This is a genomic window from Haemophilus sp. SZY H36, from assembly GCF_018829625.1.
Classification (GTDB): Bacteria; Pseudomonadota; Gammaproteobacteria; order Enterobacterales; family Pasteurellaceae; genus Haemophilus; species Haemophilus haemolyticus_K.
On sequence record NZ_JAHKKA010000003.1, the window covers coordinates 57,672 to 115,342 of the forward strand.

Sequence of the window (57,671 nt, forward strand, 5' to 3'; positions counted from 1 at the left end):
GGCTTCGTGACAAATCAACACATCCGCTTGTTGGTTTTCTAAGATTTCAATATCCGATGGGAAAATTGACGTGCGATGACGTAAAGGCACACCGCCTCGCCAGATTTTCTCTTGTGGGCTATATTGACAATAATGAATAGGATCAAAAAACATGGGGCGATTTGGCGGCATCCAAATTTGCCCTCGGAATACACCGCCTAATCCTGCAATGCGGGTGCCTTGAATATCAACTACGCGATTGTGTAAATTCCGTGATTGCCATTCAGAACCCCAAATCGCATCAAAAGCACTAATTGTTTTGCTATCATGATTTCCATGAATAAACCAAATATCACAATGTTGTGCAAGTTTATCCAGCTCATCTGTTGTGGTGAGTTGTAAATCGCCTAAAATTATGAGTGCGACATTTTCCTGTTCTCTCACAAAAGGGTAAATATGATCGTAGCTTCCGTGTGGATCACCGGCAAATAAGATCATTGATGTTTTCCTTTTATAACAAATGGACTATTTTGCAATTCACTGATTTCTTCTTCATTTAACACTTTCTCAATGACTGCTTTCACTTGGTTATAGCGATCAAGATAACTTGGCGATTCAATTTCTATGTAAGGGACTTTATATTTATCTAACAGTTTTTTGAGTAGTTGTTGAAATTGTTGGCGTTGCTTTTGTGAACCTAAACTGCGCAAGCCATCATCCACCCATTCAGTATTATTTTTAAGCAAAATAGTGACATCGAATGGATATTCTTTAATCATCGAATCTAAAAATGGATGGGCTTTTCCTTCGTACTGAATGCAGAACGCTTGCGTGGTGATGAAATCCGTATCAATAAATGCAATTTTATGTGCATGGCGCACTGCATAATCAATGTATCGTTGATGACCAAGAGCCATTTGCGGATAGTCAGAATATTGCATGGCCTGCTCATTGCCACCTAGCTTTTCAAATACAAATTCACGGCCGTATTCCCATGCAGACGTGGTATTAAATACGGCAGCTAACTTATTCACAAGCACACTTTTACCGCTGCTTTCTCCACCTAAAATCGCCACCGTTTTGGCAAAGAAAGGGCGAACTTCTTTCGGAATAAATTTCCAATATTGGAATGGAGTCGTACGAATTTTAGTTGCAGACACATTAAAGAAAGTGCGGTCAGGATCGACTAACGAAACTTCTAAACCTAAGTATTTCTCGTAAGGTGCTTTATCTTGAGGTTCGCTACTAAATACGATTGAAGGTTCAAAATGTTTTTCATGAAATAGGGTTTTAACCGCTTCGCTCCAAGATTGCCAGCCATTTGGATAACTCGGAATACCGTCTTCAACCAAATGATGAATAAAAATCTGATTTTTTTGATATTTGAAAATTTGCTGCATCCAACGCAAACGATCTTGCACGGTTGGCATGCGTTTCATTTTACTATCGTAAAATAATTTCAAATCGCGCTCCGTATCACTACACACGATAACGTGTAGTTCATCTACTTTACTGAACGCTTCATAAATCATATTTATATGGCCTGTGTGCACGGGATAAAATTTCCCGAAAATGACACCGACTCTTTTCTCTTTTGCTTTTGACATAATCGGCTCTTGATAGCGTAAGAATTGAGTACGTTTATTGTAGGCTAAATGAAAATATTTTTCACGTTCTGATTTAGTGCCTAGGTATTTTGCGCTATACTTAGTGCGCATTCTCAGGGCAGGGTGAAATTCCCTACCGGTGGTAAAGCCCACGAGCGTTTAAAAGTGCGGTCAATTTTTGGCAAATTTTTCCAGCTAAATTGTCCTGATTTTCACTTTTAAAGTCAGCAGATTTGGTGAAATTCCAAAGCCGACAGTAAAGTCTGGATGAAAGAGAATAAAACGAGTTGGGTTCCCAAATCGTTCATTTTATTTGCATTTCTCAGCCCTGATTCTGGTATTTAATTGAAATCTCAAATTAGGAAATTACTATGAATCAGTCAATTTTATCTCCATTCGGCAACACTGCTGAAGAACGCGTACTTAACGCAATTAATGCCTTCAAAAATGGAACTGGCGTATTAGTTTTAGATGATGAAGATCGTGAAAATGAAGGTGATTTAATTTTCCCAGCAGAAACCATCACGCCAGAACAAATGGCAAAATTAATTCGTTATGGAAGTGGTATAGTTTGTTTATGCATTACCGATGAACGTTGCCAACAACTCGATTTACCGCCAATGGTAGAACATAATAATAGCGTAAACAAAACAGCTTTCACTGTGACGATTGAAGCTGCGAAAGGTGTTTCTACAGGCGTATCTGCCGCAGACCGAGTCACAACTATTCAAACAGCTATTGCGGATAATGCTATTCCGACAGATTTACATCGTCCCGGTCATGTCTTTCCACTTCGTGCAGCAAATGGTGGCGTACTTACCCGCCGCGGACATACTGAAGCTTCCGTTGATTTAGCACGTCTAGCTGGATTTAAAGAAGCAGGTGTGATTTGTGAAATCACGAATGACGACGGCACAATGGCTCGCGCCCCTGAGATTGTAGAATTTGCAAAGAAATTTGGTTATTCTGTGCTTACCATCGAAGATTTGGTTGAGTATCGTTTAGCACATAATATTTAAAATGAAGAAGTGCGGTGAAAATTTCTATGATTTTTCACCGCACTTTTATCTTATACCATTCCACATTTTATTTATTTGGGTAACTTTTATGCACAGCACAGCACAGCACAGCACAGCACAGCACAGCACAATTATGTCATTAGTTTAACTACTGAACAAAAACGCCGAAAACATATTACAGAAGAATTTGGTAAGCAGAATATTCCTTTCGCATTTTTTGATGCTATCACGCCTGAACTTATTGAAGAAACGGCTAAAAAATTCAATATCACCTTTGATCGTTCATCAAAAGCAACTTTATGTGACGGTGAGATAGCTTGTGCACTAAGCCATATCGTTTTATGGAATTTCGTTTTAGAAAATAATTTAGATTATATTAATATTTTTGAAGATGATATTTATTTGGGGGAAAATGCAAAAGAATTACTTGAAATCGATTACATCCCCAAAGATACCGATATTCTTAAACTAGAAACCTTGTACGGTAAAATTATGCTCGGCAGTATGTATAAAATAAAATGTCAACGAAATATATTTCAATTAAAGTATAAACATACTGGTATGGGCGGGTATACCATCACAGCTAAAGGTGCTCGATATTTATTGAATAAAATCCAAAATAGACAACTTGTTCTAGCAATAGACACGCTTATTTTTGATAAACTCTTAAATCAAAGAGAATATAAAGTTATGCAACTCTATCCCGCTGTCTGTATCCAAGATTTAATTATAAATGGTGAAAGTAAATTTAAGAGTAGCTTACAAGATGGTAGAGAAACCGTTCATGCTAATCAAACCAAAACAACCCCATTAGAAAAAGTGATCAATGAATTGGGGCGAATTAAAAGACGAATATTCGGTAAACCAGTACCATTTAAATAATACTTATTTAATCAAAAATACAATAATTTGAGATTCTAAGCAAAGTGATTACTTAAGATACGAAGTAATATAATAAAAAATTTATTAATACAAGGACTATATTATGAATTCAACAAAAACATTCCCGCTTCCTACGGGTTATTTCGGTATTCCTCTTGGACTGGCAGCATTATCTCTAGCTTGGTTGCACTTAGAAAATCACTTTCCTGTAGCTCGCACTATAAGTGATGTAATTGGCATCATAGCAAGTGCAATTTGGATTCTATTTATTCTAATGTATGCCTATAAACTTCGTTATTACAGTGATGAAGTTCGCTCAGAATATCATTGCCCAGTACGTTTTTCTTTCATTGCACTCATACCTATCACCACAATGCTTATAGGCGATATTACTTATCGCTGGACTCCATGGCTTGCGGAAGTAATGATTTGGCTTGGCACTATTGGTCAATTACTTTTCTCGTCCTTACGCATTAGTGAGCTATGGCAAGGTGGTGTATTTGAACAAAAATCTACTCGCCCGCCTTTTTATTTACCTGCTGTTGCAGCCAACTTCACGAGTGCAAGCTCTCTTGCCTTACTTGGCTATCACGATTTAGGGTATTTATTTTTTGGTGCAGGTCTAATAGCATGGATCATTTTTGAACCCGTATTGCTTCAACACCTACGAATTTCATCACTTGAACCACCATTTCGAGCTACGATGGGAATCATTCTTGCTCCAGCGTTTGTAGGGGCTGCTGCATATTTATCTCTAAATAAAGGGGAAATTGATACATTCGTCAAAATTCTTTGGGGATATGGCTTTCTACAACTCTTTTTCTTATTACGGTTATTACCTTGGATTATGGAAAAAGGCTTGAATATTGGATTATGGGGATTCTCATTCGGATTAGCGTCTATGGCAAATAGCTCAATTGCCTTTTTTCACGGCGACGTATTACAAGATATCTCAATTTTTGCCTTTGTATTCTCTAACCTTATGATTGGCTTACTCGTATTAATGACCATCTACAAATTAGCCAAAGGACAATTCTTCTTAAAATAAAACTCAATTAAAAAATAAGGCGTATGTGATGTGAATAAACATACGCCATTTTAATAAAAACATCATTGATAAAATATAGGATTGCTCGGCTTACGTCGTTTGCCGATATTTTTCGTATCCTTATGACGTAATTTCACTTTTTTCTTCGCCTCTGTTTTTTTCTTTTCTTCACGTTTTTCTTTAATACGTGCCTTTTGTTTTTTGCTTACAGATTTCACTTCACCGTCTTTTGGTGGCTTAGTGCGAGGTTCTAAACCTTCTAAAATGCGCGCCTTTAAAATTTCCTCGGTATAGCGTTTGATTTTACCCAGTAACTTATAATCATGGGCTTCGACAAAAGAGACCGCCGTGCCCTTTTTACCTGCTCGCGCTGTTCGTCCAATTCGATGCAAATAAGTATCCGCACTGTACGGCAAATCAAAATTCATAACATGGCTTACATCGTCAATATCAATACCACGCGCAGCCACATCCGTTGCAACCAATACTGTCACAATACCTGATTTCAATTTATCAATCGCATTGTTACGTTGAGTTTGTGCCATTTCGCCTTCTAAATACGCGGAACGAATACCTCGTTTACGCAATGTTTCTGAAAGTTCACGCGCATCTTCACGACGACGAACAAACACAATTCCACGCGTCACTTCTTCAGTTTCAATAAAACGCGCGAGCAATTTGATTTTGTGTTCATTGCTGTCTGCGTGATAATACCATTGATTAATTTTTTTTCTCTCTCGACGGCTTGGTTCTGCATCCACTTTAACAGGATCATTCAACAAACGCTCTGCGAAATCGACCAACAACTCCCCTTCCAAGGTTGCAGAAAACAACAAGGTTTGTTTTCTCCAACGGGTTTCAGCCGCGATTTTTTCCGCATCTTGCCCAAACCCCATTTGTAACATTCTATCGGCTTCATCAAAAATCAGCATTTCAACCGAACGGCAATCAAAATTTTCTTCCTTAATATATTGCAATAAACGACCAGGCGTAGCCACCACCAAATCCTGATTGGTATTGAACACATCACCGTGATTTTGATACGCCACACCACCTGTAATGGTCGCAATATTTAAATGGGTGAACTGCGCTAATTCTTCCGCTTGTTCTGCCACTTGCATTGCCAGTTCACGGGTTGGCGTTAATACCAAAATACGCGGCGGACCTGGTTTACGACGCGGATAATCCAATAAATGTTGTAGCGCAGGTAATAAAAAAGCAGCCGTTTTCCCTGTTCCCGTTGGTGCAGAACCTAATACATCACGCTCTTCCATTGCGGCTGGAATGGCTTCCATTTGAATAGCTGTTGGGCGGGAATAACCTTTTTTCTCAAGCGCCTTTAAAAGCTCAGGAGAAAGATCGAATTGTTCAAATTGAGATAAATTCATTATTGTGCGGTTCTTTGTTAAAATTGGCGCGAATTATACCCGAAAAGCACCTAAAAGTGCGGTCAATTTACGAAAAATTTATGAGTGGATTTACCTTCAAACAATTCCATATCAACCAAGATTCTTGTGCGATGAAAGTCGGCACTGATGGCATTTTGCTAGGTGCTTGGGCTGATGTAAAACATTGTAAAAATATTTTAGATATGGGCAGTGGCACTGGATTATTGGCTTTAATGTTGGCACAACGAACAGAAGAAAACTGCCAAATTCAAGCGGTGGAGTTGGATCCCATTGCAGCAAAACAAGCGCAAGAAAACATCAATGATTCAGTGTGGTCAAACCGCATTCAACTTATTCAAACGGATATACAACATTTTTTACAAACTACGGAACAAACCTTTGATTTAATCGTGGCAAATCCACCTTATTTTGAACAAGGTATTGCTTGCAAAAATGAGGAAAGAGAATTGGCTCGTTATACCAAGCAAAGCCACTTAAATTGGTTAGAATGGGCTGCAATGCACTTAGCGGAAAATGGGAAAATAAGTTTTGTTTTACCTTATGATGCAGGCAAAACACTTATAAAATCTACCGCACTTTTTTGTATAAAACAAACGAATGTCATTACAAAAATGGAGAAAACGCCCCAGAGAATGCTACTTACCTTTGCCAAACAGCCTGAAGTTTTAACACAAGATCAATTGGTGATTTATGATGCGGATAATCAATACACTGAAGCGTTTATTGAATTGACTAAAGACTTTTATTTAAAATTTTAAAGGGGAAATCATTTTCCCCTTTAATCATACACTATCTAAAATACCACTTCGCTAACAACACACCCGCATTCACTGCAATATTTAAGCCTGATTTAATTGGACTTGCGAGCGTTAAACGCACTTGTGTGTCTTCTGGAGTCGCTAAACTTTCCGTAGAACTTTCACTTAGCACAAAAACCACTTTATTTTTTAACCGCACTTTATCCAACGGCTCGCCTTGTTTATTGTGCGATACGTGAATAATTTGATAGCCCGATTTACGCAATTGCATCAAAGCTGAATCAATATAATCTGTTTCTAACACACGAATATATTCAGCACCGCCTTCTGCTACGCGCATTGAGGCTGCCGAATACAGATTTTCCACATTATCGGCGACAATATTTTTCACGCCAAAATAAGCACAAGTACGCAATACCCCACCAATATTTTGCGCATTATTCACGTTGTCTAATAGCACTAAACAATCCTCTTCACGAGGAATATCCAAATACCCTTGCAACGTGAAAGCACGCGGTTTCTTCACCAATAAGCAAATGCCACCATGATGTTCCGTTCCACTCACTCGAGCTAATTCTTCACTATCTACAACGTGATAAGCCTTCTTGTTTTCGGCTAAATAACTCAATACCTCGCCAATTTTGTGTGACATTTGTACGGTTGCCCACAATCTAACAATACTTTCAGGGCGTTCTGCAAATAAAGCTAAACAGGCATTTTCACCATAAACCTTCATTTCTTCCGCACGATTTTTCTTAATTTTTTCAGGTGCTCTAGGAGAAAGCGCACCAGTTTTCTTTTCTTTTATTTTATAAACCGTACCGGTACTTTTTATCGTCACTTGAACCTTAGGTTGTTCTGCATTTTTATTTGATGGCGCACGAGATAAAGAGAGTTGCGTAATTTTAGTTTCTTTCATTTCTTGTTTATCACGAGAAAAACGAGATTTTTCGTTTCTCTTTCCATTAAATTTATCATTAGAGTGCGGTCGATTTTGAGTTGGTTTTTCTCTGTATTTTTCACCTACTGAGCGTTCTTGAAAGGATCTGCCGGCGGATTGAAAAGACGGTTTGCGTTTGTCGTTCATAGGGTTTCCCTGAATAAAAATGAATATTTTTTAGCCATAAAATGCTAAAATTTGTGAGCATTATAACGAAAAAAAGCCTTTTTTCTATTAATAAGCGCGTGAAATATTGTAAACTAACGCACTAGTCTTTAATCACGAGATGGATTATGTTAATCAATAAAACAAAACGAGCTGAACAAAATTTAAATAATTTGCCATTCCTTGCCTTGCAAGCTGAGCAAATTGAATTTTTGGGTAGCCCGGCTGAATTTAAAACTCAAATTATTGAATTAATCAGAAACGCAAAAAAACGTATTTATGTCACCGCACTTTATTGGCAAAAAGATGAAGCGGGGCAGGAAATCCTTGATGAAATTTATCGCGTGAAGCAAGAAAATCCACACTTGGATGTAAAAATTCTCATAGATTGGCATCGCGCACAACGCAATTTATTAGGTGCGGAAAAATCTGCCACCAATGCAGATTGGTATTGCGAACAACGCCAAACTTATCAGTTACCTGATGATCCAAATATGTTCTTTGGCGTGCCAATTAACACGCGAGAAGTTTTTGGTGTATTGCACGTTAAAGGCTTTATATTTGATGATACGGTGCTGTATAGCGGTGCAAGCATTAATAATGTCTATCTTTATCAATTTGAAAAATATCGTTACGACCGCTATCAAAAAATCACTCATTCAGAATTAGCTGATTCGATGGTGAATTTCATTAATGATTACTTGTTAGATTTCAGTGCTGTTTATCCACTTGATGTCACCAACAGACCTCGTACCAAAGAGATCCGTGGCAATATTCGTGCTTATCGTAAAGACCTTGCTCAAAATGGTGAATATTCATTAAAAAGTGCGGTGAAATTACCGAATGTTTTAAGCGTATCGCCGCTCTTTGGCTTAGGCGCATCAGGCAATGAATTAAATCAAGTGATTGAAGATTTATTCTTGCAAGTACAAGAAAAATTGGTGATTTGTACGCCATACTTTAATTTCCCACGCACATTGCAACATAAAATAGCAACGTTATTGGAAAACGGTAAACGAGTAGAAATTATTGTTGGCGATAAAGTCGCAAACGATTTTTATATCCCACCAGAACAACCATTCAAAATGGCAGGAGCGTTACCTTATCTTTATGAAAGTAATCTTCGCCGTTTCTGTGAAAAATTTGAGACTCAAATTGAAAATGGTCAGCTTGTGGTGCGTTTATGGCGTGATGGCGATAATACCTACCACTTAAAAGGTGTGTGGGTAGATGACCGCTATATTTTACTTACGGGCAATAATCTTAACCCTCGCGCTTGGCGTTTGGATGCAGAAAATGGCTTATTAATTTACGATCCGCAACAACAGCTTTTAGCCCAAGTGGAAAAAGAGCAAAACCAAATTCGCCAACATACAAAAGTATTAAAACATTACACTGAATTAGAAGAATTGAATCAATACCCAGAACCAGTGCAAAAACTTTTGAAAAAATTTGCACGAATTAAAGCGGATAAATTGGTAAAAATGATTCTTTAGGTTATATTTTTAAAAAATAAGGGAACGTTAAGTTCCCTTTATCATATTTGCTAATCACCGAGCTTTAATGACTTAAATGCCAGATGATTTAGATCAAGATTATTTATTTAATTTCGCTTTGTAAGTTGGGTTCATTAAGTTTTCTACAGAAAGAATGTCATCTAATTGTTCTTCTGTTAATAAACCTTTTTCTAACACAACTTCACGTACGCCTTTGCCTGTTTGCGCACAGATTTTACCCACTAAGTCTCCGTTGTGGTGACCGATAAATGGATTTAAGTAAGTCACGATACCGATTGAATTAAACACGTAGTTTTCACAAATTTCTTTGTTTACAGTGATTCCATCCACACATTTATCGCGTAAGTTCACACAAGCATTCGTTAAAATATCAATAGATTCGAACATTGCTTGACCAATCACTGGTTCCATTACGTTTAATTGTAATTGACCTGCTTCAGATGCAAAGGTCACAGTGGTATCGTTACCAATTACTTTAAAGCATACTTGGTTCACCACTTCTGGAACAACTGGGTTTACTTTTGCCGGCATGATAGAAGATCCCGCTTGTAATTCAGGTAAATTAATTTCTTTAATACCAGCACGTGGACCAGAAGAAAGCAAACGTAAGTCATTACATACTTTAGAAAGTTTCACTGCAGTACGTTTTAACGCACCGTGAACCATTACATAAGCGCCACAGTCAGATGTTGCTTCAATTAAGTTTTCTGCTGGTACGCAAGCTAATCCAGTTACCTCAGCAAGGTGTTTTACAACTAATTTTGTATAGCCTTGTGGCGTATTTAAACCAGTACCGATTGCTGTCGCACCAAGGTTTACTTCAAGGAGTAAATCTGCTGTACGTTTTAAGTTACGCACTTCTTCTTCAAGTAATACGGCGAAAGCTTTGAATTCTTGACCAACAGTCATTGGCACGGCATCTTGCAATTGAGTACGCCCCATTTTTAAGATGTTCGCAAACTCTTTTGCTTTATTATCAAAACCGTCGTGTAAATATTGAATTTTATCGATCAATTTTAAGATGCTGTTGTACACTGCGATACGGAAACCTGTAGGATATGCATCATTGGTTGATTGGCTTGCGTTAACGTGGTCCATCGGGTTAATCACGTTATATTCTCCTTTTTTATGGCCGATTTTTTCAAGCGCAAGGTTAGCAACCACTTCATTGGTATTCATATTGACAGAAGTACCTGCACCACCTTGATATACGTCTGATGGGAATTGATCCAAGCATTTTCCAGTGGTAAGAATTTCATCACAAGCAGCCACTATCGCTTTTGCAATATCACTTGGAATTGCACCTAGTTCACCATTGGCTAAAGCAGTTGCTTTTTTCACCATTACCATGCCACGTACAAACTCAGGCACGTCAGAAATAGTTACGTTAGAAATATTGAAATTTTCTACCGCTCTTAATGTATGAATACCCCAGTACGCTTCTGCTGGTACATCACGTTCGCCGAGTAAATCTACTTCTTTTCTAAATTGAGTCATTTGAATCACCTTTTCTGGTTAGTTAATTTGACGCCATTATAGAAATTTTAAGGAGAAAAAACTTGACCAAGATCACATTTTCAAGAAATGCTCTCAAGACATATTTTCATTTTTCGGATTAGTTTTTTTAGGGGAAAATAAGTTTTCTATCAATCTTACGCAGCTTTTAAATGCTCACCAATTTTCTCAAACAGTTTCTGAATTTGCTCTGCCCTATGCCCTAACACACGCACTATCACCCCACCTTCATTCAACTGAGATATACCAAGAAGTAAGGATTTATCCGTTTCTTGCTGTTGAAGCTGTTGTACTATCTGCTTAATTTCTCTAGATGTTTTTTGTAAGTTAATGTAAACCAATGATCCCTGATGTGAAAAACCTTCCATTTGGCTTAACGCTGTTAAATTCATTTTAGCCGGTAACCACTGAATACAATCTAACATCAGCGGTTTAACTTTCCCATTTTCTTGCACAAGCTGAACTCTTAAATGAGAAGAAAATTGGCGAAATTCAAAACGTTCATCATTTGCCACTCGCCCAATAGCTACAATTTCACCATAAATTAGCGTACTCTCAGGTTGAATATTGATTAACGTTTTTTGCTTAAGAGCAGAATTCTTATGCAAAACCAACGGATGAGGTAAATAAAATAAACGACTTTTCTCGGCAAGTTGAATCAATGTATTTTGCTCGGCAAAATCATCCTCATTCATTGCCTGAACTCGAGTAAATGCCTGCGTATTTAAAGAAAGTGCGGTAGATTTTTCGAGCGTTATTTGAATATCAACTCGATCCCCTGCTAATAACCCTGGCGAAGAAGACATTTGCATTGCGCTAAGTCCATTTTCCCAAGAATCGGCATAAGCAGATAACGTCATTACTTTAAAAGGTGGCGTCACAAAGTATTCATTAAGTTGAGTTTTGCCGTTTGAGGAAAGTTTGGTTGAAAATTTGAGGGTACTATTCATAATCTTTTCAATTTGTAAAAAACTCCCCTCTTTAAAGGAGAGGGGATGATTCTTTATCTTACTAATGCCTTAGGTTCTTCTACGTTCTTCAACAACGCATATTTTTCAATCCAACCAATCACGCCATCGAGATTTTCTTTTTTCATCAAATTAGTGAAAATAAACGGCTGACCATTACGCATACGACGCGCATCACGTTCCATAATGCTTAAATCCGCGCCAACAAATGGTGCAAGGTCAGTTTTGTTAATCACTAGCAAATCTGAACGAGTGATACCTGGCCCACCTTTGCGTGGGATTTTCTCGCCTTGAGCCACGTCAATCACGAAAATAGTCACGTCGGCTAAATCGGGGCTAAAAGTTGCCGATAAGTTATCACCGCCTGATTCAATAAAAACAATTTCCACATCAGGAAAACGCGCCACCATTTCATCGACCGCTTCTAAATTCATTGAAGCATCTTCTCGAATTGCCGTATGTGGGCAACCACCTGTCTCGACCCCCATAATTCGCTCTGGCGGAAGTAAACTATTTTTAGTTAAAAATTCCGCATCTTCTTGGGTATAAATATCGTTAGTAATGACTGCCACGCTATATTTACTCGCCATTTCGCGAGTGAGTTTTTCAATTAAGGCGGTTTTGCCCGCGCCAACAGGGCCAGCCACGCCAATTTTAATGTAGTTACGCATAATGTTCCTGATTTGATTAATATGTCTTGAAATAAAATTAATGATTGTTAACGAATTACTGAAACAGAATCAACCTCTCCTTCAGCGCTTATAAAACGGACTTCTGGCTGTAAAAATACACCAAATTTACTTTCTACAGTATGACGCACATGACGAGCTAGATTTGCCACATCTTCACCAGTAGCTCCGCCCTTATTAATCAACACCAGTGCTTGTTTTTCATGTACTGCTGCTCCACCAATTTGATAACCTTTTAATTGACATTGATCGATTAGCCATCCAGCTGCAAGTTTGATTGAGCCATCAGATTGTGGAAAGTGCGGTAAATTTTCGTGATATTTTTTGATTTCCGCAAAATGCTCTGCACTCACTACGGGATTTTTAAAGAAACTTCCTGCATTACCAAATTCATCTGGGTTAGGCAATTTACTTTGACGAATTTGACATATTTCATCAAAAATTTGTTTTGCCGTAACTTTCAGAGAATCAAACTCAGTTAAAGAGCCATATTTTAGCACTGGCTGCCAGTTTTTGTTTAATTTCAATCCTATCGCAGTGATCACATAGCCAGACTGATAATGGTGTTTAAAGATACTGTCTCGATAACCGAATTCACATTCTTCAACTGTTAATCGAAATATTTCATGAGTACTTAAATTTAACACCTCTACATAATGGCATATATCTTTAAATTCTACGCCATAAGCACCAATATTTTGGATCGGTGCTGAACCTGCACAACCTGGAATGAGTGCAAGATTTTCCAAACCATAGATACCTTCATTTACACTCCATTCCACCAAATGATGCCAATTTTCGCCACCATTTACATGAAGATAATGAAAGTCAGTATCTTGTTTATGTGTAATCCCCATTAATCGATTAAGCACAACAATACCACTGAAGTCTGCTAAAAATAGCATATTGCTTCCTTGACCAAGAAAAAGTATGGGGAGATTCATTGCTTTTGCATGATCCCAAGCTTCTTGCAATTGTGCCACACTATGCGCATCAATAATTTCATGGGCTTGAACAGAAATATGAAAAGTATGAAAAGGTTGTAAATTTTGCATTTAAAATACCATTTTAGGATGCACTTATGCTTTGCTACTCGTGCATGAATTATCAAAAGTGTATGAATTCTTAAATTCACTCTACGTTTAAACTAGGGTATGAGGTAAAGTAATTTTTACCTGAGTCCCCCCCTCTTCTCGACGTCGAATATCTAATTCTGCATTCAATTGACAACAACGTTCTGTCATAATATTCAAACCATAATGTCCTTCGGGCTCTTCAAGATTAAGAATACCGATGCCATTATCTAGCACAGAAATTTCATACTCTCCCTCAGAGTTAATCAGGGCATGAATTTCAATAGCAGAACCTTTAGAATGTTTTATTGCATTTGTTGTTGCTTCACGTACGATTTGCAACACATGTACTAACTGCTGAGGATTTAAACTTTGTGAAGGCAAATGACTATTCACACTCATTTTCATACTAGTTTGAGCACGTAAAGAATCAATCACTTGCTCCAAAGCCAGTTGTAAGTTAGCTTCTTGAATCGTTAATCGGAATGTTGCTAAAAGTTCACGCAATTGTGCATAACCACCTGAAAGTGCTTGTTCAAAATCAGCAATAATCCCCAAGCTTTTTTCTCTTGCGTGTGGTTCTTCTTTCCTTAAATTATGTTTAAGCAACGTAAGTTGAATTTGCAGAAACGATAATACTTGAGCTAAAGAATCATGCAGTTCTCTTGCAATAATAGAACGTTCTTCCATCAACAAAAGCTGTTCTTGCTGACGCAAACTTTTATGGAAGTACAAAGCTCGTGCAAGCATTTGTGCCAAATTCTGCATCATTCTAGGGTCGGGACAAGGCAATCCTGATTGCCAAGAAAGTACGCCTAAATCTTCATTATCTACCGATAGCACTTCGAGTTGTAAAGTACGATGAGAATCCTGCTCTCCAAAAGCAATATTCCAATGCTCCGCCCCCATAACTTCTATTTTGATATATTGCAAATGCTCACTCACACGTATGAGATCTAATACTTGGCTTAAAATTTTATCATTAATAGAATTCGCATTAAGAATCTGTGAACTTTGATAAAGGTTTGTCAAAGAGCGGTTGGTTTGGCGTAATTTTTGTGTTTTTTCATTTACGGCATCTTCTAAACGAGAATAAAGTTGACCTAATTCCATCGACATTTGTGTAAAAACATGTGCCAATGTGCCCAATTCATTCTGTTTTGTTGTATCTAATGAAATATGATTAAACTGACGCATCTGCACTTGCATACTTGCTTTTGTCATTAGCTCTAAAGGTTTCACTACCTCACGATGAGTGTACCAAATCAAATAGGAAACCATGACCAAAATTAATAACATAGCTAAACAAAGTACAAATACGCCAAGGATCCATTTTTGCTCACTAAAACGCTGTAATTCAAACACAAAACGATCAACATCTGCGACATAATCCGTTAATTGTTCGCTATAACTTTTTACATTTTTCTGTTGGGCATATTTTTCCATTAATGCCCAACGCTGTAAAATGGTATGGTAGGATTGTTTGACTGCATCTGGAGTAAAAAATTGACGTTGAATTTCTAATAATGCAGATGAATGGAGGCTAATATTATAATGCCGTAAATTAGCCTCGACTGTTGAGGGTTGAGATTGCATTTCATAGAGCAAACGATAGCTTTGCATGCGCAATGAACCTGAAATATTAATCGCTTCAGCATCATACTTATTGCTACTCATAATTGCTAAACTTAGTGAGCTAATAACACCAGAAACAATAAGGATAATAAATAAATATTTAGCAATACGTGTAGAAACAGAATGTTTAGTATGCACAGCAACTCCAATGAAATAACATCAATTTATAGATAAAAGTGCGGTTATTTTCTTACTTCTTTTTTAATTGACTCCAAACTTTATCTTCCTGACCGCGCCATAAACGTTGAACGTTATCGTGATGACGATAAATTAATAGGCAACATACCAGTGCAACGGGAAAAGTAAATTCAGGTTTAAACCACCACACATAAAAAGGCACAAGTAAAGCAGAAATAACCGCACTTAATGAAGAGTAACCGCTGATAAGAAAAACGAGGACCCAAGTGCCTAATGTAGAGCCTGCAACAGCCCAAGAAATTGGAGCAATCGCACCGAAAGCGGTTGCGACGCCTTTGCCGCCTTTGAATTGGAAGAAAATGGGGAAAATGTGCCCCAAGCAAGCGCCTAGAGCTACCATGCCTAATTCAAATTGTGTGAGACCTAAATAGTAACCAACCCATACTGGCGTCATGCCTTTTAAAATATCAATAATCAGTACGGCGAGAGCAGACCAGCGGCCTCCGATACGTAGCACGTTTGTCGCCCCTGGATTGTTTGAGCCATTTTGACGAGGATCAGGTAAGCCTGCGATACGACAAATTAGAATAGCACTGGAAATAGAGCCTAAAAGATAGGCACAAAGCATATAAAAAAGGGCAAAAAGGCTCATTTTGTACTCAAGCAAGAAAAATTATTCGTTATTCTACCCAAAGTTGATAGCATACGCCTACAATAATTTTAGAGGAAATCTTATGGATCGTGTTTTTATTGAAGAATTGACTGTTTTTGCACAAATCGGTGTATATGATTGGGAACAGCAAATTAAGCAAAAACTTGTGTTTGATTTGGAAATGGCTTGGGATTGTAAGCAAGCTGCGGAAACGGATGATGTTGCATATTGTTTGAATTATGCTGAAGTGAGCCAAGTGATAATTGATTATGTGGAAAGCAAACCTTTCTTGTTGATTGAGCGAGTGGCTTATGAAGTGGCGGATTTGCTTGAGTCACGTTATCAACTTCAAGGATTAAAAATTAAACTGAGTAAACCGAAAGCTGTCGCGCAAGCTCGAAATGTTGGTGTATTGATTGTACGTGGATGTTTAAAATAATGTGAAATTTTCGTAAAAACTTGTCGGCTTTTTAAACGAAATTGACTAAAATAGTCATGAGTTTTTACTGCAATAAAGGAGATTGCAATGAATATGAAAACCTTATTAGCACTAGCGGTTAGTGCGGTATGTTCAGTTGGTGTGGCGCAAGCACATGAGCATAATCATGATCACAATATGGCACCAAAAGGTGCTTCTATTGAAGTGAAAGTGCAACAACTTGATCCAGTAAACGGTAACAAAGATGTGGGTACCGTTACGATTACTGAATCTAACTATGGTCTTGTGTTTACCCCTAATTTACAAGGATTAAGCGAAGGCTTACATGGTTTCCACATCCATGAAAACCCAAGTTGTGAGCCAAAAGAAAAAGAGGGTAAATTGACAGCTGGTTTAGGTGCTGGTGGTCACTGGGATCCTAAAGGTGCAAAACAACATGGTTACCCATGGCAAGATGATGCTCACTTAGGTGATTTACCTGCATTAACTGTATTACATGATGGCACTGCAACTAACCCTGTTTTAGCACCACGCCTTAAACATTTAGATGATGTTCGCGGTCACTCTATTATGATCCACGCTGGTGGTGATAATCACTCCGATCATCCTGCTCCACTTGGTGGTGGCGGCCCACGTATGGCATGTGGCGTGATTAAATAATTCGATTGTTCGAAACGAAAAGTGCGGTGAATTTTCACCGCACTTTTTTTTGCTAGATATTTAGCATTTAATTCACGACTTCAGCAGTATATTTCAGCTTATGAATCGCATCGAATAATTGTTGGTTTGTGACTTTTGGCTCTTCCACAACCGTCACTAACCCATCTTTAATAGATGCTTTTGTTGATATAACGCCATCAATATTACGTAGCTCTTTATTGACTAAGTAAGCACAAAGCTGGCAATTCATTTCTTTTACTTTTAGCACAATTTGTTTGGTTTCATTTGCATGGGCGAAAGGAATTGCAAACAGCGAAAGCAAAAGTGCGGTACATAATTTCTTCATTTTTATTCCTAATTAGCTAATTCTAAAATCCAAGGCAAAATTGTTGGATATGTTAAGAAAAAAATCATCACGATAAATACAATCCAATATAAAACGATGAGTTTTTTACGGGAAATATATTTGCTACAAATAATTTTTTTGGAAAACATCAACAGCCAAAATCCATAGGCAAAGGCGCATAATGAAATAATGAGCATGGGAATACGCAAATAATCATATTCGCCTAAGCCAATCAACCAAGTAGATGATACGCCGAACACTAAATAGATTAATGGTGCGATGCAGCACAACGTTGAAGCCACCGCGGCACTAAGTGCGGTGGCTATGGCAACCCAAAAGGATTTATTAGAGTTTTTTAGAGACGTAGTCATATTTAAATTCTTTTGGATCAAAGGAATTTAACGGATCGCCACCCACTTCAGCATACGGATAGCCGAAGTTATTGATTGGAGCCAGTTCTGGTTGTGGATATAAATCGAAATCACGGGCATGATTAAATCCGACCCAGTTTGCTTCCCAGTTACCAAACAAATATTTTGCTACGGCTTGTGTATCTTTATCTTCAACAGATTTTTTCTCTGCTAAACGCATTTTAGCAACGTCTGCGGAATCAACTGGTACCCATCCAAACCCTGCTAGGTAGAATTCAGCACGGCAGTGCTGACCGCCACTTACGTTTGCGATGCCTTGTTCATTTGCACTACCAAAAGCACCTTTGGAATATTTGCCCATTTTCTCTGCCGCACCTAAGCGAATACCAAAAATTTCACGGGCTGGGATGCCTGCCGCACGAGCAAGCGCCACAAATACAGAGTTAATATCGGTACATTTACCTTTTAATACGCCAGTGGTAAGAATTTTTTCTACATCGCCGTCGCCACAACCTAATACAGAATTATCACGTTCCATATTTTTTACGATCCAATGGTGAATAAGTTCTGCTTTTTTCAATGGATTGGTTTCTTTACCTACGATTTTGTCAGCAAATTCTTTCACAATGCCATCAGTTTTAATGTGTTGAGTAGCTTTTAAGTACTCTTGTACATCCACGGAATACTGAATATCTTTTGGAGGAGTATAATTCTCTAAAGCACCTTTCACCATCGGTTCACGGTCTTTTGTTTCAATGACTATAGTGACTTTTAAATCACGTTTTTGTGCATCTTTATCCCAAGTGGCAAATAAGGTTTTCGCACCGTATTTATTATTTTCTGTTACATAGGCATTCATGTAATTACCTTCAAAGTGAATCGATTTCACTTGTTGGTATTCTCCATTAAATGGCAATGGAACCCATAAATTGGTTTGTCCTTGCGAGCCTTTTGGCACAACTAAATCGTAGGTTTGCGTGAATTCGTAAAGATGGGCGTCTGTATTGTAGTTTGGAATGTTGGTGTTTGCATGAGCTAACGAGCCACATGCAGAAAGCACCGCAACTGCGATAAGTTTCTTCATGAAGAGATCCTCTAGTTAATAATAGTTAAACTTAACATATTAGATAAACTAATACGCCACTATGCTAACGGATTTTTGAGCAATAATTCAACCATTTTGCATAAACTTTTTATTTTTCTTATATAAAAAATATTTTATTTTCCAACCGCACTTTCCTTCTAACATTTGACACCCCTAGCCCTTACACCTATTATTTCCTCGTTATTTATTAAGATTTACGGAACAAAATAATTATGGTGAATAAAACCGCTCAACTTAAACAAGCTCTAGAAAATCGTATTCTCATTTTAGACGGTGCGATGGGGACGATGATCCAAAAATATAAACTAAAGGAAGCCGATTTTAGAGGCGAGAAGTTTAAGGAAAGTGCGGTCGATTTACGCGGTAATAATGATTTACTGACATTGACTCAACCACTGCTAATTTCCGCTATTCATGAGAAATATTTAGCAGCGGGTGCAGATATTATTGAAACCAATACTTTTAGTTCAACTACGATTGCGCAAGCTGATTACGACTTGCAATCTATCGCTTATGAACTCAATTTTGTTGGCGCAAAATTAGCTCGTTTGGCTGCCGATAAATATAGCACGCCAGAAAAACCTCGCTTTGTCGCGGGCGTGTTAGGGCCAACAAACCGTACAGCCTCCATTTCACCCGATGTAAATGATCCCGGTTTCCGTAATGTGACTTTTATGGAGTTGGTGGATGCTTATGCCCAAGCAACAAAAGGCTTAATTGAAGGTGGTGCGGATTTAATTATGATCGAAACCATTTTCGACACGCTTAACGCTAAAGCGGCAGTTTTTGCTATTGAAAGCGTATTCGAAGAATTAGGCGTAGAATTGCCAATCATGATTTCTGGTACCATTACCGATGCTTCAGGGCGTACCCTTTCTGGGCAAACTACTGAGGCTTTCTATAACTCCCTCCGTCATGCAAAACCGCTCACTTTCGGTTTGAACTGTGCTTTAGGTCCAAAAGAATTACGCCAATATGTAGAACAACTTTCAAAAATCAGTGAAACCTATGTTTCTGTGCATCCGAATGCGGGCTTGCCAAATGCTTTTGGTGGTTATGATTTAGGGGCAGAAGAGATGGCTGCTCACTTAAAAGAGTGGGCAGAAAGTGGTTTTGTAAACATTATTGGTGGTTGTTGCGGCACCACACCGGAACACATTAAAGCCTTTGCTGCAGCGGTAGAAAATATTCCACCACGTAAATTGCCACAAATCAAAACTGCAATGCGTTTGTCTGGTTTAGAACCACTCAATATTGACAATGAAAGCCTGTTCGTGAACGTCGGCGAACGCAATAACGTAACGGGTTCGGCGAAATTTAAGCGCTTAATTAAAGAAGATAAATTTGCCGAAGCCATTGAAATTGCCATCGACCAAGTGGAAAACGGCGCGCAAGTGATTGACGTGAACATGGACGAAGCCTTACTCGACGGCAAAAAATGCATGACCCGTTTCCTCAACATTATGGCGACGGAACCCGATGCTGCGAAAGTGCCAGTGATGATTGACTCGTCTAAATGGGAAGTGATCGAGGCAGGTTTGCAATCAGTACAAGGTAAACCAATCGTTAACTCTATATCTTTAAAAGAAGGCGAGGAAAAATTTATCCATCAGGCTAAATTGGTGCGTAAATACGGTGCAGCCGTTGTGGTGATGGCATTTGATGAAGTAGGGCAGGCTGATACCGAAGAGCGTAAAGTCGAAATCTGTACCCGTGCTTATAACATCTTAGTCAACCAAGTAGGCTTCCCGCCAGAAGACATTATTTTCGACCCGAATATTTTCGCCATCGGCACCGGAATTGAAGAACACAACAACTACGGTGTAGATTTCATCAACGCCACGGGACGTATTAAACGCAGCTTGCCACATGCCAAAATTTCGGGCGGAGTGTCAAACGTGTCCTTCTCTTTCCGTGGTAATAACGTCATGCGTGAGGCTATTCACGCGGTCTTCCTCTATCACGCCATCAAACAAGGCATGGATATGGGGATCGTGAACGCAGGACAGCTCGCGATTTACGATGATCTGGATCCGGAATTACGCAATGTAATTGAAGACGCTGTCTTAAACCGCACACCAGATGGCACAGAACGTTTACTGGATATTGCGGAAAAATATCGCAATCAAGGCAACGATGAAAGTGCGGTGGATTCTGTCGCCGAATGGCGTACGTGGCCGGTGGAAGAACGTTTAAAACATGCCCTCGTGAAAGGCATTACCACGCACATCATCGAAGACACCGAAGAAGCTCGCCAAAAATTGCCAACGCCGTTGGAAGTGATCGAAGGTCCGCTCATGGCAGGTATGGATGTGGTGGGCGATTTGTTTGGCGACGGTAAAATGTTCCTCCCACAAGTGGTGAAATCCGCGCGCGTGATGAAACAATCAGTGGCGTATTTAGAGCCGTTTATCAACGCCACTAAACAAAAAGGCTCAAGCAACGGTAAAGTGGTGATCGCCACCGTGAAAGGCGACGTGCACGATATTGGTAAAAACATCGTGAGCGTGGTGTTGCAATGTAATAACTTTGAAGTGATTGACTTAGGCGTAATGGTGCCGGCGGATAAAATCATTCAAACGGCAATTGATGAAAAAGCCGACATTATCGGCTTAAGCGGTTTGATTACGCCATCCCTTGATGAAATGGAATACTTCCTTGGTGAAATGACGCGTTTAGGTTTGAGTTTGCCTGTGTTGATTGGCGGCGCAACCACCTCCAAAGAACATACTGCCATTAAACTGTATCCAAAATATAAACAACACGGCGTGTTCTATACCTCGAACGCTTCACGCGCGGTAACAGTATGTGCCACCTTAATGAACCCTGAAGGGCGTGCAGCATTGTGGGAACAGTTCAAAAAGGATTACGAGAAAATCCAACAATCTTTTGCCAACCGTAAACCGTTGCGTAAACAACTTAGCATTGAAGAAGCTCGCGCCAATCGTTTCGATGGCTTTAGCGGCGAATGGGCGGATTATGTGCCGCCAAAACCAAACCAAACTGGCATTGTGGAATTTAAAAACGTGCCGATTGCCGAGCTGCGCAAATTCATCGACTGGTCACCATTCTTCCGTATTTGGGGATTGATGGGTGGCTATCCGGATGCCTTTGATTATCCGGAAGGCGGCGAAGAAGCACGCAGAGTGTGGAACGATGCACAAGTGGTATTGGATGAATTAGAGCAAAACCACAAACTCAACCCAAGCGGTATTTTAGGTATCTTCCCTGCCGAACGTGTAGGCGATGATGTGGTGCTATTCTCTAATGAAGAACGCTCACAAACCATTGGCACCGCTTACGGCTTACGCCAACAAACGGAACGTGGTAAAAACAGTAAGAGCCCATTTAACTTCTGCTTAAGCGACTTTATCGCGGATCGCGAAAGCGGTAAAAAAGACTGGTTTGGCATGTTCGCCGTGTGTGCCGGCATTGAAGAAATGGATTTAGTGGAAGGCTACAAAGCCGCAGGCGATGACTACAATGCCATCTTGCTACAAGCCGTGGGCGACCGCCTCGCCGAAGCTATGGCAGAATACCTTCACTTTGAGCTACGCACGCGCATTTGGGGCTACACGCAAGAAGAATTCGATAACCAAGGCTTAATCAATGAAAACTACGTCGGCATCCGCCCTGCTCCAGGATATCCAAGCTGCCCGGAACATACCGAAAAAGCCTTGATTTGGGATTTATTAGAAGTGGAACAACGCATCGGCATGAAACTCACCGAAAGCTACGCCATGTGGCCGGCAGCTTCCGTCTGCGGTTGGTACTTCACCCACCCTGCAAGTAACTATTTCACTTTAGGTCGAATCGATGAAGACCAAGCTCAAGATTATGCCAAACGTAAAGGTTGGGATGAGAGAGAGATGATGAAGTGGTTGGGGGTTGCAATGAAGTAAATTTTTTTGATAATTAACTTACTAAGGAAAAAGTAAAATGAAATTCAGAAGTCTATACAAGTTTACTGAGCTAACAAACAATAAAAATTTTATCTTCTTCTATCAAATATTAGAAGAAATGCTATTTGATTATACATTAGATACTTATAAACCATCTATTTTAAATCTGCATTCTCTAATAGAAGAAGCTTTTGAAGTTATAAGTGAAATTGAAAAAGGGAATATACAACCACCAAACATTTCACATGTTCTTGATGAACTAGTAACAAATCTAGAAAAAGATAAAATTGCTAATGAAATGATTACTGTCTCTAGAAAAGAAATAAATACTATTCTAAAGGACCCTCAAATAAGAAAAAATTATGGTGTTATAAAAAATACTCTTGCCATAATATACAATTTAGTCAATCAAATTGATTATAAGAAAAAACTTGAGTTAAAAATTATAGAACTACTTAAAAATGAACAGGAAGAATTTAAAGAAATAAGAAGTGCTACAAGAAGCTACATAACATTTCTGATATATCGTGGGTATAATTCGAATTATATAAGAAAAGAGGTTTTAAATTTCTTTGGTAATGGTGATGAAAAATTTAATGATATAGAAGATATAGTTAAACTTTTTGAAATTTTCAATCTTGAACATCATAACTATGAAGTATTTTTTATAGCCGATAAAATGCTGTCCATGTGCATACCCTCTAATAATAAGGAAGAATCTCTCCTTTATAAATATGATAGAAATAATATCCCAGAAGAAATAAAGCAAGATAGAAATTTCATGAAAATAGCAAGTAATGAAAATTTTTATTCTATAAATAGAAAAGAACTGGATCCTTTTTCTGCAAGAAACAAAACAGAAAATAGCATAATTGAATTATCAAACCTAATTAATATATTTCATCATAAGCAGAATATAGCATGTCAAAAAAAATTTATAGTAATGGATGAAAATAATTCTATAACGATAATAAATGAACCAATAAAATCTATGCATAAGTGCATAGATCTAAAAAAAGCTAAGGCAGAGTCAAAGCTCCAAGAGTTCTTAAAATCATTTAAACTAACTGAAGATTCCTTCAACAAGTTTATCAATAGTGTGAGATTACATTCAATAGCTATTCATTCTAGTTCTCATGAAAATCAATTATTAAATCTATGGATATCTCTAGAATCTTTAGTACCAGCAGATACAAAAAACAAAGACAATGCTAACATTCAACATATTGTAGATTCCATTATTCCTTTTCTTAATATGTATTATCTAAAATCTTTAATTAACAAATTAATAAAAGATCTTGTGAGATGGGATGTATATAAGGTTAGAAAATTATTGAAAGATATACCTGGAGACGATCTGCAGTTTAAAATAGTAAATTTACTATCCAATAATAATCTATCAGAAAAACTAAATAATTTAATGATTGAAATAAAAGATTTCCATCTATTAAATGACAGATTAAAACACTTTAATAATTTATTACTATCAAAGGAAAAAATTTCAAATACAATTATAAACCATACTGAACGTTTACAATGGCAAATAAGAAGAATATATAGAGCACGAAATTTAATTGTTCACACAGGAAATACTCCATCATACACATCCACATTAATAGAACATATTCATAGCTACCTAGATATAATACTAGAAACACTCATTCAATTGTCATCTAAAAACAAAATAAATTCTGTAGGGCAAGGATTCCAATATATAGAATTAATGTATAATGATTACCTAAATGTCATTGGAATAACAAAAAAAGACAAAGAATTAAAATTTGATACGAAAAAGAATAGCAATCTAGACGATTGTGAAATTCATAAAATATTCAATTACCTCAATTGATATTTTGTATCCCCCTTGATGGCGCAAGCGTCCTCGCTTGTGCCTCTCATCTAAAAGTGCGTTCAAAAAATCCAAAGAATTTTGAACATTGGTTCTGCCAACGGCTTATGGGTAAAATTCTCAATGTTTTGATTAAACAGCACCAGCGTGGATGCTGGCGCTATCTTTCCTTATTAGCACAATCTGTTGGTACACGCTTCCTTGCATACGCCCAATTTCACCAAAAAATACTTCAAAAACTTTTATTTACTTTCTAAGGCAAGCGTTAGGAAACGCGCGCCAGCATAAGCGTTAAACAAAAAAAGTGCGGTAAAATTTTTCAGCCTTTTTATATTTATTGCAGCAACCAATCCACCACATAAATCACTTCAATTCCATCAATATCTGTTTGTTCATAATATTTCCCCGTAATTAAGATCTTTTTATAGTTATCTTTAATATGCAAAAGATTATCTGTTTCGTGAGTATTTTCAGGGATTTCAAAGGCGACTTGCACATATAAAATTTCATCGGCTTTTCGGGCGATAAAATCAATTTATTTGCTGTCGAGTTTGCCCACATCTACGCTATAACCCCGTCTTAGCAATTCAATAAACACGATATTTTCTAAGCGATTAGCATAATTCACGCCTTTTTTGCCAACCTTCCACAAACTGAATTTCATCAATCAGAAAGTAGGCTTTAGCTGGAGAAGACGGTATTTTTTCTTGAATAAGCTGTTGGAAATCTTGAGCGTCAATTGGAAGTTAATTTCCATATTTTATTTTTTTGTGTGTATTTGGAATTACATTTCCAGTTTTTATTGCGGTTTTTTAGTCTCATTCCAATCCCTTGCACAATCCCCAATTTCCGCTATCATACGCGCTTTCTTATTTCTCGGAATTTTGTATTTATGAATAAATTAAAGATAGCATTGTTTGTCGGGGCTCTTGTGAGTTTATTTGCTTGTACTACAACACATCAGCCGAAGAAGACGGTTAAATCTCGATTTTTAAAGAACAATATTAGTCAAGTTGAGTTAAATAATTCTGTTAATTACAAGCCATATCATTATCGTTGTAATAATAAAGAAACTGGGGGAATTTCTCATTTAACGACTTATTTCCCTCTGTCGCGTGAAAGCCGTATGAAAGATAACTTCGGGTTTTATTTCCAGTTAGATAATGGCAAGGCGGTGCCTTTTGATCATTCATACACACTGACACTGAATGCGCGCGGTACAAAATTTGAAGTGGTTTATCGTTCGTATGATCCGATTCAAGGAAGTTATGTGGATTTAATCGCGCGATCTCAAAGTTCAATTTACTACAAGAATCAACAAGGCAAGCAAGTTCCTTGGTTGATTTGTAAGGGCGGTTGATTTTTCTCGAAAATAACTTTTACTTTCAGCAAAATGAGAAATTGGAATTAGGTTTCCAATTTCTCTATTCCATAAATCTCTCTTTTTTCTACATCAAATTTCACGCTTATATCAAAGGCTTGTGCAAGATTCGCTGAATTTAGCACCGCTTGTGTTTTGCCAGTTGCAATAATTTTGCCTTTATCAAGCAAAATCACTTCATCACAGTATTTATAGGCAAGAGATAAATGATGGATCGCTACAACGCAAGTATGCTGTGGTGTCAGCGATTTTAATTGTTCCATCATGTCTATTTGGTAATAGGGATCAAGGGGAGCGATAGGTTCATCAGCAAGCAATAGCGGTGCATTTTTGATGCAACAACGAGCGAGTTGCACTCGTGCTTTTTCTCCGCCTGATAGTTTCTGAAAGGATTTATTAAGCAAATGTGCTATCGAAAATTTTTGTGAAATCTCTGTGATTTTTGACCGCTCTTTTACTGAGGATAATGGCGAATTTAAGCCGAGCGCAATGACATCATAAACTGATAAATCCCAATGGATATTGGTATCTTGCGCCAGATAAGCGAGTTGCAGGCTTTTTTCAGCTGTACTCATTTTGCTTAACGGGCTGTTTCCAAAATAAATTTCACCCTTTGCAATAGGTAAAATTCCTGCAATCGTTTTGAGCAAAGTCGATTTGCCCGCACCGTTTGCGCCCATAATGCCGATAAGTTTTCCTTTAGGAAGCATGCAGCTGATGTTGTTTAAGCCATAAGGCTGGGAAAGATTTTCGATTCTAATCATTATCTTGCCAACTTGCGTTGCTCCGTAATTAAAATCCAAATTAAGCAAGGTGCGCCAATGATTGCGATGAGCGTGCCAATATAAATATGTGAGAAGATTGGAATATATTGCACGCAAAGATCTGCAATAAGTAGCAATAATGCGCCAAGTAATGCACTGGTGATGTAAAGTTGTGAAGGGAGTTTTTTTAGCAATAGGCGAGAAAAGTGCGGTGCGATTAAGCCAACAAAACCGATAGTGCCTGTTTGCGGAATTGTTGCACCAACTAATAATGCCACGCCAAAGGTCGTGACGAAAAAGCTACGTTTAGGATTCACGCCCATTGTGCTTGCGGTTTCTTCACCGAAGGTGAGCAAGTCAATATAGCGGCGTTCACGATATAAACAGAACAATCCCAATAATACGATTGGAAATGAAATGAGTAGCGTATCAAGTTTTGCCCACACAAGAGAACCTTGTAGCCAGCGGTACAGTTCAGCTAAAGCCCATGGGCTTTCAGCGTTAGAAAGTAGCAATGCAACAGTAGCAGAGAGCAACATATTGACGGCTAAACCACTTAAAATCATCGCCGTTGTACCATGATTTTTAGCGATCAAATAAACTAATAAAAAACTAGATAACGCGCCAGTCACACCGCCAATTAACAATAAACTTAAGGGTACGGAAAAATAGTAAAGTAAAAAGACACTGGTGGTGGTTGCCCCCGCACTACTTCCCAATAATCCAGGGCTTGCTAGTGGATTTTGAAATATCCCCTGCATTGCATTACCCGCTAAAGCAAGGCTTGCGCCAGTTAAAATGGCTAATCCGAGTCGCGGTAGGCGAATATCAAGCAATACGAGCGAGCGCATATCCGTGAGCACACCATCGGCATTTTTGAGATGAGCAAAATCGCCGAGCTGATGATAAATCGCAAAGCTGCTAATCAACAGCAACGCTAAGAAAAGTGCGGTATTTAATTTTAGTGTTTTGGTCAATGATCAATTTCCTATGTAATCCAAATATCATTTGTTAATTTGATTTTATCAAATCTCCCCTAGCCCCTCTTTGCTAAAGAGGGGGATTTCATTATTAAATTAACCTAGGGCGATATAGTTACAATTTTTATGCATGAATAATTAAAATAAATATCAAAATTATAAATTATCACCATAATAATTCCCCTCTTTAGTAAAGAGGGGTTAGGGGAGATTTGTCAGCCATATTACTTTAACTGTTGATAAATCTTCCCCGCCCCTTGCCACACGCCGTGATCAAAGCAATAAGTATATTTCATTGGAATACGAAAGTGCGGTCGATTTTTAAAAAGATTTTGCAAAAGCGGATGTTTAAGTAATTCCGCTTGCTCGTTATAGCTTTGTTGGTCGCTGATTTCAATCAACACATTGGGTTCTGCTCGTAACACTTTTTCAAGAGAAAAATTTTGTGCCGTAAGCGGTGTTTTTAGCGGGGTTAAGCCTAGTAAATTAAGTAAAGTTGGATACTGTGGCGTATAAGTTTCTACAATGCCGGTATCTGAAAGTATTAATGTGTCAGTGAGTGATAGATTGAGGCGAGAATCTTGTAATTTAAGTTTTTCAACCAAAGATTCTGCCTGCATTTCGTTACTTGTGAGTTTACCCAAGTGCAATATTAGCCCAAATAATTCTTCTGCCGTTTGTGGCGTGTCATTAATTGGTTCAATTTTTGCCCCGAGTTTTTTCAAATCTTCTACAAGTTGTGGATAAAAGGTTTCATTGATAAGAAACGTTTTATCGAGATAGGGCAATAATGCGGTGAGTTGTGGCTCAAGGATTGGCTTATCCACATTGAGTTTATCCAACATCATCAAGGGATTTTTAGAATAAGGCGACTGAGCAGCGATTTGCTCAGGGCGTGCAATTTCCGACAAAAGACGATCGCTACAAAGTGTGAGCGAGACAAATTGCTCCGACGCATGCGAAGTCAAGGGCAAGAAAAGTGCGGTTAAAATCAAACGAGTTTTTTGCATATAGATAATGATACGCTACGCCATCAAGAATGTAAAAAGGCGTGCTAAGCACGCCCTTATTAGTGGGTAATAATTAGAACGATCCTTTCAACCCAACGTAAACATTACGTCCGTCTTGGCCATAGCCTACAATGTTTTCGTATTTTTTATTGAATACGTTGTTAAGGTTCGCATAAATTGTCAAGCTATCTGCTACTTTATAGTTCACGCCAAAGTTTGCCAAAGTGTAAGATGGCATTTTGAAATCGCCGGAATCAAGACGTTTACCCACATAAGAAACATTCACGTCAGAACCTAATTTTTCCGTGATTTGATAAGCTAAACCAAGGTTTCCTGTGTGTTTCGGACGACGAACATAGTTTGAACCGTATTGATCATTTTCAGATTTAATATAAGTGTAAGTATAGTTCGCGTAACCTGACAACTGCTCGGTAAATTTACCGTTATACGCCACTTCTACGCCTTTGATTTTGGTTTTACCGTCACGATTGATTGTGCGATAAGCTGTAGAACCTCTAACTGGGACTGCAGAAAGGAAATTATCTACATTACGGGCAAAGAGTGTGGTATCTAAGCTATGACGTTTGTCATTGCTTTCAACTAATAAACCTAATTCACCACCTAAGCTTTTTTCTGGTTTTAAATTTGGGTTTGCAGCCCAACTGGTAGAATTACCCCATCCATAAACATCAATAAATGTTGGATTGTGGATTGCTTTACCAATACTTGCGTGTGCTTTTAAATTTTGTGATAAACGATAAGCTCCAGCAAGGCGAGCCGTGAATGCATTTTCAAATAAGCTGTTATCTGTATAACGACCGCTTACAGAGAGACTATGGTCAGATTCAGTAAATAAACGGTACTCTGTGGCAACACTTTTCTCGGTTAATTTTTTCTCAGCAAAATTGTAAGCGGAAGCAATATATTTCGTATTTTGGTAATCTGCTAATACGCTGACGGCTTGTTTGACTTCACCTTCACGGTCGAAGTTAATATCAAGTTGATAGTTCGTATTCAACTTTTTGCTGTCGTATTCTGTTTTACCAATAGCGGAAGCCTGTGCAGTATCAGCATCCATTTTAACGTGACTTACCGCCGCTTTATGCACGAATAAATCTTCTGCATTACCAAAATAACCGCTTAATTTATAGTGAGTTTCGCGTGTACGGGTATTGTCATCAAATTTTCTTTCGTGCTCTGCACTATTATCAAAATGAACGGTTTGAGATGAATGTGAGGCAAGAAAATCAACACCTTTTTTACCATCATCAAAACCTAAACGCATAGATACATTATCACGGTGGAAGCCATCCTTTTCAGTTGCCGGCACGTTTATGCTTTTACCGCCCGATACGCTCGTATAATTAAATACGCGTTCGCTACGCGCAGAAATCCCTTGCGTACGATGGCTATCGCCATGAAGAGCATAGTAAAGACCATGATGCTGACCAGAAAGGGTAACAGAGCCATCACGAGTGCGATGTGAACCTGTGCCTAAGTCAAAATCAACGTTAAATTCTTTGTCTTTATATAATCCGCTTTTTGTGGTGATATAAACAACGCCACCCATGGCATCACTGCCCCAAAGTGCAGATTGTTCGCCACGTAACACTTCGATTTGTTCAATGTTGCTTAATGCTAAACCACCAAAATTAAAATTAGTATCAACAGGATTGACTCGAATGCCATCGATAATCACAGCTGTATGTTTTGAGTTTGCACCTCGTAAGAAAAGGCTTGTTGCTGCACCACGCCCTCCACTGATTCCCATTGCCACACCCGGCACAGTTTTCAATACATCACTCACATAAGTCGCATTACGCTGTGCAAAATCTTTTTCTGTTAATACGGTGACTGATGATGCAGTTTGATCTTGGTTTACAGGCGTTGCGTAAGCCGAATACACATTGATCGGCTCAAGCTCGGTTTTAGTTTCAGCTTGCACAAAAGCCGATGCACTCAATAAAAGTGCGGTAGTAATTAAGTTAGTTTTCATTAAGTTGGTTCCTCTTTTTAAAAAGTACGCTATTTTGGCACAATAGAAATTCATTTCCTAGTTGAGAATTTTTATTTACTTTACAAATTCTGTTTATTTTGTAAAAAAATTCGTTTTTTGACCGCACTTTTTCGCCTTTATCCTCTTTGCGCTTTCAAGTATAATGCGGGCATTTTTAATCACATTAGATCAACGATTATGAGTACAAAATTTAACGTAAAAACATTCCAGGGTATGATTTTAGCCCTGCAAGAATATTGGGCAAACCAAGGCTGCACCATTGTGCAACCTTTTGATATGGAAGTGGGCGCAGGTACCTCTCACCCAATGACCGCATTACGCGCATTAGGTCCAGAGCCGATGGCATTTGCTTATGTGCAACCTTCACGCCGCCCGACAGATGGTCGATATGGCGAAAACCCAAACCGTTTACAACACTACTACCAGTTCCAAGTGGTGATCAAACCTTCTCCAGATAACATTCAAGAACTTTATTTAGGTTCCCTTGAAATGCTTGGTTTCGATCCGACCAAAAACGACATTCGTTTCGTAGAAGATAACTGGGAAAACCCAACCTTAGGCGCATGGGGCTTGGGCTGGGAAGTGTGGCTAAACGGCATGGAAGTGACTCAATTTACCTATTTCCAACAAGTGGGCGGATTAGAATGTAAACCTGTAACAGGTGAAGTGACCTACGGTTTAGAGCGTTTGGCAATGTACATTCAAGGCGTAGATTCTGTATATGACTTAGTTTGGTCTGACGGCCCATTAGGCAAAACCACTTATGGCGATGTTTTCCATCAAAATGAAGTTGAGCAATCAACCTATAACTTTGAACACGCAAACACAGATTTCTTATTCTACTGCTTCGATCAATACGAAAAAGAGGCACAAGAGTTATTAGCCTTAGAAAAACCGTTACCATTGCCAGCTTATGAGCGCATTTTGAAAGCAGCACACAGCTTTAACTTGTTAGATGCACGTAAAGCAATTTCGGTCACCGAACGCCAACGCTATATTTTACGGATTCGTGCCTTAACTAAAGGCGTGGCTGAAGCTTATTATGCAAGCCGTGAGGCCTTAGGTTTCCCAGGTTGTAAAAAATAACACTTAAAGGTAATTCAAAAAAGTGCGGTGAAATTTGACCGCACTTTAGGAGAGTAAAATGAGCAAACCCATTCTTTTTTATGCAGAAACATGCCCAGATACCGCAACATTTGTCGCGGAGTTGGATCGATTAGGCGTGGATTACGATGAAGTAGAAATTATGACTTCATTACCTAATCTCAAACAATTCATTCGTTTACGCGATAGCAATGCAGAATTTGATAACTCGAAAGCAAATGGCTATTTAGGTATTCCTGCGTTGTTATTACCAAATGGCGATGTTGTTTTAGATGAATCCAAATTAAAAGAGATTTTCTAAAGTGATGAAAAAAACGTTAGCTCTTGCAACTTCCACCATGATTTTGACCGCTTGTAGCAATGCTCAACCGCAAGCTGAAATGCCAACTGTGGGCGGTCAAACCGATGCTCACGGTTGCTTACCAAATGCAGGACAGTCTTATTCTTATTTAAAAAAAGCCTGTGTACAAGTGTTTGATGTGGCGGATATTAAGCTAGACGATCCTGCGAATAAAACCCAAGCGGTTTATGGCATTCTTTCGGAAGATAAGCAACAGGTTGAAGTGTTTGCTTCTGATTTGCCTGAAAATACGATTTTAGATGTGGTAAAAGGCGGATATGTCTCCAAAGATGGCAAAGTGCGTTTAATGAAAACAAAGACAAGTTGGAATATTAGTAAGTAATGAAGAAGGTCAGTTTTTTACAATTTTTATTTAAAATTGGCGATGACTATTTAATGTTTCTACGAAATTTAACGCCTGCAGTGTTATTTTTATCACTGGCATTATTTATGTTTTCTGAGCTGGATTGGGTACATTGGGGGTGGAGTGATGTTCCAGTGCTGCTTTTATGCCTCGCTTCTGGATTTATTGCACTCAGCGTCATGGCAATAAATACTGTCGCTTTTGTACGCGAGATGCTGAAAACCTTAAGAACACTAAGCGGAGAGAGCGAACTTGATGAAAATATTGGTACGCTCGCATTATTTAAAATGCTCTGGGTGGAGAGCAACAGTAAACAACTAATCTTTTTTGCGGTAGTCAATATTGTTGCAGTATTTATGGTGTTAGTTTACGGCACCAAATATGCCTTGAATTTTTATAGCTCAATTTCAACATTAAATGATTAGGTCTCGAATATGAAAAAAATAACCCTAAAATTCACCGCACTTTTGCTTGGCTCAGCTTTAGCAGGTAGCGTGTTGGCAACAGAAAATGGTCAAACTTCCTCAAGTTCTGATTATGAATTAGAGAAAGTATTGATTTTCAGCCGACACGGATTGCGTTCACCAGTAGAAAAAGATCCGCAAGAAATGGCGAAATATTCCCCATATGAATGGGCAAAATGGAATGTACCATCTGGCTATCTCACTGCAAAAGGGACGGTGCTAGAAACCTATTTCGGACAGTATTTAGGTCAATGGCTTGCAGATAAAGGGTTACTAACAACAGAACGTTGTGCATCGGGCGAAGGCATTTTTGCTTATGCAAATGGTATGCAACGCACCATTGCAACAGGGCAAGCGATTGTTTCTGGTGCATTTGCGGGCTGTAATGTTCAACTGCAACATCACGGTAAAATTGGTTCAGAAAAAGATCCGATTTTTAAAACGCAAGCGCATAATCCAAGCAAAGCCTTGATTGAATCTGCAAAAAATAACGTTGATTTAACCGCTTTACAGCAAAAATTAGCGCCAAATTATACGCTATTGAGTGAAATCATCGATTATAAAAATTCACCAAACTGCTTACAAAAAGGCGAGTGTGATTTAGGTGGAAAAGTCGGTGAATACAGTATTAAAGACGGCAAGTCAGTCAAAATTACTGGCTCTATCAGCAAAGGAAAGAAAATTGTCAGTGCATTATTGCTCGCGCATTATGTGGGTAAGCCTGCTTCAGAAATCGCAAACGGCCGTGTGGATAGCCAAGAAAAATGGCGTGCGATTAACGAAATTAAAAACGAATATTACCGCACTTTATTTAAAAATAACGAAGCGTTAGCACAAAATGTCTCATATCCGTTGTTAGCATTTATTCAGCAACAGCTAAACAGTGAAAACAAAATTAACTTATTGGTTGGACACGATTCTAATATCGTCGCTCTGCTGGCAGCACTAGGTGTTGAACCTTATGAATTGAATGATTCATTGGAAAATATCCCAATCGGTGGCAAGTTACTATTTGAAGTGTGGAAACACAAACCAAGTGGCAAACTCAAATTTAAGTTGGATTATGTTTATCAAACCACTGAACAGCTGATTAATATCACTCCATTAAGTTTAGCGACACCACCAAACCAAACAGCATTAACCCTCAAAGGCTGTGAAAAAGATGAACATGGTTTTTGTGATTATGAGCGTTTTCAACAGGTGTTAAGGGAGAGTATTAAAAACGGTAAGAAATAGTTTTCATGCAACCTTATGAAAAATACTTAAAAGAGAATTCGCAGAAATTGCGAGTAGATCAAACGGATGCGGAAAGAAAATTATGGCAACGCATCAATCGAGATCAATTATTAGGATTTCGATTTAATCGACAAAAGCCACTTTTAAGTTATATCGTTGATTTTTATTGTGCGAAAGCAAAGCTGATTATCGAATTGGACGGTAGTCAGCACTATGAGCCTGATTATCAGGAAAAAGACGCATTGCGAGATGCAGAATTAAATTCACTGGGTTTTACGGTAATGCGGTTTAGCAATGATGAAGTCATACGTGAAATTGAAGCGGTAGTCGAGCAGATTTATTTGTTTTTGGAGAATGTAAGGGCTGATTGAGTATGAGGTTGGATTAACCTCTGCCAAATCTCCCCTCCCCCTCTTTGCTAAAGAGGGGGAATTCTTGAGTAAATTGATAGTAACTGACTTATTTACATTTTAATTTCAATAAAGATTAAATTATTTGCCTTCAAAAAAATGTTAAAGTAAAACATAAATATTTAACTCTACAAAGATCCAATCCCCTCTTTAGCAAAGAGGGGTTAGGGGAGATTTGGCAGAAGTGAAGAACGGAGAACGTAAGGTGGATTTTCTAGGTATTCCTATACCTTTTATACTATTCTTTTTAATATTTATTTTTGTAATTTATAAATTAGGAAAGAAAAATTCAGAATTTATAAAATATACGAAAGAAAATACGTTTGAGAAATACAAAAGTAAATATCCACATTTAGTGCAAAATGGTAGGGTTGAATGTAATCAATGTGGTTCCAAAGATATCGGAATTATACAAAGATTTACCCCACATGCGGGCGAGCATGATAAGCCAGTAGCGATAGCTCATGTATGTCAAACTTGTGGTCATACTTTATATTATTCGAAATTTGATAAATAGTTTTTAGATAAGAGAAACAAAATGACAACCCAAAACTTCCTAGTAGAAATCGGCACAGAAGAGCTGCCACCAAAAGCTCTCAAAGCATTAGCAACCTCTTTTGCAGATAACGTTGAGGCGGAATTAAACCAAGCGGGCTTATCATTCGACAAAATTGAATGGTTTGCGGCGCCGCGTCGTTTGGCGGTGAAGGTGTTGAACTTAGCCACACAGCAACCGAGCAAAGAAATCGAAAAACGCGGACCTGCAGTGTCAGCCGCCTTTGATGCGGAAGGTAAACCAACCAAAGCGGCTGAAGGCTGGGCGCGTGGTTGTGGTATTACCGTTGATCAAGCAGAACGCATCGCAACTGATAAAGGTGAATGGCTTGTTCATCGTGCAAAAATTGAAGGTCAGCCGACTAAAAACTTACTGAACGACATTGTGGCAAATGCATTAGCAAAATTGCCAATTCCAAAACCAATGCGTTGGGCAGATAAAACCGTGCAATTTATCCGTCCAGTTCACACTGTGACTATGTTATTGGGTGGTGAGTTAATTGAAGGCGAAATTTTAGGTGTGGCAAGCGCTCGTACCATTCGCGGACACCGTTTCTTAGGTGAGAAAGAATTTGAAATTCAACATGCAGACCAATATCCGCAATTATTGCGTGAAAAAGGTTCTGTGGTAGCGGACTTCAATGAGCGTAAAGCAGAAATTTTGGCAAAATCTCAAGCAAAAGCAACCGCACTTGGCGGCGTGGCTGATATTGAAGAAAGCTTGCTTGAAGAAGTGACTTCGTTGGTGGAATATCCAAACGTTTTAGCGGCAAAATTTGAAGAGCGCTTCTTAGCAGTGCCAGCGGAAGCCTTGGTTTACACCATGAAAGGCGACCAAAAATATTTCCCGATTTATGACAAAGACGGTAAATTATTACCGCACTTTATTTTTGTCTCGAACATCAACCCAGAAGATCCAACCGCGATTATCGAAGGGAACGAAAAAGTAGTTCGCCCACGTTTAACCGATGCGGAATTCTTCTTCAAAACTGACTTAAAACAAAAACTGGTTGATCGTTTACCTCGTTTAGAAACCGTGTTGTTCCAACAACAACTCGGTACATTGAAAGACAAAACTGACCGCATTGAACAACTTGCAGGCGAAATTGCAAAACAAATCGGTGCAGACGAAGCAAAAGCAAAACGTGCAGGATTACTGTCAAAATGTGACTTGATGACCAACATGGTATTCGAATTCACCGATACGCAAGGTGTAATGGGTATGCACTATGCCCGCCATGATGGTGAAGATGAAGAAGTGGCAGTAGCGTTAAACGAACAATATATGCCACGCTTTGCGGGTGATGAATTACCTAAATCTTTGGTGGCAAGTGCGGTTGCTTTAGCGGATAAATTTGACACCTTAACGGGTATCTTCGGTATTGGCCAAGCACCAAAAGGTAGCGCAGACCCATTTGCATTGCGTCGTGCGGCATTAGGAGCGTTACGTATTATCGTAGAGAAAAATTTACCACTAGATTTAGAAGATTTAGTGAAAAAATCAGCCGCACTTTTCGGTGATAAACTCACAAATCAAAACGTGGTTGCTGATGTGGTGGACTTCATGCTTGGTCGTTTCCGTGCATGGTATCAAGATGAAGGTATTGCAGTGGATGTAATTCAAGCGGTATTGGCGCGTCATCCAACTCGCCCTGCTGATTTTGATGCGCGCGTGCGTGCGGTATCACATTTCCGTACTTTAGATTCAGCAGAAGCGTTAGCAGCAGCAAATAAACGTGTAAGCAATATTTTAGCGAAAGCGGATGCTGCAATTGGTGAGATCAATTTGACCGCTTGCGTAGAGCCTGCAGAAAAAGCCCTTGCTGAAGCCGTACTTGCATTACGCGCTGAAGTACAACCGCTTATTGCAAAAGGTGATTACACGGCAGTATTGGATAAATTAGCGAACTTACGTGCACCGGTAGACAGTTTCTTTGATAACGTAATGGTAAATGCTGAAGATCCAGCATTACGCCAAAACCGCTTAGCGATTTTAAACACGTTGCAAGGTTTGTTCTTACAAGTAGCTGATATTTCAGTGCTTCAATAATGCTAAAAGGGATGATTGATTTTTCATCAATCATCCCTTCTTTTATAGACTTCAAGTGATTATTTCTCTATAATCACCACACCTCCCCCCCTTAGCTCAGTCGGTTAGAGCAGGCGACTCATAATCGCTTGGTCACTGGTTCAAGTCCGGTAGGGGGGACCAACTCAAATTTTCTCCTCTTATTTATTCTTTCATCTTCATTCAATAAGACCTTATAAATACTCACCTTACCAAGTTTTTATCTTTTACACTCTTGCGTTCCCCTGTTAACTTCTACGTTTACAACCATATTTTTAAGTTATATGCTTAGTTATTCTTATACTTTTAGCTCAATATTTTTGCTCACCGTGAGACTTATAGATTTAGGAATTTTAGGCATTTTTGTAACTAGGAAATTTAAACAATGATGAGATTATAAGGCTTGGTTAAAAAATAGTTATAAAATATATGGTTATAAATACTTGAAGCAGTTGAATTACTCTTGTAAAAACTATGATAAAGCTTTGTAAAAAACGGAAAAAACACGATTAGTTATCGCTGGTTTTGTTTAGTCAAATGATGCCCTATATAATTTCTTTTTAGTGTATGATCCATAATTGCACCGACAAGCTGATGTATTTTTTGAGCGTGTTACTTCTATCTGCTATTTTTTCATAAATGCTAGCTAACTCTTTCACTTTTATTTCTGATACATGCTTATCGCCAATATAAGGGAAGATATGATTTTTCAATCTTTCCCAATTCTTTTCTCGTGTTTCTGGATTTTTAGCTTTTTCTTTGTAGATACCATTAAAGTAACTTTTTGCAACAGAACGGAAAGTATCTTTTAAACGGTTTTCATATTCTTGTTGGATGCGGTTTTTTCTTCTTGTGGATCGATAACTTTCGCAAGTAACGCACGATATTCTTCACGTTTAGCACGAGCATCTGCTAATTGGATTTGGGGATACATTCCAATGCCAGCATTTGTTCTTTTTTTGTAACTGGATAATAGTAGTTAAATAGCCAAATTTTAGAGCCGTTTGGCTTAACTCTTAGAATAAGGCCATTTCCATCAGATAATGAATATTCTTTTTCTTTTGGCTTTACTTTTCTGATTTCTGTATCTGTTAAAGGTTTTTTGGTTCTAGACATAAGATTTCTTCCCTAACGCAGTAATACAAGATAATAGATATAGTAACATCGAATAAGTTGGTGTTACTAAAAACAGCGATTAAAGACGATTAGATATGAGGGGTAAAAGTGCTATAAACCCTTGTGAGAGCTGGATAAAACAAAACCCCGCGATTAGTTTCGCGGGGTTTTGTTTAGTCAAATGGTGCTCTGGGCGAGACTTGAACTCGCACGACCTGTGGTCACTACCCCCTCAAGATAGCGTGTCTACCAATTCCACCACCAGAGCGTTAATTTTTATGCTAATCCTATTTTATTGTGGAATGTCGCTATTTTTATTTTCTTTCGCTGGAGCTGTTTGTTGTTGCTGAACTTGCTCTGCAGCTTGTGATAAATCGTCGAAAGCACCTTTTTGAATATTGCCTTTATGTGAATTCATGTTACCTAAAACAAGAGCAATAACAAAAAATGCGGTTGCTAAAATTGCGCTAGTACGTGTTAAAAAGTTACCTGCACCAGCAGAGCCAAACATTGTACCTGATGCGCCACCACCAAAAGATGCGCCAGCGTTCGCTCCTTTACCTTGTTGAACGAGAATAAACCCGATCAAGGCAATCGCGACAACAACATAAATAAATAAAAGAACTTGATACATTTTTTCTCTCTAATTTGCAATTTTGCAAGAAAACTGGTCGTGAATGTTATAGAAAATTCAATTTTCTCGCAAGTGCTTTGCATAAAAAAAATATTAATTGGTTTAACTTTAATCAGTTTGACCGTTTGATTTACTCAATTTTTTTACCGCACTTTTAGGTTTTGTTCTATTGGATTTGATCATTTTAATGCGGCTTAATTGTCTTAATGCATTAAGATCTACAAAACGGACTAAATCAGGCAACATTTGATTCAAGTTATGCATAAATTGCTGATAGGTTGCTTGTTTTTGACTAATGTCTGTGAGTTGTGATTCCCAATGGGCAGTCATATCTGGTTGGGTGGCAATATCTGGTAATGCCTGAATTAAAATTCTTCCAGTTTCTGTGCTATGAATATTTCGCCCTTTTTTAGTTAAAAAACCGCGTTTAAAAAGTAACTCAATGATGCCAGCGCGAGTAGCCTCTGTGCCCAATCCATCTGTTTCTCGCAGAATTTTTTTGAGTTCTTTATCCTGTACAAATCGTGCAATCCCCGTCATTGCTGAAAGCAAAGTTGCATCAGTGAAAGGCCTTGCCGGCTGAGTTTTTTTACTAATTACCTCTCCGCGTTCACAATGCAAAATTTGTCCTTTCTTTACTATTGGTAATAAGGGTTCTTGATTTTCTGTATCGTCTTCTTTGCCTAATAATTCTTTCCACCCAGCCGTTTGTAAATTTCGCGCTTGGGCTATAAAAGTACCACCAGCAATATTCAATGTGATTTTGCTTTTACGATATTCTGCATCAGGACAAAATTGCATTAAATATTGGCGAGCGATAAGGTTGTAAATATTACGTTCTTCTTGTGTTAGATTTACTGAACGATTTTTAGCCGTTGGAATGATTGCATGGTGAGCTTCTACTTTTTTATCATTCCAACAGCGATTTCGCTGTTCAGTTGAAATGACATTTGGTAAGACTTGATAAGCTTCACAATGGGTTGAAATTGCATTTAGTACATTGTGTCGTTCGGCAAAATGTTCTTCGGGTAAATAGCGACAATCAGAACGTGGATAGGTAATTAAACGATGAGTTTCATATAGGCGTTGGCACGTATCTAATACGGTTTGAGCTGACATACCGAATCGCTTTGCTGCATCAATTTGTAACGCAGAAAGGGAATAAGGCAAGGGCACCGTTTCTTTTTCACGAACGTCTTTGTATTCAGTTACTTCTGCTGGTTGATTTGTAATACGTTTTACAACATTTTCTGCTAATCCTTTAGAGAGCACCCTGCCGTCATCATCTTGGTAATCTTCACAAGCTTTGCTTGGTTGCCATAAGGCACTGAAAAGTGCGGTTGATTTCTCCTGAGTTTTTTCTTCTTTATTCTCTGGATTAATCCAAGCTAGTACTTCAAAAAAGTCTTTGGGTTGGAAATGTTCAATTTCCAAATCTCGACGTACAATTAAACCTAGCACTGGGGTTTGCACTCGGCCAACAGAAAGCACGCCATCATAGCCAGCTTGTCGGCCACGAATAGTATAGGCTCTTGTCATATTGATGCCATAAAGCCAATCGGCGCGGGCTCGTGCGAGTGCAGATGTGGCTAGAGGAATAAAGTTACGGTTTGGTTGTAATTTTTTAACCGCTTTTTCTACCGCACTTGGATTCAGATCGCTAATCAAGCAGCGTAAAATTTTATCGCGTTTTTCGGCAGATAAATTAGCATAACTGAACACTTCATCTACAAGTAATTGTCCTTCTCTATCTGGGTCTCCTGCATTAACAAGTGTATCCGCTTGATGAATCAGTTTTTCCACCACAGAAAGCTGTTTTTTTACTTCTTTTCGCGGTAAAAGTTGCCATTTTTCAGGAATGATAGGGAGATGTTCTAAACGCCATTGTTTGAATTTAGGATCATAGGCATCGGGTTCTGCTTGCTCGAGTAGATGCCCTACACACCAAGTTACCACATCATTATCGCCACATTTTATAAAACCCTCTCCACGTTGATGGGGTTTGGGGAGCACATCAGCAATAGCGCGAGCTAAGCTTGGTTTTTCGGCGATAAATAAACGCATAATAGTATGAGAAGATTAGTCGATTTGACGACGACCTAGAAAAGAGTGAGTCAGTGTTGTGCCGTCCACAGTTTCCAGTTCACCACCGACAGGAATTCCATGAGCGATACGACTCACTTTGATATTATGTTGGCGGCACATTTCAGCGATGTAGTTTGCTGTTGCATCACCTTCCACTGTTGGGTTTGTTGCAAGAATCACCTCGTGGAAAGATTCTTCTACTAAACGTTTTTGCAGTAAATCTAAGCCAATTTCACGAGGACCAATACCATCAAGTGGTGATAAGTGTCCCATTAAAACAAAATAACGTCCTGAAAATTGTCCAGTTTGCTCAATAGCTTGAATATCTGCGGGCATTTCAACGACACAAAGCAAACCTGAATTTTGACGGCGTGGATTATTGCAAATGTTGCAAGTATCTTCTTCCGTAAAGTCTCGACATTGTGAACAATGTCCAATTTTAGACATAGCTTCTGTGAGTGCTCGAGCTAAATTCATTCCACCGCTACGATTACGTTGTAAAAGATGATAAGCCATACGTTGCGCAGATTTAGGCCCTACGCCTGGAAGACAACGTAAGTTTTCAATAAGGAGTTCTAAAAGTGGACTGCTTTGCATAGTGTTTATGATGGGAAAATATAAAATGGTATATGAGGTATCATATACCATAATTTAAATTATTTTGCTGAAAGACGAGCTCTTTCGGCATCTAATAATAGATGACGCTTTGCTTTTTTAGCATTTAAACAAATGAGATCATTTGGATGAATTTCACCATTCTTACATTGATAGAGATATTTTTCTAATAGTGTTTGATCTGCCTTAAACTGTTCCACAGTGATCACATCTTTACTAAAAGTAAAAAAGAAAAATGAGACAATTGCAATAAATAGTTTTTTCATTTAGCACCTCTGTCTTTTATCCAACAAATTAAAATGGAAACTTCATTCCTGGAGGTAATGGCATTCCAGCAGTAACCGATGCCATTTTTTCTTTTTGTAATTCTTCTGCACGACGTACCGCATCGTTAAAAGCGGCCGCGATTAAATCTTCTAACATTTCTTTATCGTCTTCCATTAAAGACGGATCAATGTCAATGCGACGGCAGTTATGTGCACCATTAATTGTGATTTTCACTAAACCTGCACCAGATTCACCCGTTACTTCTAGTTGCGCGATTTCTTCCTGCATTTTTTGCATTTTTTCTTGCATTTGTTGGGCTTGTTTCATTAAGCCGCCTAAACCGCCTTTTCCAAACATAATGTTATCCTTTATTAAGTCAAAAATTGACTGCATTCTAGCGAAAAAATTAATTCTTGGGAACAAAGAAATTAATACATGACGCTTGTAAAATCAGTGAAAAATTTAATATTTATCGCATTGAATCATAAAGATGATGGTAATAAAAAATCTAATAAAATATAGAACCAAGAAAAAGCGAGGATTTCAAAAACTTAATCAATTATCTTTTATTTAAAGTAATTTAGATACGTATCTTCTAAACGGAAACCCTCACATTTCATTCATCATCAACCTATTTTTTCAATGCCCCCATTATTCCTCTCATAATTTGCTTGGTAATTTGATTTCGAATATTTCGCCCTACAGACTGCGCAACACTATTTACAATTTGTTCAGTTGGCGATAATTTTTCACCGCGCTTTTGCGTACCAAAAATCATTCGGCTCAAACTACCTAAGAAGCCGTTTTCTTCTTCCGCTTGGGCTTGCTCTGCTTGTTTTTGTTGTACCGCAGATAAATCCGCTTGAGCAGTTAATACTTCAAAGGCAGATTCATTATCTACATATTCTTTATAATACGCATAAAGATCATCATCTTTCACCCAAGCATTACGTTCGTCTGTCGTTAATGGTGAAAGCTGACTTTTTGGCGGATAGATATAGGCAATTTCAACTGGCGTTGGCATGCCTTTTTCATCTAAAAATGATACCAATGCTTGTCCCACTCCAAGGGTTGAAATGGTCTCGACGACATTCACAGAAGGGTTTGCTCGGAAAGTTTCTGCAGCTGATTTTACAGCTTTTTGATCGCGAGGAGTAAATGCACGAAGAGCGTGTTGAACACGGTTACCTAACTGCCCTAATACGGTATCTGGCAAATCAAGTGGATTCTGCGTGACAAAATAGATTCCCACACCTTTAGAACGAATCAAACGCACAACCTGTTCTACTTTTTCCACTAGTACGCTCGGCGCACCATCAAACAATAAGTGTGCTTCATCAAAAAACATGACAAATTTAGGTTTCTCAGGATCTCCCACTTCTGGCAGTTGTTCAAAGAGTTCTGCCATCAACCATAATAGAAATGCGCTATACATTCTTGGGGAATTAATCAATTTTTCAGAATTGAGTACATTAATCACCCCTCGCCCATCGCGAGTTTGCATCCAATCATCTAGATTCAATGCTGGCTCACCAAATAAATTCGTTGCGCCTTCATTTTCAAGTGTCAGTAATGCTCGTTGGATTGCACCAACACTTGCAGTCGAAACATTGCCATACTCAACTTGGAAGGTTTTCGCATTCTCTGCAACATATTTCAGCATTGCACGAAGATCTTTTAAATCAATGAGCAATAAACCTTTATCATCTGCCACACGAAATACCAGGTTTAATAATCCTTCTTGCGTAGCATTTAAATTCAATAAACGAGAAAGCAACAACGGGCCCATTTCAGAAATAGTTGTTCTGAGAGGAATGCCAGTTTGGCCAAAAACATCCCAAAAAGAAACAGGATAGCCATTGAGATAACTTTCATTGCCTAACCCGAACTGCTCAATTCGTTCAGCAATTTTGCCCTGAAATTGACCGCTCTTTACTAAGCCAGAAAGATCGCCCTTTACGTCTACTAAAAATACCGGTACCCCATCATCACTGAAGGCCTCTGCCATTTTACGTAATGTGACAGTTTTACCCGTACCTGTTGCGCCAGCAATAAGGCCATGGCGGTTAGCCATTTTGGCCGTGATGCCTAGGATTTTACCTTGTTCTGAGCGAGAGAGATCGTATTGCATAAATGAATATCCTTTTGTTTTTTGTTGTAACGAATAATAAGTAAAAAAAGAAGTGCGGTCAAAAAGTTAAACGTTTTCGGTTATAATTCCACGAAAATTTTTTCTAGAACAATAAAAAATCAAAATGGATGCAAAAATTTTAGTTATAAAAGTGGGACAAGTTGAACCCCTAACCTTTTCAGATGGAAGCGTATACGAAAGCGCAATTCGTAAGAAAACCGTACCATCGGTAAAAATTCATTCTCTTGGTGCAGAAGGAAACGACGTGGGTTTGAAAAAACATCATGGTGGTGTGGATAAGGCGCTATTTTTTATGTCGGCAGATTCTTTTAATGAATTAAATGCTTTATTAAATAAAGATTTTTCTTATATGGAAACTGCTACATACGGAGAAAATTTTGTCGTTTCAGGCTTGAATGAAGACAATGTTTGCATTGGTGATCGTTATCAAATCGGCTCAACCATTTTAGAAGTGTCTCAGCCACGTAAACCTTGTGAGCGTTTATCAAAAAATACGGAAAACGAAGAAACTCGCGATATTGTTTATCAAACTGGGCTCAGTGGATGGTATGTTCGCGTCATTGAAACGGGAGAAATTAGACAAGGTGATGAATTGAAATTGCTCGCGCGCCCTTATCCGCAAGTAACAATTCGTCATTTAAATCGCTTGTTATCTGCACCCGAAAATGAAGTTGAGCTGGAAGCAGCATTAGATATTGAAGTATTAGCTGAAGCCTTTAAACGATCAATTCGATCACAAGTATCGAAATTCAAACAACAGGGATAAATATGTCAGAAATTTCAACCGCACTTTCAGAAGGCTGCCCATGTCAATCTGGTCATCATTACGCAGATTGTTGTGGCAAATTTCATTTGAGACAAGCATTCCCCGAAACGGCAGAACAACTCATGCGTTCACGTTATACGGCTTATGTTTTAAAAAATATACCTTATATTGTTGCAACAACTGTGCCAAGCCAACAAACTTTATTAGAAACTCATCTATTGCAAGAATGGGCTGACAATACTACATGGCTAGGATTAGAAATCTTAAAAACAGAAAACCTCACAAAAACTCAAAGTGCGGTGGAATTTAAAGCTATTTTTCAAGGCGAAGAGGAAGAACTAACCCATCAAGAGCGGTCAATTTTTGTGAAAATTGAAAACCGTTGGTATTTTATTGATCCGACCGTATCCTTGCCTACAATGAAACAACCTTGTGTATGTGGTTCTGGTAAAAAATTTAAACATTGCTGTGGGGGATTTTTATGATTTCATTGAAACAATTTAGCCAGATCTTTTGGAAACGTTTTTCAGAAAATAAACTCAACCAAGCTGCTGGCGCACTAACTTACAGCACGATGCTTGCTATCGTGCCAATGGTGATGGTGATTTTTTCTATATTCTCTGCCTTTCCTGTATTCAATGAAGTAACAGGAGAATTGAAAGAAATGATTTTCACCAATTTTGCGCCATCAGCGAGTGATATGGTAGGCGAATATATCGATCAATTCGTCTCAAACTCAAAGAAAATGAGTGCGGTGGGAATTGTAAGTTTAATTGCCGTTGCATTGATGCTAATTAATAACATCGACCGAACCCTTAACAGCATTTGGCATGATACCAGTATTCGCCCTATTTTTACCTCTTTCGCGATTTACTGGATGATTCTGACTTTTGGACCTCTCCTTATAGGTACAAGTATAGGGATTAGCTCTTATATAAAAGTGATGTTTGAACAATCAGAAACACTTTCGCTCGGTGTGAAATTGCTCAGTTTACTCCCTTTCTTTTTCACATGGTTTATTTTCACATTGATTTATACCATCGTGCCAAATAAGAAAGTGGATACAAGATATTCTGCTTGTGGTGCGCTTATTGCCGCGATTTTCTTTACACTCGGTAAACAAGCCTTTACTTGGTATATCACTACATTCCCTTCTTATCAACTAATCTATGGCGCAATGGCAACATTGCCAATTATGCTGTTGTGGATTCAGATTAGCTGGCTAGTTGTGTTAGTCGGGGCGCAATTATCTGAAGTATTAGGAGAGTTAAAAGAATAAAAATAGAAAGACCGATTATCAATATCGGTCTTTTTTATTTAGCTATTTTGCAATCTTTAAGGTTTGATAGAGATAATGACGATAGTCGTTCACGAATGCAGGATTAGAAGAATCCTCCAATTTTCCGTGACTTAGTTTACACATTGCCATATTCGCTTTCATAAATTCATCTTCTGCTGATAATCCAGCTACATTCATCAAGACGCCTCCGGCAAAAGCGAGATCTAAAAAACGTTGCTCTTGCTTAAATTGACTCGCACAATTACTTCTTACAACAAATTGTGTCACATAATCAGGCTGGACATAATCCCCTTTCTTCAGAGGGATAACATTATCAAATGCCACTTGGTGATCACCGAAATAACCTAGAACAAAAGGCTTTTTACGTTCATGTAAATAGCTATTCATCCCTTCAATCGCATCATTCAATGCGACAATACGTTGAGTATAGTCATTCAATGCAGAAATACTTTTAGCTCCTAAATTAGGCATTTGAAGATTAAATGTATTTTCCATGCCCAATTCATATGGACCATGTTCTCGCATAGTCAACACATAAACAAACATCGGCTGATCTACATTTTCTAATTCAGGATGCTGCTTTTCCAAAATTATTCTGGTGTACTTCATCATTTCTTCACTACTAATATCCCAAAGATTTTTACTAATAGGCGCAGGATAACCAAGATCTTGTGGCTGCAACATCAAATCAAAACCGAAATGATCATAAGCAGATTTCGCATTGTAATTACCTTTTGTAAAAGGCGACAAGGCAACACAAAAATATCCTTGTGCTTTTAGATTTTTCACTAAACCTGATTGCAAGTGCGGTACAACAGAATAAAAAACGCCACTTGCTAACGCACCAAAATCGGTCGAAGGCACGCCGGCTAAAAAAGCAAATTCTGATTTCCAAGTTGCTCCAGCAAAAGTATGCACACGCAACGGCGAAGCAAATACTGTATCATTTTGGGGTTCAAACATGGAAAGTGCTGGAATAGATTGCTGACTAAAAGCAAATTGATGAGGGTTCAACGTGGATTCCATTAATGTCACAACAATATCAGGTTTTGTTTCAGATTGGTTGTTTGGATCAGATGAAAGTGCGATCATTTTTTCAATAAAATTTTGGCTATTGCCATCAAAATTTGGCACTTTGAAAAAAATACCGCGGCAAGACATTGGTAAATTTAAAAACACATCACGACCATCATCGGGCAAAGAATCTAACCAAACTTGCACCGCACTTGGCCTTTTAGAATAATGCCACATCAAGCTAAAGCTAACGATAAACAATAACGCCCCCATGCTGTTACCTAATAGCCCTAAAGACTCGACATCATTAAAACCAAAAATCGCATAACCTAATAACGCCAGTAGCCCAATAACGCCAAACAATGCACCTTTATAATGAATTAAGGTTTCCCAATTTCGCCAATCCACCACAAGAAAGAAATCTGAAATTAACAAAGGCTGTTTGTAATAATGAATTTTTAAACGGTGAAATAACATCAGTACCACAAAAAGCACAGATGAAAAATTTAAAGCTCGTTGCCATTGGCCAGAAACCATAAGCATGCCACCAAATAAAAAAGTAAAAAGCGTAATAGCAAAGAAATAAGTCCAACGATAATGAGAGTTTACGATAAAAATCACTGCCGCAATCGTGAATAAAGCTAAGAAAATATAAGCGATCATGAATTTTCCCTATGATGCATAACAGACTAAAATGAGACATGACAATGTCTGCCCACTTTATCACGTAAACGTAATAGATTGAACGGGAAAAGAAAATTATTTAGATAATTTGAAAATAAAGTGGTGGGCGATACCGGTCTCGAACCAGTGACCCCCTCCTTGTAAGGGAGGTGCTCTCCCAACTGAGCTAATCGCCCGATAATATTAAGGCAAAACCTTAAATTTTCGGTTTATTTAAACACTTTTAAGTGGTGGGCGATACCGGTCTCGAACCAGTGACCCCCTCCTTGTAAGGGAGGTGCTCTCCCAACTGAGCTAATCGCCCACTAGAAAGCGTTTAAATATAAAGGGAAAGTTTGAGCGGAAAGGACACTTTAAAAAAGTGGTGGGCGATACCGGTCTCGAACCAGTGACCCCCTCCTTGTAAGGGAGGTGCTCTCCCAACTGAGCTAATCGCCCGCTAGGTCAAACTTAGTAACATTAAGAACACTTTTTAGAGAAGTGGTGGGCGATACCGGTCTCGAACCAGTGACCCCCTCCTTGTAAGGGAGGTGCTCTCCCAACTGAGCTAATCGCCCTTAATGCTGTGGGTTGGCATTATAGGGAGAATGCATTTTCAGTCAATACCTTTTTATTAAATTTTGTTTAATTGTTGTAAAAATAAGCATAAAATCCGCTTTTTTATTTAGAAGTAAAACAAGTCGTAGTAGAATAACGACTAATATTTTATTGAAGATAGGTTATAAAAATGAAACTAGATGCTCCTTTTAATTTAGACCCAAATGTAAAAGTGCGTACTCGTTTTGCTCCTAGCCCTACAGGTTATTTACATGTAGGTGGCGCACGTACCGCACTTTATTCTTGGTTATACGCAAAACATAATAACGGCGAATTTGTATTACGAATTGAAGACACAGATTTAGAGCGTTCAACACCTGAAGCAACTGCTGCAATTATTGAAGGAATGGAATGGTTAAATCTTCCGTGGGAGCATGGCCCTTATTACCAAACTAAACGCTTTGATCGTTATAACCAAGTGATCGATGAAATGATTGAACAAGGCTTAGCATATCGTTGCTATTGTACTAAAGATCGCTTAGAAGAACTTCGTCATACTCAAGAACAAAATAAAGAAAAACCACGTTATGACCGTCACTGCTTACACGATCACAGCCATTCACCTGATGAACCCCACGTTGTACGTTTTAAAAATCCAACTGAAGGCTCGGTAGTATTTGATGATGCCGTACGTGGCCGTATTGAAATCAGCAACAGTGAGCTTGATGATCTTATTATTCGTCGTACAGACGGTTCACCAACTTATAACTTCTGCGTAGTTGTGGATGACTGGGACATGGGCATTACTCATGTGGTACGTGGCGAAGATCATATCAACAACACACCACGTCAAATCAATATTTTAAAAGCGATTGGTGCTCCAATTCCAACCTATGCGCACGTTTCCATGATTAATGGAGATGATGGCCAAAAACTCTCTAAACGACATGGCGCAGTGAGCGTAATGCAATATCGAGATGATGGCTACTTACCAGAAGCTTTAATCAACTATCTTGTTCGTTTAGGTTGGGGACATGGCGACCAAGAAATTTTCAGTCGCGAAGAAATGATCAACTATTTCGAATTAGATCACGTCAGCAAATCAGCTAGCGCATTTAATACTGAAAAATTACAGTGGTTAAATCAACATTATATCCGTGAATTACCGCCAGAATACGTGGCTAAACACCTTGAATGGCATTACAAGGATCAAGGTATTGATACAAGCAATGGCCCAGCATTAACTGAAATAGTCACCATGCTTGCGGAACGTTGCAAAACCTTAAAAGAAATGGCTAGTTCAAGCCGCTACTTCTTTGAAGAATTTGAAACCTTTGATGAAGCAGCAGCAAAAAAACATTTCAAAGGCAACGCTGCCGAAGCACTTGCAAAAGTAAAAGAAAAATTAACCGCACTTTCTAGCTGGGATTTACATTCTACTCACGAAGCGATTGAGCAAACGGCTGCTGAACTAGAAGTGGGCATGGGTAAAGTTGGCATGCCATTACGTGTCGCTGTGACAGGTTCTGGTCAATCTCCATCAATGGATGTTACCCTAGTCGGTATCGGTAGAGATCGCGTACTTCCGCGTATTCAGCGTGCTATTGATTTTATTCATGCACAAAACGCTTAATATTTAATCGGATAACAAACGCATAATAAAATCGTATTGACAGCCACATAGTCAAATTTTATCATGTTGCTGTCTTTTATGGGGATATAGCTCAGTTGGGAGAGCGCTTGAATGGCATTCAAGAGGTCGTCGGTTCGATCCCGATTATCTCCACCAAATTCTAATTCTATATAGTATGATATAGTCCGATAAAGCCTTGATATATAATGTATCAAGGCTTTTTTGTTATTCTAACAAGTCCGATAGAAACTGACTAAATCCACAAATTTTAGTAACACTAATAGTAACACCATGCTATGATAGACTCATATAGTGTTACTAAATCACTTATAACTTAATGATTTATAAAATAAATTTCTAAGATTTTAGTGTTACTTCATTTTGGAGGTATCTAATGGCAAGAAGAGCTATTCCCTTAACAGATACGGAGATAAAAAAAGCTAAACCAAAAGAAAAAGAGTATATCTTATGCGATGGTCATGGGCTTTCACTAAGAATTAAGCCTAACGGCTCTAAATTATGGCTATTTAACTATACACGACCTATTCTTGGTACAAGGACTAATTTAGGACTAGGTACATATCCGATAGTTAGCTTAGCTGAAGCTAGAATGCTAAGAGATAATTGTCGTAAATTATTAGCTCAACAAATTGATCCTAAAAAACATAGAGAAGAACTAGAAAGAAAGCAGCTTATGGATACTCAAAGTTCTTTTGAGAAAGTTGCAGAACTTTGGAAAGGGAAAAAAAGTTCAGAAGTTGAAGAGAAAACGATCAATAAATATTGGCGAAACTTAGAGCTTCATCTTTTGCCTTTGATAGGTAAATATTCTATTAAAGAAATTCAGCCTTCGTTAGTAGTCCCAATGTTAAAGAAAGTAGAGGAAAATGGATCTCCAGATATGGTTAATAGACTATGTGGTCATCTAAATGAAATCTTAAATTTTGCTGTTAATAGTGGGTTAATTGAAAGTAACACTTGTCTAAAAATTAGCTCTACATTCAAGTCCGTTCGTCAAAGAAATAACCCTAGAGTAAGCAGTGAAGAAATTCCTACCCTTATAAAAAGAATACATAGTGCTAATATTAAAAAGAAAACTAAGTTATTAATCTTATTCCAATTATTAACAATGGTTCGACCTAGTGAAGCAAGTAATGCTGCATGGAATGAATTTGATTTTGATAAAAAAGAGTGGACTATTCCTGCTGAAAGAATGAAAGCGAGATTTTTACATACTGTACCATTATCATCTCAAGTAATGGCATTGATAGAACAACTAAGACCAATGACAGGTCATACTAAATATTTGTTTACTCATAGAAGTGATTTGAATAAAACAATGAGTTCATCTACTGTTAATATGGCTCTAAAAAAAATGGGTTATGAAGGTCAGCAAACTGCTCACGGATTTAGAGGATTAGCGAGAACTTTTTTGGCAGAGCAAGGTGTTCAACACGAGCATGCTGAAGTTTGTCTAGCACATAAAACAGGAGGTCAAGTTAGCTTAGCCTATAATCATGCTAATTACTTAGAGCAAAGAAGGGATATTATGCAAATGTGGGGAGATTATATTGAGAAATGTTCTCAATCTTAAATTTTTTAGGAGAAATTACCATTAAACGGAGTTGTTTTTTTTTGACCTGCCTCTATTAATAATAAAAAAAACAACTAAATTTATTTATAAATTAGTTAAAAACACTTAATGAGTATCTATCTTGATAGATATGATTACTTACCTATGTAAAAGCTACAAATACAAATTGTAGCTTTTACTATATATTAAGATCTCTTAGCTACGTTTATTTTTGAAGAAGATTATCATTATAGATCTATATAGAGAGCTAAGGCTGATGATGAGAATCATCAGCCCTTGATCTATAATTTTTATTAATTAATAGAATTCTAATAATATGGGATCTTAAAAATAGGAAATCACTTAGATATAGAATATATAGTCAATATAATGCGAGAGACGCTTATAGCAGCAAAGATAAAAAAACTCGTAGGGTAACTCATCTTGTCAGAAATAATGCTGATAGCAGTGATTTAGATAGGTTATACAGCGTTTTTTGATACTTAAATAAATTTAGATAAAATAAGTATATTATAGATAGTGTCTATTTTGATTTAAGCAAAGAAATAATCTCTTTCAATGCTGAAATCTCGCTATCTTTTTGTTCAATCACTAGATCTCTTTGTTTCAATAGCTCATCTTTATGTGAAATAGTTAGCTTTAATAGATCAATTTCTGATGTCAAATTCTCATTTGAACCGTAGTAGTTAGTATTATGATCATTCATAAAGAACAATACATTCTTATCATCATTTTTGATTAGTTCTAAAACATCAATATTAAAGATATTGGCAATTTGCTCCAATTTATGAAGATTGAGCTTAGTTTCTCCACGTTCAATTTTTGCATAGCCGTTCTTAGACATGTTCATTTTCTCAGCCATATCTTCTTGAGACCAATTTCTTGTTTCTCTAATTGTTCTAATTTTGTCATTTACACTCATAAAAAAACCTTTTACTCCACCAACAAAAAGTAGCTCGCTTATACCCTATTTGTTGGTGGAATGCAACAAATTATAAAATAGAATGCTGAAAATTAGCATAACTTCATGCAAAATCAAGTGTTTTTCTTCATATAGGTAGAACTACTTAAATTTTATCAAATTAATATTATCTAATTTTGGGAGAAAAAATGAAAGATTTTAATATTCCTAAGACTATTTTGTCTATATTTATTCCTTTCTTATTTTTTAACCGTGCATATGCAGAAAATAAATATGATGGTTATACTACTCAAGAATGCATAGCTTCTAATTTAAGTAAGGTTGAAGAAGAAAAATGTTTTAATCAAGCACGTTATTCATCGAGTGAAGAAAATAGTTCAAGTATTGAGATGCAAACTACTGGGAATATGGCTCAAGATTCTGCTTTATTTGAAAAGTCAGATTACCTTACTAAAGGTGCAAATATTGTAAGATTATATGAATTAGCTAAACTGATTTATATAGAACAATTAGTAAATGGAAATACATTAGTTACTCTAACAAATACAGGTTATGTTTCAAATGGGGACAAAGCATTCAAATATTTAGAACAGCATGGAGTAAAAAATAAATGGATAGCTCAACTAGTTGTAGTAATTATGTTTAATGCTATTAAAATCTCAGAGCAATATCAGCAAGATCCATTATGGTCTAAACGAGAGTTTTATTATAATTTGATTCTTCCAATTTTAGATAAGTTAATGTTTAATGAATTACAAGATAGAGGATTTGAACCCTCTGATTATATTAATCAATAATTCTTTTAATAAAAGGTGTTAAATATGAAAAAAGCATATAGTATCCCACTATTATTATCTGCACTGATAATTAGTGCTTGTAAACAAGAGACTCCAAATTGTTCTAGTAATGATGCTAAAAAAGTTGTTTTTGATATTGTTAAGGAAGAATTAAGTAATCCAAATACATCTTCTTGGGTAAGAGTTTATGATAAAATCTCCTTCAAGTTAAATGATATTAGAACAAATAAGCATGATAAAGAGTTAGATAACTATCTATGTGTAGCTAATTTGGAAGGAAAGATAAGTGAGCAAGATATTCAATCTGTTTTAAATGATATAAGAAATGAGCAACAAGCTGAATATGAAAAAAAAGAAATAATGCTAAAAAATGCATTTAATGAATTTTCATTAAAAATGGATAAAAGAGAAAAAGAACAGCTATCTGAATTAGAAAATGAATATTCTAGTAAAAAGAACAGTCTTTCTTCAGATAAAAATAAAGCTATTTCTGATTCAGAACAAAAATTACTAGAAAATGAAAATCATTATAAAAAAATGTCTAGTCAAATCGAATTAGATGCTAAAAACTATAAAAGAGCAGGAGCAAGTGATAAAGAAGTGTCTGAATCTTTAGAACGTAACAAAAAGGAACTTTCTAATAATTATAATCATCATAAAAATAGATTCAATCAAGAAAGGGATGATAAGGTTAAGAATATTGAAGATAATCTTAGTATTTTAGAAGAATCTTACCCTCAAGATATTAATAGAGTAAAAATTTATTATCAACAAGAAAGGGATAAATATTTATCTGAAACTAAAGAACAGTTAGATAAAATGGTTAGAGAACATGAACAAGCAATAGAAGCTTATAGAAATCAATATAACAGTGGTATAAAAGCACCTATACGTTATAAAATTGAAAGTAGTGATAATGGAAAAGATTTTTATGTAACTATTCAATAAAAAATAAAGCCTAATAGATTAACTCCCTATTAGGCTTTTATTTTATAAAGTTAAATGTATATTAAGGTATTTCATGAGAGCATTTTGAAGTGGTATAACATCTCTCCTAGATTTAAATTTATGATCAACAATATCATTTAATTCTTTAAGGCTAATTTTAATTTCTATAATTTCATTTTGTAAATCTAAAATATTTATTTTACAAATGAATTTTTTTACTTTTTTTAGTGTATTCTTATTCAATTCAGTTTCCATTATATTTAAGATTCTTCTCATTGTAGCCATTCTTTTAAAATCACTATCTTCTATATTCAATATACTATTAATACTTTCTTCAAATGAATCGTATCCATCTAATAATTTCTTATTATAATTGTAGAAAAATGCTATAGATACTGACTTTCCTATTCTTGCTTGAGTTCTAAAAATTGCTTGAACTATTTCTGATTTTACTAGATCTTTAGATTCTAGTTTAGTATTTAATACTTCAGAAAGTCTTTCTGCATGAAATGCATTATTAAACCATTCGCCAAAAAAAATAATTGAATCACAATCAATAAATTCATTGGTGGCTCTACATTTCCCTGAATTATAATGAATTACCTCACATTTGTTTTTTAAGTCTTTACTGATGTTTTCTTTTATGAAGCTAGTTAAATTTTCTATGTGGTGTGTGTTTTTCCAGGTTACGATAAGATGTTTATTACTATTGATAGTAGAAATGTATCTTTCTAGTTTTTTTATATCTGAAATAAGATCTTCCTTATGTTTATTTTCACTTTTTCTTGTCCTTCGCATTGATAACAATGTATCATAATAGATATTATCATTGATAAATACCTTACTTTGATTGTACTTTTCGATATTCCAATTATTACTACCTTCAAATAAAAAGTCTGCTGTAGCATCTAAAATAATTAATTTTGTATTATTATCTATGAAATCATTAATATCTTGATGTATAGTAATGTCTGATGATATATCTGTATTAGATAGATCTCCTAAAGATACTATAAGTTTATTGAATAGCCAGCTAAATCTTTCATGATATAGTTTTTCATTTTTTATATCAGGTAAATTATTAAATAATTCCTTAAATATATTTTTGTCAAAATTTATTATATTCTTAATTGTCTCCTTGTTTAGCCTTATCTCTTTTCCGTATATCAACTCTCTCTTACAAAGTTCTACTAATAATTTCTCATGTTTTACTACTATATCCATATAAGGGGTCTGGAATTCATCAAAGATAACTAATTCTCTCTTTGTTATCTCTTTCTTTATGGGATCATCATAGTTAATGAATATATTGTTTGATTCATATAAAGTCCTCCAGTTATTAGTTACTACTATTCTATATTTTGACAAAGCATAAATATTACATTCTAATTCTTTTAATGTATCGCTCCCTTTATAAATTCCACAAATGGACTGTTTAGGATTTAATGCTTTAACATCAAATACAAGCCTTTTAATTTCTTCATTTGTTTTAACAATAATTAAAGTAGACTTATCTGTATTAGCACAGAATACCTTTAAATTTGTAGTTTTCCCTGATCCACAGCCCCAAGCTAAAACTTGTCTATTTGAGTAGCTATCTATATTATTCTTAAATTTGTAACTGCTATCGTTGATTACGTTATCTAGTAAATAGTTACGTCTAGAAAGTAGATAGCTATTATCATCTATATTGTAATCAATCTCATTACTTTTTAATCTCCAGTCACTCCAATTATCTGGAGAATTTATTTTTTCTTTTTCCATAAAAATCTCCATAAAAAAGCCACTACTAAGTGGCTTCAATATAATCTAAATTGTTAATATATATACGTTATTTCTTTCAGTTTTTTTCAAATAATCTACCTTTATCAATTCATTTAGAGCTTTAATAAATAAATCTCTTTTTAAATTAAAAACGGATTCTGAATTGAATGTAGTTATCCTTATTTCTTTATTTTCATTTTTACTTTTTGTGATTAATGTGTATAAGACATTTCTAGCATTACTAGTTAATTTCTTAAAACATTTCTCTAACGGTAATTTTCTATTAATAATTGAAAAAATATTATCATCTACTGTTTTAAGCATAGATCACCTCATTTAGGTTTTTAATGTTGTTTAAGTACCGATTTACATCGGATTCAAAGTAGCCTACGGAGTTAGCTCCTAGGCTAACTTTTTTAGGAAAATTAGGTTTATAATAAGCAGAGTTTTTATCCTGCCAAATATAGAATGTACTTTTAGATACTCCTAATATAGTTAAAAATTCTTTTACCCTGATTATTCGATCCATGGTAAAGTCCTCATATATAAAAAGGGTATTACTATTTAGCTAGTAATACCCTTATATTGTTTCGTTTAAAAAAAATGATCTATATCATCACTTTTTGATAAGGCGTATAGCCTCCATTTCATATATTAATAAGAAATCCTTATTTTTTGCTCTAGCTAAAATTTAATGTAACCATCCTATACCTCTTTCTGGTTGCCAGCAAGTATTTTTTTAAGTAAATATTTCGCTTTATAGTATGGAAGAGTGAGCTAATTCATCCTCATATTTAACTAATGTTTTTATTGAGGAAATTTTTAAAAAATTTTGATTAAAAAACAGGCATACGGTGTTATATTTTACCTATTTAGATATTTTTCTCTCATCATGCTATAATTGGGTTAAAGAGCAAAGTATCAATGCTTTGAGTATTATAGATTATCTACCATTTTGTTTTTTAGTAACACCAATAGTAACACCGAACATATATAACCAAAATAAAGTTATTATAAATCAATTTGTTACAATGTTAATTCAAGTGAGATTATCCCACCAAATTAATAAAGCAAGGTAAATCACCTTGCTTTTTTTATCTCAGAATTTTTACATTCCAAACTTTAAAGGGTAAAAATAGCGCCATTATTAAATGGCGCTATTTATAAAACAATTAACCGTTAAAACTCTCACCTAAACACGGTCTAATTTTATTCAACATTTCTTTTAATACTCTCGCTGGTGCTGCAATAATATTACCGCTACGTAAGTAGCCGTTACCAGCATCAAAATCACAAACTAAGCCACCCGCTTCACGCACGATTAAATCGCCAGCAGCACAATCCCATGCTTTTAAGCCCATTTCAAAATAGCCATCAATACGGTTTGACGCCACATAGCATAAATCCAATGCTGCAGAACCAGTGCGACGGAAATCCGCGGCATCTTCAATTAAGGCATTCATCATTGCAAATTGAGTTGGCAT

Annotated in this window: 54 protein-coding genes, 7 tRNA genes, 3 pseudogenes and 1 riboswitch (2 of these 65 cut by a window edge); of the genes and pseudogenes, 27 read left to right on the top strand and 37 right to left on the bottom strand. The window is 37.2% G+C overall.

Going from position 1 to position 57,671, the window contains the following annotated elements; all coding sequences use genetic code 11:
- Together KP713_RS06250 and nadR are read right to left on the bottom strand one after the other, a co-directional pair.
- Positions 1–477: the 5' portion of a metallophosphoesterase family protein gene (locus KP713_RS06250; protein ID WP_215770159.1), read on the bottom strand. Its footprint begins 204 nt before the window's first position; 477 of the gene's 681 nt are visible here — the first part of the coding sequence; the start codon lies at positions 475–477; the stop codon falls past the left edge of the window.
- A pseudogene (gene nadR, locus KP713_RS06255) lies at positions 474–1,715 on the bottom strand (multifunctional transcriptional regulator/nicotinamide-nucleotide adenylyltransferase/ribosylnicotinamide kinase NadR); the annotation flags it as partial. The gene KP713_RS06250 and the pseudogene nadR, both read right to left, overlap by 4 nt.
- A riboswitch (FMN riboswitch) is annotated at positions 1,692–1,869 on the top strand. It overlaps the preceding pseudogene by 24 nt.
- Before the next feature lie 88 nt (positions 1,870–1,957).
- On the opposite strand from nadR, the gene ribB reads away from it, so the two are divergent.
- The 3 genes from ribB (at position 1,958) to tehA (ending at position 4,535) form a co-directional block, all read left to right on the top strand.
- Entirely contained in the window at positions 1,958–2,605 is a 648-nt protein-coding gene (ribB, locus tag KP713_RS06260) for a 3,4-dihydroxy-2-butanone-4-phosphate synthase (RefSeq protein ID WP_215770161.1), read from the top strand.
- Between the two features lie 75 nt (positions 2,606–2,680).
- Positions 2,681–3,487, top strand: a complete 807-nt coding sequence (locus KP713_RS06265) for a glycosyltransferase family 25 protein (RefSeq protein ID WP_252346319.1) — start codon at positions 2,681–2,683, stop codon at positions 3,485–3,487.
- Positions 3,488–3,590: 103 nt separating this feature from the next.
- The gene (gene tehA, locus KP713_RS06270; protein ID WP_215770162.1) at positions 3,591–4,535 is read left to right on the top strand and encodes a dicarboxylate transporter/tellurite-resistance protein TehA; all 945 of its coding nucleotides are present in this window, start codon (positions 3,591–3,593) and stop codon (positions 4,533–4,535) included.
- A gap of 62 nt (positions 4,536–4,597) precedes the next feature.
- Here tehA and srmB read toward each other — a convergent pair whose 3' ends face one another.
- A complete protein-coding gene (gene srmB / locus KP713_RS06275) occupies positions 4,598–5,923 on the bottom strand; it encodes an ATP-dependent RNA helicase SrmB (protein ID WP_140524527.1) in 1,326 nt (441 codons plus the stop codon).
- A gap of 80 nt (positions 5,924–6,003) precedes the next feature.
- Between srmB and KP713_RS06280 the strand changes: the two genes are divergently transcribed.
- Complete coding sequence (locus tag KP713_RS06280; RefSeq protein ID WP_181154018.1) at positions 6,004–6,702, top strand: tRNA1(Val) (adenine(37)-N6)-methyltransferase; 699 nt, start codon at positions 6,004–6,006, stop codon at positions 6,700–6,702.
- Between the two features lie 31 nt (positions 6,703–6,733).
- Here the strand turns inward: KP713_RS06280 and KP713_RS06285 are convergent, their stop codons facing one another.
- Positions 6,734–7,789, bottom strand: coding sequence for a tRNA/rRNA methyltransferase (locus tag KP713_RS06285; protein WP_215770163.1), 1,056 nt, complete (start codon positions 7,787–7,789; stop codon positions 6,734–6,736).
- 146 nt (positions 7,790–7,935) lie between these two features.
- On the opposite strand from KP713_RS06285, the gene pssA reads away from it, so the two are divergent.
- Positions 7,936–9,303 (top strand): CDP-diacylglycerol--serine O-phosphatidyltransferase, encoded by a 1,368-nt coding sequence (gene pssA / locus KP713_RS06290; protein WP_215770164.1) that lies wholly within the window; start codon positions 7,936–7,938, stop codon positions 9,301–9,303.
- A gap of 99 nt (positions 9,304–9,402) precedes the next feature.
- Here pssA and aspA read toward each other — a convergent pair whose 3' ends face one another.
- From aspA to plsY, 6 genes are all read right to left on the bottom strand, one after another.
- Complete coding sequence (aspA, locus tag KP713_RS06295) at positions 9,403–10,821, bottom strand: aspartate ammonia-lyase (RefSeq protein ID WP_140524524.1); 1,419 nt, start codon at positions 10,819–10,821, stop codon at positions 9,403–9,405.
- Between the two features lie 155 nt (positions 10,822–10,976).
- Complete coding sequence (locus KP713_RS06300) at positions 10,977–11,789, bottom strand: urease accessory protein UreD (protein ID WP_215770165.1); 813 nt, start codon at positions 11,787–11,789, stop codon at positions 10,977–10,979.
- A gap of 53 nt (positions 11,790–11,842) precedes the next feature.
- Positions 11,843–12,478 (bottom strand): urease accessory protein UreG, encoded by a 636-nt coding sequence (ureG, locus tag KP713_RS06305; protein WP_106013591.1) that lies wholly within the window; start codon positions 12,476–12,478, stop codon positions 11,843–11,845.
- Between the two features lie 47 nt (positions 12,479–12,525).
- Positions 12,526–13,551 (bottom strand): UDP-N-acetylmuramate dehydrogenase, encoded by a 1,026-nt coding sequence (gene murB, locus KP713_RS06310; protein ID WP_215770166.1) that lies wholly within the window; start codon positions 13,549–13,551, stop codon positions 12,526–12,528.
- Between the two features lie 87 nt (positions 13,552–13,638).
- Positions 13,639–15,342: a nitrate/nitrite two-component system sensor histidine kinase NarQ gene (narQ, locus tag KP713_RS06315; RefSeq protein ID WP_215770167.1), complete on the bottom strand. Its 1,704-nt coding sequence runs from the start codon at positions 15,340–15,342 to the stop codon at positions 13,639–13,641.
- A 52-nt stretch (positions 15,343–15,394) separates the two neighbouring features.
- Positions 15,395–15,994, bottom strand: coding sequence for a glycerol-3-phosphate 1-O-acyltransferase PlsY (gene plsY / locus KP713_RS06320; protein WP_215770168.1), 600 nt, complete (start codon positions 15,992–15,994; stop codon positions 15,395–15,397).
- 82 nt (positions 15,995–16,076) lie between these two features.
- On the opposite strand from plsY, the gene folB reads away from it, so the two are divergent.
- Together folB and sodC are read left to right on the top strand one after the other, a co-directional pair.
- Positions 16,077–16,433 carry a dihydroneopterin aldolase gene (gene folB / locus KP713_RS06325; RefSeq protein ID WP_065246561.1) on the top strand — a complete coding sequence of 119 codons (357 nt, stop codon included), beginning with the start codon at positions 16,077–16,079 and terminating at the stop codon, positions 16,431–16,433.
- 87 nt (positions 16,434–16,520) lie between these two features.
- Complete coding sequence (gene sodC / locus KP713_RS06330; RefSeq protein ID WP_005626862.1) at positions 16,521–17,093, top strand: superoxide dismutase family protein; 573 nt, start codon at positions 16,521–16,523, stop codon at positions 17,091–17,093.
- A 67-nt stretch (positions 17,094–17,160) separates the two neighbouring features.
- Here the strand turns inward: sodC and KP713_RS06335 are convergent, their stop codons facing one another.
- The 3 genes from KP713_RS06335 to KP713_RS06345 are packed head-to-tail and all read right to left on the bottom strand — an operon-like array spanning position 17,161 to position 18,894.
- Positions 17,161–17,439 carry a heavy-metal-associated domain-containing protein gene (locus KP713_RS06335; RefSeq protein WP_215770169.1) on the bottom strand — a complete coding sequence of 93 codons (279 nt, stop codon included), beginning with the start codon at positions 17,437–17,439 and terminating at the stop codon, positions 17,161–17,163.
- A gap of 8 nt (positions 17,440–17,447) precedes the next feature.
- Positions 17,448–17,810, bottom strand: coding sequence for a mercuric transporter MerT family protein (locus KP713_RS06340; RefSeq protein ID WP_005635782.1), 363 nt, complete (start codon positions 17,808–17,810; stop codon positions 17,448–17,450).
- Positions 17,785–18,894, bottom strand: a complete 1,110-nt coding sequence (locus KP713_RS06345) for a transglutaminase-like domain-containing protein (protein WP_215770170.1) — start codon at positions 18,892–18,894, stop codon at positions 17,785–17,787. Before KP713_RS06345 ends, KP713_RS06340 begins: the two co-directional genes overlap by 26 nt.
- Before the next feature lie 233 nt (positions 18,895–19,127).
- Here KP713_RS06345 and metH point away from each other — a divergent pair, with 233 nt between their 5' ends.
- Together metH and KP713_RS06355 are read left to right on the top strand one after the other, a co-directional pair.
- Positions 19,128–22,817, top strand: a complete 3,690-nt coding sequence (gene metH / locus KP713_RS06350) for a methionine synthase (RefSeq protein ID WP_215770171.1) — start codon at positions 19,128–19,130, stop codon at positions 22,815–22,817.
- 37 nt (positions 22,818–22,854) lie between these two features.
- Positions 22,855–24,666, top strand: coding sequence for a hypothetical protein (locus KP713_RS06355; protein WP_215770172.1), 1,812 nt, complete (start codon positions 22,855–22,857; stop codon positions 24,664–24,666).
- A 334-nt stretch (positions 24,667–25,000) separates the two neighbouring features.
- Here the strand turns inward: KP713_RS06355 and KP713_RS08990 are convergent.
- Positions 25,001–25,309: pseudogene (locus KP713_RS08990) on the bottom strand (hypothetical protein); the annotation flags it as partial.
- 249 nt (positions 25,310–25,558) lie between these two features.
- Between KP713_RS08990 and KP713_RS06365 the strand changes: the two are divergent.
- Positions 25,559–26,026 (top strand): hypothetical protein, encoded by a 468-nt coding sequence (locus KP713_RS06365; RefSeq protein ID WP_215770174.1) that lies wholly within the window; start codon positions 25,559–25,561, stop codon positions 26,024–26,026.
- Positions 26,027–26,073: 47 nt separating this feature from the next.
- Here KP713_RS06365 and KP713_RS06370 read toward each other — a convergent pair whose 3' ends face one another.
- The 4 genes from KP713_RS06370 to KP713_RS06385 form a co-directional block, all read right to left on the bottom strand.
- Positions 26,074–26,811 carry an ABC transporter ATP-binding protein gene (locus KP713_RS06370; RefSeq protein ID WP_215770175.1) on the bottom strand — a complete coding sequence of 246 codons (738 nt, stop codon included), beginning with the start codon at positions 26,809–26,811 and terminating at the stop codon, positions 26,074–26,076.
- Positions 26,811–27,788 (bottom strand): FecCD family ABC transporter permease, encoded by a 978-nt coding sequence (locus tag KP713_RS06375; RefSeq protein ID WP_215770176.1) that lies wholly within the window; start codon positions 27,786–27,788, stop codon positions 26,811–26,813. The genes KP713_RS06370 and KP713_RS06375 overlap by 1 nt, the downstream gene beginning before the upstream one ends.
- A gap of 227 nt (positions 27,789–28,015) precedes the next feature.
- Positions 28,016–28,801: a TroA family protein gene (locus KP713_RS06380; protein ID WP_215770177.1), complete on the bottom strand. Its 786-nt coding sequence runs from the start codon at positions 28,799–28,801 to the stop codon at positions 28,016–28,018.
- Positions 28,802–28,874: 73 nt separating this feature from the next.
- Positions 28,875–30,797 (bottom strand): TonB-dependent receptor plug domain-containing protein, encoded by a 1,923-nt coding sequence (locus tag KP713_RS06385; RefSeq protein WP_215770178.1) that lies wholly within the window; start codon positions 30,795–30,797, stop codon positions 28,875–28,877.
- 198 nt (positions 30,798–30,995) lie between these two features.
- Here KP713_RS06385 and glyQ point away from each other — a divergent pair, with 198 nt between their 5' ends.
- From glyQ to KP713_RS06430, 9 genes are all read left to right on the top strand, one after another.
- Entirely contained in the window at positions 30,996–31,904 is a 909-nt protein-coding gene (gene glyQ / locus KP713_RS06390) for a glycine--tRNA ligase subunit alpha (RefSeq protein ID WP_005628151.1), read from the top strand.
- A 58-nt stretch (positions 31,905–31,962) separates the two neighbouring features.
- Positions 31,963–32,223 carry a hypothetical protein gene (locus tag KP713_RS06395; RefSeq protein WP_215770179.1) on the top strand — a complete coding sequence of 87 codons (261 nt, stop codon included), beginning with the start codon at positions 31,963–31,965 and terminating at the stop codon, positions 32,221–32,223.
- A gap of 1 nt (position 32,224) precedes the next feature.
- Positions 32,225–32,605 carry a hypothetical protein gene (locus KP713_RS06400; protein WP_215770180.1) on the top strand — a complete coding sequence of 127 codons (381 nt, stop codon included), beginning with the start codon at positions 32,225–32,227 and terminating at the stop codon, positions 32,603–32,605.
- Positions 32,605–33,051: a hypothetical protein gene (locus KP713_RS06405; RefSeq protein WP_215770181.1), complete on the top strand. Its 447-nt coding sequence runs from the start codon at positions 32,605–32,607 to the stop codon at positions 33,049–33,051. The genes KP713_RS06400 and KP713_RS06405 overlap by 1 nt, the downstream gene beginning before the upstream one ends.
- Before the next feature lie 9 nt (positions 33,052–33,060).
- The gene (locus KP713_RS06410) at positions 33,061–34,326 is read left to right on the top strand and encodes a histidine-type phosphatase (RefSeq protein WP_215770182.1); all 1,266 of its coding nucleotides are present in this window, start codon (positions 33,061–33,063) and stop codon (positions 34,324–34,326) included.
- Positions 34,327–34,331: 5 nt separating this feature from the next.
- On the top strand, positions 34,332–34,697 hold the full coding sequence (locus KP713_RS06415) for an endonuclease domain-containing protein (RefSeq protein WP_005709776.1): 366 nt from the start codon (positions 34,332–34,334) through the stop codon (positions 34,695–34,697).
- A gap of 214 nt (positions 34,698–34,911) precedes the next feature.
- Positions 34,912–35,253: a hypothetical protein gene (locus KP713_RS06420; protein ID WP_106013609.1), complete on the top strand. Its 342-nt coding sequence runs from the start codon at positions 34,912–34,914 to the stop codon at positions 35,251–35,253.
- A 21-nt stretch (positions 35,254–35,274) separates the two neighbouring features.
- The gene (glyS, locus tag KP713_RS06425) at positions 35,275–37,341 is read left to right on the top strand and encodes a glycine--tRNA ligase subunit beta (RefSeq protein WP_215770183.1); all 2,067 of its coding nucleotides are present in this window, start codon (positions 35,275–35,277) and stop codon (positions 37,339–37,341) included.
- An 85-nt stretch (positions 37,342–37,426) separates the two neighbouring features.
- A tRNA-Ile gene (locus KP713_RS06430) sits at positions 37,427–37,503 on the top strand.
- A gap of 416 nt (positions 37,504–37,919) precedes the next feature.
- On the opposite strand, the gene KP713_RS09070 is transcribed toward KP713_RS06430, so the two are convergent.
- The 9 genes and pseudogenes from KP713_RS09070 to KP713_RS06475 form a co-directional block, all read right to left on the bottom strand.
- Positions 37,920–38,246 (bottom strand): phage integrase central domain-containing protein, encoded by a 327-nt coding sequence (locus KP713_RS09070; protein WP_215770279.1) that lies wholly within the window; start codon positions 38,244–38,246, stop codon positions 37,920–37,922.
- Positions 38,168–38,475: pseudogene (locus KP713_RS06440) on the bottom strand (integrase arm-type DNA-binding domain-containing protein). Before KP713_RS06440 ends, KP713_RS09070 begins: the two are co-directional and overlap by 79 nt.
- 182 nt (positions 38,476–38,657) lie before the next feature.
- Positions 38,658–38,743, bottom strand: a tRNA-Leu gene (locus KP713_RS06445).
- A 24-nt stretch (positions 38,744–38,767) separates the two neighbouring features.
- Complete coding sequence (gene secG, locus KP713_RS06450; RefSeq protein ID WP_021034373.1) at positions 38,768–39,109, bottom strand: preprotein translocase subunit SecG; 342 nt, start codon at positions 39,107–39,109, stop codon at positions 38,768–38,770.
- Positions 39,110–39,217: 108 nt separating this feature from the next.
- Complete coding sequence (locus KP713_RS06455; RefSeq protein ID WP_215770184.1) at positions 39,218–41,173, bottom strand: DNA topoisomerase III; 1,956 nt, start codon at positions 41,171–41,173, stop codon at positions 39,218–39,220.
- A 15-nt stretch (positions 41,174–41,188) separates the two neighbouring features.
- Positions 41,189–41,791 (bottom strand): recombination mediator RecR, encoded by a 603-nt coding sequence (recR, locus tag KP713_RS06460; protein ID WP_215770185.1) that lies wholly within the window; start codon positions 41,789–41,791, stop codon positions 41,189–41,191.
- Between the two features lie 59 nt (positions 41,792–41,850).
- Positions 41,851–42,075, bottom strand: a complete 225-nt coding sequence (locus KP713_RS06465; RefSeq protein ID WP_111407722.1) for an EexN family lipoprotein — start codon at positions 42,073–42,075, stop codon at positions 41,851–41,853.
- A gap of 28 nt (positions 42,076–42,103) precedes the next feature.
- A complete protein-coding gene (locus KP713_RS06470; protein ID WP_005629464.1) occupies positions 42,104–42,433 on the bottom strand; it encodes a YbaB/EbfC family nucleoid-associated protein in 330 nt (109 codons plus the stop codon).
- Positions 42,434–42,707: 274 nt separating this feature from the next.
- Positions 42,708–44,207: a helicase HerA-like C-terminal domain-containing protein gene (locus KP713_RS06475; RefSeq protein WP_215770186.1), complete on the bottom strand. Its 1,500-nt coding sequence runs from the start codon at positions 44,205–44,207 to the stop codon at positions 42,708–42,710.
- Positions 44,208–44,331: 124 nt separating this feature from the next.
- Here KP713_RS06475 and KP713_RS06480 point away from each other — a divergent pair, with 124 nt between their 5' ends.
- From KP713_RS06480 to KP713_RS06490, 3 genes are read left to right on the top strand one after another with little or no spacing between them, the layout of a single operon-like run.
- Complete coding sequence (locus KP713_RS06480) at positions 44,332–44,994, top strand: MOSC domain-containing protein (RefSeq protein ID WP_215770187.1); 663 nt, start codon at positions 44,332–44,334, stop codon at positions 44,992–44,994.
- A 2-nt stretch (positions 44,995–44,996) separates the two neighbouring features.
- Positions 44,997–45,479 (top strand): YchJ family protein, encoded by a 483-nt coding sequence (locus KP713_RS06485; RefSeq protein WP_111407725.1) that lies wholly within the window; start codon positions 44,997–44,999, stop codon positions 45,477–45,479.
- Entirely contained in the window at positions 45,476–46,273 is a 798-nt protein-coding gene (locus KP713_RS06490) for a virulence factor BrkB family protein (protein ID WP_111407726.1), read from the top strand. Before KP713_RS06485 ends, KP713_RS06490 begins: the two co-directional genes overlap by 4 nt.
- A 42-nt stretch (positions 46,274–46,315) precedes the next feature.
- Here the strand turns inward: KP713_RS06490 and lpt6 are convergent, their stop codons facing one another.
- The 5 genes from lpt6 to KP713_RS06515 all read right to left on the bottom strand — a co-directional run bounded on the left by lpt6 (position 46,316) and on the right by KP713_RS06515 (position 48,549).
- On the bottom strand, positions 46,316–47,971 hold the full coding sequence (gene lpt6 / locus KP713_RS06495; RefSeq protein ID WP_215770188.1) for a phosphoethanolamine transferase Lpt6: 1,656 nt from the start codon (positions 47,969–47,971) through the stop codon (positions 46,316–46,318).
- 121 nt (positions 47,972–48,092) lie between these two features.
- Positions 48,093–48,168, bottom strand: a tRNA-Val gene (locus KP713_RS06500).
- A 52-nt stretch (positions 48,169–48,220) separates the two neighbouring features.
- Positions 48,221–48,296, bottom strand: a tRNA-Val gene (locus KP713_RS06505).
- Positions 48,297–48,354: 58 nt separating this feature from the next.
- Positions 48,355–48,430: transfer RNA gene (locus KP713_RS06510), tRNA-Val, on the bottom strand.
- Positions 48,431–48,473: 43 nt separating this feature from the next.
- Positions 48,474–48,549 (bottom strand) — tRNA-Val (locus tag KP713_RS06515).
- A 170-nt stretch (positions 48,550–48,719) separates the two neighbouring features.
- Here KP713_RS06515 and gltX point away from each other — a divergent pair.
- The 3 genes from gltX to KP713_RS06530 all read left to right on the top strand — a co-directional run bounded on the left by gltX (position 48,720) and on the right by KP713_RS06530 (position 51,756).
- Entirely contained in the window at positions 48,720–50,162 is a 1,443-nt protein-coding gene (gene gltX / locus KP713_RS06520) for a glutamate--tRNA ligase (RefSeq protein ID WP_215770189.1), read from the top strand.
- A gap of 80 nt (positions 50,163–50,242) precedes the next feature.
- A tRNA-Ala gene (locus tag KP713_RS06525) sits at positions 50,243–50,318 on the top strand.
- A 238-nt stretch (positions 50,319–50,556) separates the two neighbouring features.
- Entirely contained in the window at positions 50,557–51,756 is a 1,200-nt protein-coding gene (locus tag KP713_RS06530) for a tyrosine-type recombinase/integrase (protein ID WP_215770190.1), read from the top strand.
- 523 nt (positions 51,757–52,279) lie between these two features.
- Here the strand turns inward: KP713_RS06530 and KP713_RS06535 are convergent.
- A complete protein-coding gene (locus tag KP713_RS06535; RefSeq protein ID WP_046949302.1) occupies positions 52,280–52,678 on the bottom strand; it encodes a helix-turn-helix domain-containing protein in 399 nt (132 codons plus the stop codon).
- A 188-nt stretch (positions 52,679–52,866) separates the two neighbouring features.
- Here KP713_RS06535 and KP713_RS06540 point away from each other — a divergent pair, with 188 nt between their 5' ends.
- Complete coding sequence (locus tag KP713_RS06540) at positions 52,867–53,475, top strand: hypothetical protein (protein WP_215770191.1); 609 nt, start codon at positions 52,867–52,869, stop codon at positions 53,473–53,475.
- Positions 53,476–53,499: 24 nt separating this feature from the next.
- Entirely contained in the window at positions 53,500–54,423 is a 924-nt protein-coding gene (locus KP713_RS09005) for a V-type ATP synthase subunit I domain-containing protein (protein WP_252346323.1), read from the top strand.
- A 42-nt stretch (positions 54,424–54,465) separates the two neighbouring features.
- On the opposite strand, the gene KP713_RS06550 is transcribed toward KP713_RS09005, so the two are convergent.
- The 4 genes from KP713_RS06550 to suhB all read right to left on the bottom strand — a co-directional run.
- Positions 54,466–56,187 carry a YonV C-terminus-related protein gene (locus KP713_RS06550; RefSeq protein WP_215770192.1) on the bottom strand — a complete coding sequence of 574 codons (1,722 nt, stop codon included), beginning with the start codon at positions 56,185–56,187 and terminating at the stop codon, positions 54,466–54,468.
- A 45-nt stretch (positions 56,188–56,232) separates the two neighbouring features.
- On the bottom strand, positions 56,233–56,511 hold the full coding sequence (locus KP713_RS06555) for a hypothetical protein (RefSeq protein WP_215770193.1): 279 nt from the start codon (positions 56,509–56,511) through the stop codon (positions 56,233–56,235).
- Positions 56,504–56,716, bottom strand: coding sequence for a helix-turn-helix transcriptional regulator (locus tag KP713_RS06560; RefSeq protein ID WP_215770194.1), 213 nt, complete (start codon positions 56,714–56,716; stop codon positions 56,504–56,506). Before KP713_RS06560 ends, KP713_RS06555 begins: the two co-directional genes overlap by 8 nt.
- A 643-nt stretch (positions 56,717–57,359) precedes the next feature.
- Positions 57,360–57,671 carry the 3' portion of an inositol-1-monophosphatase gene (gene suhB, locus KP713_RS06565; protein ID WP_215770195.1) on the bottom strand. Its footprint extends 492 nt past the window's final position, so 312 of the gene's 804 nt are visible here — the last part of the coding sequence; its start codon lies off the right edge, out of view; the stop codon is at positions 57,360–57,362.

Excerpts from the sequence above, each read along its gene's own strand:
- ribB (WP_215770161.1), top strand. The coding sequence starts at position 1,958 with ATGAATCAGTCAATTTTATCTCCATTCGGCAACACTGCTGAAGAACGC.
- tehA (WP_215770162.1), top strand. The coding sequence starts at position 3,591 with ATGAATTCAACAAAAACATTCCCGCTTCCTACGGGTTATTTCGGTATT.
- srmB (WP_140524527.1), bottom strand. The coding sequence starts at position 5,923 with ATGAATTTATCTCAATTTGAACAATTCGATCTTTCTCCTGAGCTTTTA.
- KP713_RS06280 (WP_181154018.1), top strand. The coding sequence starts at position 6,004 with ATGAGTGGATTTACCTTCAAACAATTCCATATCAACCAAGATTCTTGT.
- KP713_RS06285 (WP_215770163.1), bottom strand. The coding sequence starts at position 7,789 with ATGAACGACAAACGCAAACCGTCTTTTCAATCCGCCGGCAGATCCTTT.
- pssA (WP_215770164.1), top strand. The coding sequence starts at position 7,936 with ATGTTAATCAATAAAACAAAACGAGCTGAACAAAATTTAAATAATTTG.
- aspA (WP_140524524.1), bottom strand. The coding sequence starts at position 10,821 with ATGACTCAATTTAGAAAAGAAGTAGATTTACTCGGCGAACGTGATGTA.
- KP713_RS06300 (WP_215770165.1), bottom strand. The coding sequence starts at position 11,789 with ATGAATAGTACCCTCAAATTTTCAACCAAACTTTCCTCAAACGGCAAA.
- ureG (WP_106013591.1), bottom strand. The coding sequence starts at position 12,478 with ATGCGTAACTACATTAAAATTGGCGTGGCTGGCCCTGTTGGCGCGGGC.
- murB (WP_215770166.1), bottom strand. The coding sequence starts at position 13,551 with ATGCAAAATTTACAACCTTTTCATACTTTTCATATTTCTGTTCAAGCC.
- plsY (WP_215770168.1), bottom strand. The coding sequence starts at position 15,994 with ATGAGCCTTTTTGCCCTTTTTTATATGCTTTGTGCCTATCTTTTAGGC.
- folB (WP_065246561.1), top strand. The coding sequence starts at position 16,077 with ATGGATCGTGTTTTTATTGAAGAATTGACTGTTTTTGCACAAATCGGT.
- sodC (WP_005626862.1), top strand. The coding sequence starts at position 16,521 with ATGAATATGAAAACCTTATTAGCACTAGCGGTTAGTGCGGTATGTTCA.
- KP713_RS06335 (WP_215770169.1), bottom strand. The coding sequence starts at position 17,439 with ATGAAGAAATTATGTACCGCACTTTTGCTTTCGCTGTTTGCAATTCCT.
- KP713_RS06340 (WP_005635782.1), bottom strand. The coding sequence starts at position 17,810 with ATGACTACGTCTCTAAAAAACTCTAATAAATCCTTTTGGGTTGCCATA.
- KP713_RS06345 (WP_215770170.1), bottom strand. The coding sequence starts at position 18,894 with ATGAAGAAACTTATCGCAGTTGCGGTGCTTTCTGCATGTGGCTCGTTA.
- metH (WP_215770171.1), top strand. The coding sequence starts at position 19,128 with ATGGTGAATAAAACCGCTCAACTTAAACAAGCTCTAGAAAATCGTATT.
- KP713_RS06355 (WP_215770172.1), top strand. The coding sequence starts at position 22,855 with ATGAAATTCAGAAGTCTATACAAGTTTACTGAGCTAACAAACAATAAA.
- KP713_RS06365 (WP_215770174.1), top strand. The coding sequence starts at position 25,559 with ATGAATAAATTAAAGATAGCATTGTTTGTCGGGGCTCTTGTGAGTTTA.
- KP713_RS06370 (WP_215770175.1), bottom strand. The coding sequence starts at position 26,811 with ATGATTAGAATCGAAAATCTTTCCCAGCCTTATGGCTTAAACAACATC.
- KP713_RS06380 (WP_215770177.1), bottom strand. The coding sequence starts at position 28,801 with ATGCAAAAAACTCGTTTGATTTTAACCGCACTTTTCTTGCCCTTGACT.
- KP713_RS06385 (WP_215770178.1), bottom strand. The coding sequence starts at position 30,797 with ATGAAAACTAACTTAATTACTACCGCACTTTTATTGAGTGCATCGGCT.
- glyQ (WP_005628151.1), top strand. The coding sequence starts at position 30,996 with ATGAGTACAAAATTTAACGTAAAAACATTCCAGGGTATGATTTTAGCC.
- KP713_RS06395 (WP_215770179.1), top strand. The coding sequence starts at position 31,963 with ATGAGCAAACCCATTCTTTTTTATGCAGAAACATGCCCAGATACCGCA.
- KP713_RS06405 (WP_215770181.1), top strand. The coding sequence starts at position 32,605 with ATGAAGAAGGTCAGTTTTTTACAATTTTTATTTAAAATTGGCGATGAC.
- KP713_RS06410 (WP_215770182.1), top strand. The coding sequence starts at position 33,061 with ATGAAAAAAATAACCCTAAAATTCACCGCACTTTTGCTTGGCTCAGCT.
- KP713_RS06415 (WP_005709776.1), top strand. The coding sequence starts at position 34,332 with ATGCAACCTTATGAAAAATACTTAAAAGAGAATTCGCAGAAATTGCGA.
- glyS (WP_215770183.1), top strand. The coding sequence starts at position 35,275 with ATGACAACCCAAAACTTCCTAGTAGAAATCGGCACAGAAGAGCTGCCA.
- secG (WP_021034373.1), bottom strand. The coding sequence starts at position 39,109 with ATGTATCAAGTTCTTTTATTTATTTATGTTGTTGTCGCGATTGCCTTG.
- KP713_RS06455 (WP_215770184.1), bottom strand. The coding sequence starts at position 41,173 with ATGCGTTTATTTATCGCCGAAAAACCAAGCTTAGCTCGCGCTATTGCT.
- recR (WP_215770185.1), bottom strand. The coding sequence starts at position 41,791 with ATGCAAAGCAGTCCACTTTTAGAACTCCTTATTGAAAACTTACGTTGT.
- KP713_RS06465 (WP_111407722.1), bottom strand. The coding sequence starts at position 42,075 with ATGAAAAAACTATTTATTGCAATTGTCTCATTTTTCTTTTTTACTTTT.
- KP713_RS06470 (WP_005629464.1), bottom strand. The coding sequence starts at position 42,433 with ATGTTTGGAAAAGGCGGTTTAGGCGGCTTAATGAAACAAGCCCAACAA.
- KP713_RS06475 (WP_215770186.1), bottom strand. The coding sequence starts at position 44,207 with ATGCAATACGATCTCTCTCGCTCAGAACAAGGTAAAATCCTAGGCATC.
- KP713_RS06480 (WP_215770187.1), top strand. The coding sequence starts at position 44,332 with ATGGATGCAAAAATTTTAGTTATAAAAGTGGGACAAGTTGAACCCCTA.
- KP713_RS06485 (WP_111407725.1), top strand. The coding sequence starts at position 44,997 with ATGTCAGAAATTTCAACCGCACTTTCAGAAGGCTGCCCATGTCAATCT.
- KP713_RS06490 (WP_111407726.1), top strand. The coding sequence starts at position 45,476 with ATGATTTCATTGAAACAATTTAGCCAGATCTTTTGGAAACGTTTTTCA.
- lpt6 (WP_215770188.1), bottom strand. The coding sequence starts at position 47,971 with ATGATCGCTTATATTTTCTTAGCTTTATTCACGATTGCGGCAGTGATT.
- gltX (WP_215770189.1), top strand. The coding sequence starts at position 48,720 with ATGAAACTAGATGCTCCTTTTAATTTAGACCCAAATGTAAAAGTGCGT.
- KP713_RS06530 (WP_215770190.1), top strand. The coding sequence starts at position 50,557 with ATGGCAAGAAGAGCTATTCCCTTAACAGATACGGAGATAAAAAAAGCT.
- KP713_RS06535 (WP_046949302.1), bottom strand. The coding sequence starts at position 52,678 with ATGAGTGTAAATGACAAAATTAGAACAATTAGAGAAACAAGAAATTGG.
- KP713_RS06540 (WP_215770191.1), top strand. The coding sequence starts at position 52,867 with ATGAAAGATTTTAATATTCCTAAGACTATTTTGTCTATATTTATTCCT.
- KP713_RS09005 (WP_252346323.1), top strand. The coding sequence starts at position 53,500 with ATGAAAAAAGCATATAGTATCCCACTATTATTATCTGCACTGATAATT.
- KP713_RS06550 (WP_215770192.1), bottom strand. The coding sequence starts at position 56,187 with ATGGAAAAAGAAAAAATAAATTCTCCAGATAATTGGAGTGACTGGAGA.
- KP713_RS06555 (WP_215770193.1), bottom strand. The coding sequence starts at position 56,511 with ATGCTTAAAACAGTAGATGATAATATTTTTTCAATTATTAATAGAAAA.
- KP713_RS06560 (WP_215770194.1), bottom strand. The coding sequence starts at position 56,716 with ATGGATCGAATAATCAGGGTAAAAGAATTTTTAACTATATTAGGAGTA.